Source organism: Stenotrophomonas sp. AB1(2024) (assembly GCF_037482345.1).
In the GTDB taxonomy this organism is placed as follows: Bacteria; Pseudomonadota; Gammaproteobacteria; order Xanthomonadales; family Xanthomonadaceae; genus Stenotrophomonas.
In genome coordinates this window covers 2,204,949-2,261,006 of sequence record NZ_JBBHKO020000001.1, presented here as the reverse complement: position 1 = coordinate 2,261,006, position 56,058 = coordinate 2,204,949, and the positions used below count along the sequence as shown (strand labels likewise).

The window sequence follows — 56,058 nt, the reverse complement described above, 5'->3', positions numbered from 1 at the left end:
GAACACGGCCGCATTGATGGCACCGGGCGAGTCCGGTGACGCGCGCAGCGGCTCGGCCGGGTGCGGATAGACGAGGTCGATGCCGAAGGTCGGCCAGCGCGGCAGCGCCGCGTCGAACAGATGGATGGGGAAGTTGCTGCTGATCCCCCCATCGGAGAACCAGCATACCCGGAACGCGGTGATCACCGGGCCGCAGCCGTGGCCGCCACTGGTGAGGCCTTCCATGCTGTCGGCCACGTTGCGGTTGTCGTGCGGGGGCGCGGCATCGGCCACCGGTTCGCAACGGCGTTCGCGCCGGGCCGGCTCGTGCAGTGGCACCGCACTGATCAGCAGCGGAAAACTCAGGCTCATCCGGGTGCCCACCAGCACCGGCAACTGATCGCCTTCGGGCAGGCGGTAATAGTCCACGCCGTCCACCTGGTGCGGCGCGCCTGCACGGGCCAGCAGCCACGCCATCACGCTGGCCGGGAACAGCTGCTCGAACTGGTCGCGCCGGAACCAGAACTGCGAAGCGCTGAACGGCAGCGTGCGCGGTTCGGTATGCGACACGCAGGTGGTGATCATCTGCAGGCTGATTGCATGCACGCCGGCGGGTTCACCGCTGTAACGCGGTGCGTTGTGCAGGTCGGCGAAGGTCAGCGGCTGGTCCAGCGGCTTGCCCGACAGCGCCTGCAGCTGGGTGTGCAGCCAGTCGGTCAGGGCGGGATTGCCAGCGTCGGTCTGCGTGGCCCCCGAGCATAGTCCCAGCAGGTTGCGCCGCGCCACGCGGGCCACGCGCAACGCAGACGCCAGCACCCCGGCCCCATACGCACACAGCAGCGAGGGCAGCAGCGTGGCCCACATGCCATCCACCCCCGCCGCAAGCCAGCCGATCCCCAGCAGCGCCGCCAGCGCGGCCAATAGTTCCAGCGGCGCAATGGCGAACACCGCCGCCAGCAGGCACAGGACCTTGCGCGGCAACCCGGCCTTGCCGGTCAGCATCACCAGCAGCCGGTAGGCGGTGCGGGCGCCGTAGGCGGGCTGGAACAGGCTGTAGATGAAGCCGCGCCGCGACAACTGGGTGGAGACATCGGCCAGCCCGGCAAACCCCGCCTGCGGTCCCAGTGGCTCGCCCGCCCGGCAACGCCGGTCGCCCAGCGCGGCCGCGGCAGCCACCGCTGCGGCAATCGCCCCGGCCGAGGTGCCGCCGATGTTCTTGAAACGGTACTCGCGGGCCAGCGACAGCACCGCATTGGGATACACGATGCCGCTGGTGATGCCGCCTTTCATGACCAGATCGCAGTACTTGTCCGCCACGTTGCCGTCCTCGGTCCCACGCCAGGGGCACAGTATCGCCCACGACCTTCTCAGGGCCTGAGAACCGCGCCGCAGTTGCCGTTTCGGGCGATGCGGATCCGAGATGCCGTTTGCTGACGGGGGCTCCAGAGAACGGCGAGCATCCGTCTGTTCGCTGGGTATTCGAACAGCCCAGCAACAGCCTCGATAGTACCGCTTTACGATAGTATCGTTGTGCGGTAGCATCGTTCTCCAAGGGTTGTTGAATGATCAGTACCGGATCTGCTTCACCTGGACAGCGCGCGGCCCTGCCGACGTTGAAATCTGCGATTACCACTGAGGACTGCCGCCATGCGTTCCATCCCCTACCCGCACCCTGGTGAGATCCTGCAGGAAGAATTCCTTACCCCGTTCGGTTTGACCCAATACCGGCTCGCCAAGTCCATCGACGTCAAGCAGACCCGTATCAGCGAGATCATCGCCGGACGTCGTGGCATCACGGCCGACACGGCACTGCGGCTCGCGCGTTTCTTCGGTACCAGTGAGGGGTTCTGGATGAACCTGCAGATGTCCCACGACGCGGCCAAGGCGCGCGACGAGCTGGCCGACGTACTGGCCCGCATCGAGCCTTACCAGCCCGCCGCCTGAGCGCTGATCGCGCTGCCGTCCTCTTGACCGCCGCCGCATCTCGGCCTACCTTGTGCTCGCCGAAGGCATCCATCTCTTCATGCAGATGAAGGGATGGGTTTAAACGGGAATCCGGTGACGGTGCCTTGCGCACCCATTCCGGAGCTGCCCCGCAGCGGTGAGTGGAAACGAAACCTGCCAACAGCACTGGGCCTGACCGCCTGGGAAGCGGCAGGAAGTAGGTGGGCGCATGCGCCCGTGTCCATCAGCCCGAATACCGGCCCCGGCCGGGGGACATGACCGTCCCCTGTTTGACCTGGAACGTCCGCGGGGAGGTTGCCGGGGCCTGCCGCCATGCGTTCTGCATGGCGCTGCCCCCGTGCGTCCGCTTCACGGCATCCGGTTCGCCCGCGGGGGCGAAGGTCGCTGGCGGGGCGGGCACGGCAGCAATGGCGTGGGTGCCGCGCAGTTCCTTCGTTCCTCAATGCCGCTACGCAATGAGGACACGTTCCATGACCACTGTTACCAACCTGGGTTTCCCCCGCATCGGCGCCAAGCGCGAGCTCAAGCGTGCGCTGGAAGCGTTCTGGTCCGGCCAGAGCAGCGCTGAATCGCTGCAGGACACTGCAGCCAGCCTGCGCGCCACGCACTGGCAGCTGCAGCGCGACGCCGGCGTGGATGTGCCGCCCAGCAACGACTTCAGCCTGTACGACCAGGTGCTGGACGCCGCCTTCCTGTTCGATGCCATTCCCGCCCGCTACCGCGCGCTGGCCGATGCCGATCCGTTGGCCGGCTACTTCGCGATGGCACGCGGGCTGCAGCGCGATGGGTTCGACCTGCACGCGCTGGAAATGACCAAATGGTTCGACACCAACTACCACTACCTGGTGCCCGAGCTGCAGGCCGGCCAGGGCTTCGCGCTGCGCGGCGACAAGCCGCTGGCCGAGTACCGCCAGGCCAAGGCGCTGGGGATTGAAACCCGCCCGGTGCTGATTGGCCCGGTGACCTTCCTGCTGCTGTCCAAGACCACCGACGGCAGCCCAGCGCTGGACCTGCTCGACGCCCTGCTGCCGGTGTACGTGCAGCTGCTGGGCCAACTGCATGCGGCCGGCGCGCAGTGGGTGCAGCTGGATGAGCCGGCATTGGTGCAGGACCTGGGCCCTGAAGCCCGCGCCGCCTTCACGCATGCGTATGCGGTGCTGGCAAAGGCTGCCCGCCCCAAGGTGCTGGTAGCCACCTACTTCGGCGCACTGGACGACAACCTGGCGCTGGCCGCTTCGCTGCCGGTCGACGGCCTGCACGTGGACCTCGTGCGCGCACCGGAGCAGCTCGATGCCGTGATCAAGGCCCTGCCCGCCGGACGCGTGCTCTCGGCCGGCCTGGTCAACGGCCGCAACATCTGGCGCACCCACCTGGACAACGCGCTGGTGCTGGCCCGCTATGCGCATGGCCAGCTGGGCAGCGACTGCCTGTGGCTGGCGCCGTCGTGTTCGCTGCTGCACAGCCCGGTGGACCTGGCGCATGAGAAGAAGCTGGACGACGAACTGCGTGGCTGGCTGGCGTTCTCCAAGCAGAAGCTGGAAGAGCTGCGCGTGCTGGCCGACGCGATCGATGCCCCGGCAAGCGCCGAAGCTGCGCTGGAACAGTCTCGCGAGCGCATCGCGTCACGCAAGCGCTCGCCGCGTGTGCACAACCCCGCCGTGGCCGCGCGCCTGGCCGCATTGACCCCGGCCGATGCACAGCGCCACAGCCGCTATCCGCAGCGCCATCCGGCCCAGGCGGCCGCGCTGAAGCTGCCGCGCTTCCCCACCACCACGATTGGGTCCTTCCCGCAGACGCTGGAGGTGCGCGAGGCCCGCGCGCGCAACAAGTCCGGCACCCTGCCCGACGCGGATTACGATGCGTTCCTGGCCAGCCAGACCGAGCACTGCGTGCGCATCCAGGAACAGATCGGGCTGGACGTGCTGGTGCACGGCGAGTTCGAGCGCAACGACATGGTGGAGTACTTCGGCGAGCAGCTGGAGGGGTTTGCCTTCACCAAGAACGGCTGGGTGCAGAGCTACGGCTCGCGCTGCGTGAAGCCGCCGGTGATCTTCGGCGATGTGAGCCGCCCGCAGCCGATGACGGTGCGCTGGTCGCAGTACGCGCAGTCGCTGACCGACCGGCCGATGAAGGGCATGCTGACCGGGCCGGTGACGGTGCTGCAGTGGTCGTTCGTGCGTGATGACCAGGCGCGCGCCGATACCTGCCGGCAGATTGCCCTTGCCCTGCGCGATGAGGTGCTGGACCTGGAAGCGGCCGGCATCGGCGTGATCCAGATCGACGAGCCGGCCATCCGCGAAGGCCTTCCGCTGCGTCGGGCGCAATGGCGCGAGTATCTGGACTGGGCGGTGGAAGCGTTCCGGATCAGCGCCAGCGGCGTGCGTGATGCCACCCAGATCCACACCCACATGTGCTATTCCGAGTTCAACGACATCATCCACTCGGTGGCGGCGATGGACGCGGATGTGATCTCGATCGAGACCTCACGCTCGCGCATGGAGTTGCTGGATGCCTTCGTGCGCTTCCAGTACCCCAACGAGATCGGGCCGGGCGTGTACGACATCCATTCGCCGCGCGTGCCGGACAAGGAGGAAATGTTGGCGCTGCTGCGCAAGGCGGCCGAAGTGCTCCGCCCGGAGCAGATCTGGGTGAACCCGGACTGTGGGCTCAAGACCCGTGGCTGGCCGGAGACCCGGGCCGCGCTGGAAGCGCTGGTGGCTGCCGCGCGCCAGTTGCGCGATGAGTCCGCCGACGCCAACGCCGCCTGACCTTTCCCCTGTTGCATGAAGACCCCGCTGCCGCCGTTGCCGGCAGCTGGGTCGATGGACTTTCGCATGACCGATTTCATCCGCCCCACCCTCGCCCTGCCCAGCGGCCACGACAAGCTGCTGCTGCACTCGTGCTGCGCGCCCTGCTCGGGCGAGGTGATGGAGGCCATTACCGCCTCAGGGATCGACTACACGATCTTCTTCTACAACCCCAACATCCACCCGGCGCGTGAGTACGAGCTGCGCAAGCAGGAGAACATCCGCTTCGCCGAACAGCACGGCGTGCCCTTCGTCGATGCCGACTACGACACCGACAACTGGTTCGCACGTGCGCGTGGCATGGAGAACGAACCCGAGCGCGGCATCCGCTGCACGATGTGCTTCGACATGCGCTTCGTGCGTACCGCGCTGTACGCGCATGAGCACGGCTTCCCGGTGATCAGTAGTTCGCTGGGGATATCGCGCTGGAAGGACATGAACCAGATCAACGACTGCGGCCATCGGGCGGCGGCCCACTACCCTGGCATCCAGTACTGGGATTACAACTGGCGCAAGGGCGGCGGCGCGGCGCGCATGGTGGAGATCAGCAAGCGCGAGCAGTTCTACCAGCAGGAGTACTGCGGCTGCGTGTACTCGCTGCGCGACGCCAACCGGCACCGCCGTGAGAACCAGCGTGAGCGGATCAAGATCGGGCTGTTGTATTACGGGCAGGACAATGAGGTGCCCAACGGCGATTGACGTGCGCGCGAGGGGCGGCCACGCTGGTCGCCCCTGCTCCGTTGCGTTGGAATGCCATGACCGCCCTGCCCGCCGATGTCGCCCTGCTCGTGATCGACCTGCAGCCGGACTTCATGCCGGGTGGCGCGCTGGCCTGTGAGGAGGGTGATGCGCTGGTGGAGCCGATTGCCGCGCTGCTGGCCGAGCGTCGGTACCGGACGGTGGTGGCTACCCAGGATTGGCACCCGGCCGACCACGCGTCGTTTGCAAGCCAGCATCCGGGGAAGCTGCCGTTCGAGACCATCCTGCTGCACGCGCAGCCGCAGACCCTGTGGCCGGACCACTGCGTGCAGGGCAGCGAAGGCGCCGTGCTGCACCCGGGCGTGGACTGGACCGTGGCCGACCTGATCCTGCGCAAGGGCACTCGCCGCGAAGTGGATTCCTATAGTGCATTCCGCGAGAACCATGGGCCTGACGGTGGCCGCCCTGCCACCGGGCTGGCCGGGTGGCTGCATGAGCGCGGGATCCGCGAGGTGCATGTGTGTGGGTTGGCGCGCGACTACTGCGTGCTGTGGAGCGCGCAGGATGCGGTGAAGGCCGGGTTCCGGGTAAAGTTCCTTTGGGAGCTGACGCGGCCGGTGACCGAAGCGAACGACTGCATGGTGCGCGATGCGCTGGCTAAGGCCAAGATTGCCGTGATCTGAGGGGAGGGTCGGCACGACGCTGACTGGGCAAGCCGCTAACCGGTGAGCCACGGCCGTTGGTCGTGCCTGCCGACATCGTTCTAGAACCGTTGCCACTCACGGTCGTTTCGCCAAACAGGGAAGGTCCGCTTTCGGCCAGAAGCAGAGGTTCAGTACCGGCACCATGCCGAGCCACACATTCAGGCACCCGTAAACGGAGTCTTCGACCAGATCGGGAAGTACTGCTCGCAATTCCAAGCTCTTGCGAACCAACAAGCTCGGACGGCCACGTAGGTTTCCGGCCTGGAACAAAGGCCACCCGCAGTACACTTGCCCGAAAGGACCACAGACCCGCCTGGGGCAAGCTTTGTGCTGTGGACCATCAGCACCATTCCTTCCGGCGACTCCGGGAACGGCTCCGGATCCGGCGAGCGAATGGTGTCGAAATTAAGATAGGGATTGAGATACAGGACCGGCCGTGCCGTCTCATTACGCAGCTCCAGGACGTAGTCCCCGGTAGCACGGTCGTAGGACCGAACCGAAAGGGAGACGCCCTCGGAGACCGGCGGCAACGTTGTACAGCCCGCCAGCAGACATACCGTTATCAAGGATAGATATCCTTTCATTGCACTCATCCGCCCACGGGGTGACCACTTTGAACGGCTCCCGGATGCCACAGATTCGCTGCGATCACGCATGCCTGACATCCCGACCGGTGACCGTTATGGGTCTGAAGCGGATGTTAGCACCGGCCAAAACGCACAGGCATCCCGGACGTCCGCTCGCGGCCAAAAGCGGACCATTGACCACCCAATCCGCTCAGATCCCGGCGAGCACGCTCGGATCACCCGTCCTCCAGACGTTGTCCACTATCACATGCTTGATCTCCCACTCCGCGTCACGGCGGGCCAACACAACGTCATAGCGGTTCTTCATCAGGTACTGGCGTGCGTCGTCGACGCTCGATACGTGCTGCGCTTCGACCAGCACATCCACCCGCGCCGTATCGCCGTCCACCACCACCCTCGGGTTGCTGAACGAGTGGGTGGTATCGAGCCCGCTGAGCGAAGTGGACAGCGCCTCGACGATGGTTTCCCGCCCCTGCAGCACCGGGTACTCGAAGCCCGCCTTTGCGCCGGCGGGGCGGAAATCGGAGATGGCGTCCTCTGTAAAGGCCGACGCGAGCAGCGCGCGGTCGCGCAGGTCGATGCCTGCAGCGAAGCGGTACAGCGTGTCGACTACGGCCAGTTTGTCGTGAAGGGTGTCGGGGGTGCTGAGGTGCAATGACATGGGGTGGATTCCTTAGCGAGTCGCGGGGGGGGCTGGGTCAATGAAGGTGATACGGGTGTCGGCGATGGTTTCAGCGAAGCCGCTGCCGAATACCCCTACAGGCGTCTGGAAGCCCGGGCGCGCCTCCCCTGCCAGCACACGGCGCGCAGCCACGATCGCGGCCAGGGGCGTGAAGCTGTAGCCGTTCACGGTGTCCAGCACTGCGCGGGTGATGGCGCCGTCCGCGCCGACCACCTCTACCGCTGCCTGGTACCGGTTGTCGGCACGCTCCTGCGCGGTGGGTCCATCCGGGAGTGCATCGATCCCGCCTTCGGGGAACGCGCTGCCGGAGACATGCACGTAGGTTTCGATATCGCCAACCCCGGTCTGCCTGGCGATGGTGATCAGATCAGGCAGCGTCACCGGGAAGCAACTCAACGGGCCCTTGCCGAAATCGAGGTCACGCAGCGCATCCGGCGCTCGCGGCGTGAGCACATCATCCTTTCGCATCAGGCACTGGGCTGTTACGTGCTGGCTGGCACTGAGCGCCGATCCGCGCGACATTGAACCCGCGACATGCAACGCGATACGAATGGCCACCGGTGACGGCACATGCGCAACGGCTCGCGCGGCTAGGCTGCCAAGCATCGCCACGCTGCCCCCGCTACCCGGCATCAGCATCACCCCTGCCTCGGTAGCGCCCAGGTCATGGCGCTCGGCCAGCTGGTAGCTGCCCAGCTCGGCGGCAATATCCAGGTAGTGGACGCCGCTACGCAGGCAAGCCTCCATCAGCGCTCCTGCGGTATGCGCGAACGGCCCAGCGCAGTTGAGCAGCACCGTGATGTCGTGCAACCCGTAGTCCACATCGCCCGCGGCATCCAGCGCGAACACGCGGTACTCCACGCCAAGGCGCGTGGCCAGCGCGTGCAGCGGAGCTTCGTCGCGCCCTGCCAGTACCAGCTTCAGGCCAGCTTCCTTTGCGTGCGCTGCAGCCATGCGACCGGTGTAGCCGGATGCACCGTAGATCATCAGTGTCTTCATGGTGACCTAGTCCCCTGTTGTGCGCGATGCAGCGACGTCATTCATGGCCGTGCTGCCAGCTCTTGTAAACGAACTCCAGGCTGTAGCCATCCGGATCGCGCACCTGCGCGGCGTAGTAGCGTGGGTCGTAGTGCAGCTGCGGGCCCGGCGGATGGATCTCGCTGGCGCCGGCGGCCATCGCGGCGGCATGGGCTGCATCGACCATCGCCCTGGAATCTGCCACGAAGCCAACATGAACCGCCTGCGCCGCCGCCACGCCCTGCCGCAGCCAGAAGAAGACCCGGCCGCCTGCGCCGAAGCCCTTCAGGTCCGGGTGGCCGGGTGGGCCCTGCCGGCCGTCGTAGTCGAGCCGGTTGACGATGCCCAGCGGGGCCAGCGCGGCCGTGTAGAACGCGACCGAACGGGTGGTGTCGGTGACAGTGAGGAAAATGTGGTCGAGCATGTCGTACTCCCGTTGCGAACTAGATGTTGTAGCCGCCTGCTACTTCAATGGTCTGCGCATTGACCCAGGCCTGCTCATCACCGAGCAGCCCGGCAATGACGCGGCCCACGTCGTCCGGCTCACCTACCCGGCCCAGTGCCGTCTGCGAGGCCAGCAGGGCTTCGAATTCATCATTGAGCCCGCCGCCCAGCTCGGTGCGGATCGCACCGGGCGCCACCGCGTTGACGCGGATGCGGCGCTCGCCGAACTCCTTGGCCATGTAGCGGGTGAGCACTTCCAGCCCACCCTTGAAGGCGGCGTAGGGCGCCACCCCGGCGGTGGCCACACGCGTGGTGGCACTGGTGACGTTGACGATGCTCGCGCCAGTACCCAGCAGCGGCAGCAGTGCCTGCGTGAGGAAGAACGGCCCCTTCAAATGCACGTTGAACAGACCGTCGAACTGTTCCTCGGTCACCGTCTCGATCGGATTGAACAGCCCGAACCCGGCGTTGTTCACCAGGCCATCCAGCGCGGAGGCGCTCCAAGTGCCCTGCAGGGTGTCCTTCAACGTCGCGGCAAACGCCGCAAAGCTTCCGGTGTTGCCCACATCCAGCTGCAAGGCCACTGCCGTGCCGCCTTCTGCCTGGATACGCTCCACTACCTGCTGGGCAGCATGGGGCTGGGCGTTGTAGGTGAGGATGACACCCATGCCGCGCCGCGCGCAGTGAAGGGCAGCACTGGCACCAATGCCACGGCTGCCGCCGGTGATCAGTACGTGTTTCATGCAGGTAGTCCTGTGCAGTGAGGGGAGATGCACAGGCTAGGGTCGCCGGCTGCGGGGCGCCGACCTGATCCTCGCCAATTCCTGCCTATTCCTGCTTTCCGCCTTGCCAGCCCCCTGCGGCGGGTGTCCAATGTGTACATGGACAACGCACTGGAAGAACTGCGCCGCTTGGCCGCTCATGCCGAGAATCGCCGTACCGATACGGGCATTCCCCGCGTTGCCATGGTGCAGGGCGAGATCCCGGAGCATGCCCTGGCGGCCGTATACGAGCCGATGATCAACCTGATCCTGCAGGGAAGTAAATCCATGACGGTGGGTGAGAAGACCCTCCACTACGACCCGGCCACCTACTTCATCATGTCCGTGGACCTGCCGGCGGTGGGTGCGGTGCACCCAGCCAGCACCGGCGAGCCGTACCTGGCGGTGAGCCTCACGCTGGACCTTGGCATCATCGCTGCGCTGTTGTGCGACACCACCGATGCTGCCACCGGGCGCGGCGAGCCCTCGACCCAGACCGAGGCCTTCAACGTCGCCGCCGTCACCCCCGAACTGATGGATGCGTGGGTACGCATGCTGCGCCTGATGGAACGCCCCAGCGAGATACCTGCGCTGGCCCCGGCCTACGAGCGCGAGATCCTGTACCGCGTGCTGCAGGGACCACACGGATGCATGCTGCGGCAGTTGGCCACGCCGGATTCGGCGCTGGCCCGTATCAGCAGCGCGATCCAGCGCATCCGCAGCGACTACGCCAAACCGCTGCGCATCGCCGCATTGGCCGAACAGGTGGCAATGAGCGAATCAGCGTTCCACCGTCACTTCAAATCCGCCACCGCACTGAGCCCGCTTCAGTACCAGAAGCAGCTTCGCCTGTTGCAGGCACGCCAGATTCTGGCGACGCGCGGAACAAGCGTTACCGCAGCCGCGCTCGATGTCGGCTATGAAAGCCCCACCCAGTTCACCCGCGAATACGCGCGTGCGTTCGGTCTGCCACCCTCGCAGGATGCGGCGCGCATGATGGCAAGCCGGCGTGGGTAAGCGACATGGGCTTGGAACGCGCTGGATGAAATGGACCACCGCCTTGGGCTGGCTCTTCGCCTTGCTCGCCTGCGCCCCCTGCCAGGCTGCTCGCACCGGTGCGGAGCCGCTGATCGACCCGCAGGATCGCCCCTGGCATCCCCAGGCACCCGCCATCGAGCAACCGCTGTGGCCGGATACCCTGGCTATCACGCCGCCCGCCACGACCGGTGCCGAACGCTTCGGTCGCAGCCCGGGGACCATTGCCGGCCAGCCGATCACCATGGTCCAACTGGTCTCCCGGCCCAGCATGACGATCTACAGGCCGTCCGTGGCCAATACCGGCGCGGCGGTCGTAGTCTTTCCTGGCGGTGGCTACCGCGTGCTGGCCATCGACCTGGAGGGTACCGAGGTCTGCGACTGGCTCGTCGGGCAGGGCATCACCTGCGTGCTGCTGAAGTATCGCGTTCCCGGCTCCGGCCCGTATTGGGCTGACGAATGCAATTGCCGACGCATCCCCGCGGTGCCAATGGCACTGCAGGATGCGCAGCGGGCCATCGCGTTGTTGCGGGCCCAGGCCCACGAACTGGGCGTAGATCCACATCGGGTGGGCGTAATCGGGTTCTCTGCCGGTGGACGCATGGTGGCGGACGTCAGCAATTCCCCGGCCCGGAGTTACGACGCCGTTGATGCGGCCGACCAGCAGGCCACGCGGCCGGACTTTGCCTTGGCGCTGTATCCGGGCCATCTGTGGGACAAGGGCAAGCCAGGCCTGGCGCTGGATGCGGGAGTGCGAATCGCGGCGGACTGTCCGCCGACCTTCATCCTGCAGGCAGGCGATGACCCCACCGATGACGTTCGTCACTCCATGACGTACTACCTGGCATTGCAGCAGGCCGGGATTCCCGCTGAGTTGCACCTCTACCCGCATGGCGGCCACGCCTTCGGCCTACGCGTGTCGAACACACCGCTGGCGAACTGGCCGTCGCTGGCGCGCACGTGGCTGGGCGCTATCGGCATACTGTCTGATGGCTCGAAAGTGCCAGCAGAGTGAGTACCCTTGGGTTCAGTCCTTCCAGAGATGGAACTGGAAGCGGGTTCTCTGCCGCAAGGGCCGCTGCCACGGTTGTTGCCATCAGAAGTAAAAGGCTGCGCATCCAACTCCCAGGGCTATTGCTGCCGCTGAAGGGAATCCGCACGCGCATTGTGACTTACAGCCGCACTTCGAAGCAGATCACGGCTTCAGCCGAGCTCGCTATAACGAGGCGGCCAGGCCAGGATCTGGATACCTGCCCCTATGGTTACTCCATGGGAGATAGACGCGCCAGCGCGCAGCCGTGTGACGCTTCATTGTTGCGATGGAGTAAACAACGAAGTTACCCGCAGCCCTCTACCGGGAGGGGGTGGCTGGGCATACCGTGGCACCGCGCTGCAACTCCTCGGCGCCCCTCCACAGGATCCAGGATCATGACCCAACGTCTCGACTACCAGCAGCAGTCCCCCGAGCTGACCAAGAAGCTCATGGAACTCAGTATGGCTGAAGCAAAGAGCTCCATCGAAGCGTCCATCCGCCATCTCGTGCACATCCGCGCCTCGCAGCTCAACGGCTGCGCGTTCTGCGTGGACATGCACGTCAAGCAGGCCACCATCCACGGTGAAAGCGCACTGCGGCTTCACCACGTTGCGATCTGGCGTGAATCCAACCTGTTCTCGCCCCGCGAACGTGCGAGCCTGGCCTGGACCGAGGCGCTGACGTGCATTCCGAAGGAGGGCGTGTCGACCGAACTGTACGAGCGCGTTCGCGGTGAACTCTCTGAGAACGAGATCTCCGATCTCGCCTTCGTGATCGCGGGCATCAACGCTTGGAACCGCATCAACGTGGCCTTCCTCGCTGTCCCCGGCTCCTTCGACAAGACATGGGGATTGGACAAGGCTGGCCTGTCCTTCGCCCCGGCGGTGGCACGATGAACGGGCGCGCGATGTGGGCGGCTCTCACTCTCTCCGTCGGCCTCTGCCTGCTGTCCGGCGCCGCCATCGCGCACGGGGGCACGCATGCAACCGACGCGCCGCACGCGGTGGTCGCCGAGGTGACATCGCAGGCGCTGCAGGACTACCCGGGCAAAGAGATCACGCTCATCACCGTCGACTACCCGCCCGGTGCGGTTGACCCCGTGCATCGCCATGATGCGCATGCCATCGTGTACGTGCTCGATGGCACCATCATCATGGGTGTGAGGGGAAAGCCTGAGCAGACCGTCAAGGCAGGCGAGACGTTCTATGAAGGCCCGAACGATGTCCACACCGTGGGCCGCAATGCCAGCCAGAGCAAGCCCGCCAGGTTCGTGGTCTTCCTCCTGAAAGACAAAGAGAAGCCGCTGCTCATTCCGGCGGAGTAATACCACGCGCGTACCGCAGGAACCCCGGACCTAAGGTACGCAGCGTGAGCGGCCGCCAGTTGCGGTGATCTGATCGGTACCCTGTACGGTAGCGCCGGCCGTTGGCCGGCCCTCATGAACCCATCAGGATCGCCTCGGCCGGCCAACGGCCGGCGCTACCACAATTTTCTGCCGCGCGGTCCACGCCATTGGCGACACTACGTTCGATCGTCGTGGATCTCTGACGATCGATTCTCGCGCGGCCGCGTGCCTTGGATTGTGGGACTTCGATCCCAGTAGGCATCGCTTGGTGAGCAGTATTCGGCTCACTTGCGTCAAACCATACGCTCCATCAATTGAGAGCGTCGGTATGCTGGGCAAGCATCAACTTCTCTTCCTTTGAGTAGCTGTGCATCGTCTGGATTCGGGGTTTGATATCCCCTCGTTCGACCAATCAAAGTTTGAAGCTCTGCGTCGGGAGGGTGGCGAATACAACACCCCCTGGGGAATAAGTCACACCGTTGGTCGAACGGATATCAACCTCCCGACTCCTTCCTCGCCGACGAGGGAGTACTTCCGATGGAGTAGACGCATGCGCAGTTCAAAGATGGATTCATGCAACGATCCCGGCCAGCAGGTTGGCATCGGCTGGTATCAGCCCAAGAGCTTACGCATTTCCGCCCTGCGGCACCCTGCCGGCAACATCCTGCCGCCGGGCCTGGCCATTCCCCAGTTGTCGCTTTGCGGGGTGTGGTTGGAGCGGTCGGGGTTCAAGACGGGGCATCGGGTGTTTGTAGAAGTAACGCCCGGGCGTGTCACGCTGACGCTTGATGAGGCGCCTGTGCCGTTGCCTTATCGCTATCTCAAACACGAGCCGAAAAAGAAGCGCTCTCGCAAGGCGGATCAGGAACGATAGAGCCAGACCCTGCTCGGCTGGCCCCATGTAGCGCCGGGCTCTGCCCGGCCGCTTTCAGCCCCAAAGAACAAACCCCCTTGCGGGGGTTTCGCGGATGCCCTTAGGGATAGCTCCCGTCAAACGGCCAAGCCTGTAACCAGTGGCGGCATCTGAACACTTCCAGGCTTTGCCCGAAGCTCCGTACATATCCAGACGCGGCAATCGTAGCCCGAGCCACGGTAGCGCCCGGCTCTGCTTGACCGCCTCTAGGCGCTGAACACCAGCCGGAGCGCAAACCCGATCAACAGCACGCCCATCACCCGTTCGAACCAGTGACTGGCTCGCATGAAGCGCTGGCGTACAGCTGCTGCGGAGAGGGCTACACTGACCAGGACGAACCATGCAGCGTTGACCAGGCACATCCACAGGCCGTAGAGCATCTGCACGGGGAGCGGTGTTCTGGCGCTGACCAGTGTTGTGAACACGGCCAGGAAGAACAGGGTCGCCTTGGGGTTGGTGGCGTTGGTCATGAAACCGATGACGAAGGCTTGCCTGGGGGTTTGCTGCACGGTGTCGCTCGGTGCATCGGGGGTCGCCTCGCCGCCTGCGCTTGGCTTGCTGCGGAGGAACTTGATGCCGAGGTAGAAGATGTAGGCCGCGCCCAGCCATTTGGCTGCGGTCATCAGCCAGGGGGTTGTGTGCAGGAGTGCGCCTACGCCGATCAGGGTGTAGAGGACATGGACCGAGATGCCTGCGCCTATTCCCAGCGAGGTGTAGATTCCTGCCTTTCGGCCGAAGCGTATGCTTTGGCGAACGGCTACGGCGAAGTCTGGGCCTGGGGCTATTACTGCTAACAGGTGGACTATGGCCAGGCTGAGGAATTCTGCCCAGTAGGGTGCTAGCACTGGTTACTCCGGTGTGGTGCGGTGGTGCTCTATTTTCACTGAGGAGCCGGCCAGAGGCCGGCTCTACCGCACGGTTTTCTGCCGACATCGTGAAGGCCGGCCAACGTTATGCCCGCCGTCCTGGCGGGCACCCTTCGGGCCGTCGCTCCGCAACGTTGAGAACGGCTCCTGCCGTTCTCTTCGGCGCTACCGGTTCGCTTGCGACTATAGGGGTCGCTATCGGAAGACTACGGTGCGGTGGCCGTTGAGGATGATGCGGTGTTCTACGTGCCTGCGTACAGCACGCGCCAGTACCTGCGATTCGGTGTCGCTGCCAAGGCGGACCAGATCACGCGGGGTCATGGCGTGGTCTACCCGCGCTACGTCCTGTTCGATGATAGGGCCTTCGTCAAGGTCGGAGGTGACGTAGTGGGCCGTTGCGCCGATGATCTTTACCCCGCGTGCGTGGGCCTGGTGGTACGGCTGTGCGCCCTTGAAGCTGGGCAGGAAGCTGTGGTGGATGTTGATCGCGCGCCCGGCCAAGGCTTCGCACAGGCGCGGTGACAGTATCTGCATGTAGCGCGCCAGCACCACCAGGTCGATCTGTTCGCGTTCGACCAGATCGATGATCTGCTGTTCCTGCACGGCGCGGTTGTCGGCGTTCACCGGCAGATGATGGAACGGGATGCCGTAGGAGCCCGCCAGCGGGCCGAAGTCTTCATGGTTGGAGGCTACCGCCGCGATGTCGACCTGCAACTGCCGGCTGTGCGCGCGGAACAACAGGTCGTTGAGGCAATGCCCCTGCTTGCTCACCAGCACCAGCAGGCGCGCGCGTCGCCGGGCGTCATGCAGCTGCCAGTCCATCTTGAAGTCGGCTGCCAACCCGACCATTCGGGTCTGGATGGTCTCGATGGGCTGGCGCGGGTCGCGGTCGAAGTGCACGCGCAGGAAGAACCGACCGATCTCGTCGTCACCGAACTGCTGCGCATCGAGGATGTTGCAGCCCTGCTCGAACAGCAGGCCGGAGACACGGTAGACGATCCCGGTACGGTCCGGGCATGACAGGGTGAGGATGGAATCAGGGCGCATGTCCCGAGTGTAGAGGACCGGCGCGGCGCCCTGTAGGGATGCTGTCAGCTGAAACTTTGGGTGCGCGCTGCGTTTCGTTCAGCGCGCCGGATGCACCGTCAATGCGACCAGTCGCACCACCAGCGGGCGCACCAGCAGCACGCAGCAGAACGCGGTGGGCATGGCCAGCTGGTAGGCGCTGAGTACCCGCACCGGGAAGTCGGCGTTGACGCCGGCATTGGCGGCGGTGATCACCAGGCACATCAGCATGGCCATGATCGAGGCCATGAAGAAGGCGAAGACGTACGGGGTGGCGCGGGCACCCAGCTTCCAGCGAGCGGTAGCCAGGGTTTGCGGGCGTTGCGACATGCGGGGTGGTCCAGTTCAACGGCAACCGGCGGTTGCGGGACCGGCACGATAGTCAGCGCCTTCCGGCGAGGGTAGACCGCGCCGCATTGGCTCTTTATAAAGTAATTCTTTGCAATGACCGGTCAGGATTGGCGCCATCATGAACATTCTGCAGTCAATCCGCAGCTTCATCCGCACCGCCGATGCCGGCAGCCTGGCGGCGGCGGCGCGCACGCTGGGGATCAGTCCGGCGGCGGTGGGGCAGAACATCGCACGGCTGGAAACGCATCTGGGCGTGCGCCTGTTCAACCGCACCACGCGCACGCTGGCGCTGACCGAGCGCGGCGCGCTGTACCTGGCCGAGGTGCGCCATATCGAGCGCGATCTGCAACGTGCGCAGGCGGCGGTCACCGACCCGGCGGCGACACCGCACGGTCGCCTGCGCATCGCCAGCACCTCGGCGTTCGGGCGGCATGTGCTGGCGCCGATGCTGCCGGCGCTGCAGGCGCGCTATCCACAGCTGTCGATTGAGCTGCTGCTGGCCGACCGCAGCGTGGACCATGCGCATGAAGACGTGGACGTGAGCATCCGGATCGAACCACAGCTGGTGGAGGGACTGGTGGCGCGTGCCATTGCGCAGGTGCCGTTCCAGGTCTGCGCTGCGCCGTCGTACCTGGCGCAGGCCGGGGTGCCGGCAACGCCGGAGAACCTGCGCGATCATCGCTGCCTGGTGTTCCGCTACCCGGTGGATGGGCGGCTGCTGCCGTGGGGGTTCGTGCGCGAGGGGATGCGCTTCGAGGCGGAGATGCGCCCTGCCCTGGTCTCCGATGACATCGATGCGTTGGCGGCGATGGCCGCAGCCGGGGGTGGGATCGCGCGGTTGGCGGCGTTCGTGGCGGCGCCATGGTTGGCGCGGGGGGAGTTGCAGGTGCTGTTCGCGTCGGGCGATGGGGCGCGTACGTCGCCGGAGCCGATGCGGCTGTTCCTGTGCGTGAGTGACCGGCGCGATCTGACGCCCAAGGTCCGGGCGTTGATGCAGCATGTCGTTGACGGGTTACCTGCCGCTTGGCGGGTGGATGTTGCGTGAGATCAGGCAACGCCCGACAAACGGTCGAGCGCTACCGATTTCCCCGGCGATGCCCGTTTCAGGCGATGCCGGTTCGGCCAACGGCGGCGTTATGCCGTGGGCGCGGTGAACACGCCGCGTGCTTCGCGCGGTTCGCAGCGCAGGTACTGCGGTGCGGGGGTGATCGAATCGCCCAGGGCGGCAGCGGCATGCCACGGCCAGCGCGGGTCGTAAAGGATGCCGCGCGCCAGCGCGACCGCATCGGCATGGCCGTGGCGCAGGATCGATTCGGCCTGCGAAGGATCGGTGATCAGGCCCACGGCGATGACCGGCATGCGCACCTTGGCCTTGATGGCCGCAGCGAAGTGCACCTGGTAGCCCGGCTCCAGCGGGATCTGCTGGCGGGCGTCGAGCCCGCCGCTGGAGACGTGCAGGAACTGGCAGCCACGCATGTCCAGGATCTGCGCAAGCGTGCTGCTCTGTTCGATGTCCCAACCCCCGGCCACCCAATCGCTGGCCGAAATACGCACGCCGACGCTGATGCGGTCGGACACCGCTTCGCGCACCGCATCGAACACGCGCACCAGCAGGCGCATGCGGTTTTCCAGCGAACCGCCGTACTGGTCCTGGCGCTGGTTGCTCAGCGGCGACAGGAACTGGTGCAGCAGGTAGCCGTGGGCGGCGTGCAGTTCGATCAGGTCCAGCCCGGCGCGCTCGGCGCGGCGCGCGGCGACGGCGAATGCTTCGACCACGGCGTCGATGCCGGCTTCGTCCAGCGCGTCAGGCGTGGGGCCATTGGCCGCGAACGGCAGTGCGGAGGGGGCTACGGCAGTCCAGCCGTTGGGGTCGGTGGGTGGAAGCTGGCCGCCGCCTTCCCAGGGGCGCGACGAGGAGGCTTTGCGGCCAGCGTGGGCCAACTGCACGCCCAGTGGCATCGGTGACCATTGCTTGACCGAGGCGATGACCGAGGTGAGCGCCGCTTCGGTGGCGTCGTCCCACAGGCCCAGGTCGGCCCAGCTGATGCGGCCTTCAGGCAGTACGGCGGTGGCTTCCAGGATCAGCAGGCCGGCGCCGGATTGGGCCAGCTGGCCCAGGTGCTGGCGGTGCCAGTCGTTGGCCTGACCGTTGGTGGAGGAGTACTGGCACATCGGGGCGATGACGATGCGGTTGGACAGCGTCAGCGGTCCGAACGAAACGGGGGAGAAAAGCTGGCTCACGGGCGGGCGACTCGGGGAGGAAGAATGAAACCGGGGCGTTATTGCACTCCGATGTGGGGCTGCAGGCAACCTTGTATTTGGAACGGTGAGGCCAGCGCGGCAGGGCCACGCTCTACCGGAGCAGGTTGCGGGCGATTCGTTGGGTGGAACGGTGAGGCTAGCGAGGCATAGCCTCGCTCTACCAGGGGCGCATACAGGTGATTCGTTGGTGGAACGGTGAGGCCAGCGAGGCATGGCCTCGCTCTACCAGAGAAGCGTACAGGCAGTTTGCGCGTGCGGGTTTCGTTCGCGGGTCAGGCCGATGCGGTGGCTGGTAGGAGGAATGACAGGGCGTCTGCGCAGGACTGCTCTACCTTGAGGGTGAGGAGGTCATCTGCTCGGGTGCGGCCGATGTTCAGGGCGGCTACCGGTAGGCCCGCCTTGGCGGCGGCCTGGACGAAGCGGAAGCCGGAATAGACCATCAGCGAGGAGCCGACCACTAGGACGGCGTCTGCCTGTTGCAGGTGGGCGTGTACGGCATCGACGCGCTCGCGCGGTACGTTTTCGCCGAAGAACACCACGTCTGGCTTGAGGATTCCGCCGCAGGTGGGGCACGCGGGTACGTTGAAGGTGCTGAAGTCCACGCCGTCGAGATCGGCATCGCCATCGGGGGCCTGGGCGGCGTCGAGGCGGTCCCAGCCGGGGTTGGCGGCCAGCAGCGCCTGCTGGAAAGCTTCGCGGCCGCTGCGGGTTTCGCAGCCCATGCAGCGCACCTGGTCGAGGCGGCCGTGCAGATCTATCACTGCGGCGCTGCCGGCCCGCTGGTGCAGGCAGTCCACGTTCTGGGTGAGCAGCACTTCCACCTGGCCACGGGCTTCCAGTGCGGCCAGGGCGGCGTGGGTGGCGTTCGGCCGGGCCTGCCCGAAGCGCGGCCAGCCGAGCAGGCTGCGCGCCCAGTAGCGTTGGCGGGTGGCCGCTTCACCCATGAAATCCTGGTAGTTCACCGGTGGGGTGCGCTTCCACTGGCCGTCGGCATCGCGGTAATCGGGAATGCCCGAGTCGGTGCTGCAGCCGGCGCCGGTAAGGACGAACAGGCGGCGGGCGCGGTCGATGAAGTCAGCCAGTTGGGTAGACATGCCAGCTAGATGGGGGCGATTGCGGGCTTCGCAATCGTCCCTGCCCGTTCTAGGGGCCGGCGATATCGGCCGGCAGCGCGGGCACGGCGGTGGGCTTGTGGTTCTCGTCCAGGGCGATCATGACGAAGTGACCCCGGGTGCACAGCTTGCGCTCGCCGGTGTGCAGGTCTTCGGCGATCAGCTCCACTTCCACCTTCATCGAGCTGCGCCCCACTTCAACGATGCGGCCCACGGTTTCCACCATCTGGCCGATGCTGATCGGCAGCTTGAAATCGACCTGGTCCGAACGGGCGGTGACCACGGTGCGGCGCGAGTAGCGCGCGGCGGCCAGGAACGCGGCCTTGTCCATCCACGCCAGCGCCTGGCCACCGAACAGGGTGCCCATGTGGTTGGTGTGGTTGGGGAAGACGATTTCGGCCATGCGCACTTCGGTGGGCGGGACGACGTCGGGGGTGGCGGTCATGGGGGCGGCCGTGAAAGGGGGTCGGGCGGATGATACGGCAGCGGGGGTGAGGCCGTGGAGCAGCCACGCAGGGCGTGGCTCTACGGACATGAAAAACCCCGGCGGCGCCGGGGTTTGTCGGGATACGATCTGACCGGGATCAGAACGACATGTCGAAGGAGACTTCGCCCTTCACGCCGACCTGGTAGGCCGAGGAACGACGTTCGAAGAAGTTGGTCAGCTCCTGCACGTCCTGCAGTTCCATGAAGCTCAGCGGGTTGCGCACGTTGTACTTCTTTTCCATGCCCAGGCGGTGGAAATGGTTGTCGGCGCAATGCTGCAGGTACTGGCGCATGTCGCGGGTGGAAATGCCGGCCACGCCGCCGGAGAGCACGTCTTCGGCGAACTGCACTTCGCATTCGATCGCTTCGGCGAGCATGTCATAGACCTGCTGCTTCATCGCGTCGTCGAACAGGTCCGGTTCTTCCTCGCGGATCACGTCCACGCATTCGAAAGCGAACTCCATGTGCGCGCTTTCGTCGCGGAACACCCAGTTGGTGCCCGAGGCCAGGCCGTTGAGCAGGCCGCGCGAACGGAAGTAGTACACGTAGGCGAAGGCGGCGAAGAAGAACAGGCCTTCGATGCACGCGGCGAAGCAGATCTGGTTGAGCAGGAACTGGCGGCGCTCGTCACGGGTTTCGATGCGCTTGAGGCCCTGGATCGAGTCGATCCACTTGAAGCAGAAGTCGGCCTTCTTCTTGATCGAGTCGATGTTCTCCACCGCGTCGAACGCCTTGGCGCGCTCTTCCGGGTCCGGCAGGTAGTTGTCGAGCAGGGTCAAGTAGAACTGCACGTGCAGCGCTTCTTCGTACAACTGGCGCGACAGGTACATGCGCGCTTCGGGCGCGTTCAAGTGCTGGTACAGGTTCAGCACCAGGTTGTTGGACACGATCGAATCGCCGGTGGCGAAGAACGCAACCAGGCGGTGGATCAGGTGGCGTTCGCCCGGCGACATCTTGCCGTGCAGGTCGCTGATGTCGATCTGGAAGTTGATTTCTTCCACGGTCCAGGTGTTCTTGATCGCGTTGCGATACATGTCGTAGAACTGCGGGTAGCGCATGGGGCGCAGGGTCAGTTCAAAACCGGGATCGAGCAGCATTTGGCTGGGCTTGTCGGCCATGGGTGTTTCGTCCTTCAAAAGCATGCACCGATCAACGATGGGTACACGCCGTGTGTTTGGGGTCGCCAGGGTTGGCGGAGGGCCGGCCAACGGCCGGCGCTACCGAGCTTCTGTTCCGACGTTGTGCCGGTGGAGCAGCCGGGCAGAGCCCGGCTCTACTGCGTGGGGTGCCGGCGGGCCGGCACGCCTCTTATTGGCACGCCTCGCAGGCTTCCGGGTTTTCCAGCGAGCAGGCCACGGCTTCCACCGGGGTGTAGCTGCTGACGGTGGTCTTGGCGATCTTGGTGGCCGGACGCGAACGCAGGTAGTAGGTGGTCTTGATGCCCTGCTTCCAGGCGTACATGTACATGGAGGACATCGCGCCGATGTTCGGGCTTTCCATGAACAGGTTGAGCGAGGCGGACTGGTCGATGAACGCGCCGCGTTCGGCGGCCATGTCGATCAGCGAACGCATCGGCAGCTCCCACGCAGTGCGGTACACGTGGCGCAGCGTTTCCGGAATCTGGGTGATGCCCTGGATGGAGCCTTCGGCCAGTTTGATGGCGTCGCGCATTTCCGGGGTCCAGTGGCCCAGCTTCTTCAGCTCATTCACCAGGTAACGGTTGACCTGCAGGAAGTCGCCCGAAAGCGTTTCGCGCTTGAACAGGTTGGACACCTGCGGTTCGACGCACTCGTAGCAGCCGGCAATGGAGGCGATGGTCGCGGTCGGGGCGATGGCGATCATCAGCGAGTTGCGCAGGCCGTGTTCCTTGATGCGCTCACGCAGGGCATCCCAGCGCGCGCTGTCTTCGGGCACCACGTTCCAGGCGTCGAACTGCAGCTCGCCGCTGGCCGCACGGGTGTCGGCAAACGACGGGTGCTTGCCGCGTTCCTGGGCCAGTTCCACCGAGGTTTCCAGCGCGTGGAAGTAGATGGTCTCGGCGATCTTCCTGGACAGCGCGCGGGCTTCGGCACTGTCGAAGGCCAGGCGCTTGCGGAAGAACACGTCCTGCAGGCCCATGCAACCCAGGCCCACCGGGCGCCAGCGCAGGTTGCCGCGGCGCGCCGATTCGATCGGGTAGAAGTTCAGGTCGATCACGCGGTCGAGCTGGCGCACGGCCAGGCGCACGGTGTCGGCCAGCTTGTCGTAGTCGAACTCGCCGTGGGCATCGAAATGGTTGCCCAGGTTGATCGAGCCCAGGTTGCATACCGCGGTTTCTTCGGCCGAGGTGATTTCCAGGATTTCGGTGCACAGGTTGGACAGGTGGATCACGTTGCCGGCGCGCAGGGTCTGGTTGCTGGCGCGGTTGCACTTGTCCTTGAAGGTCATCCAGCCGTTGCCGGTTTCGGCAAGGGTACGCATCATGCGCGAGTACAGCTTGCGCGCGGAGATGGTGCGGTTGGCCTTGCCCTGTGCTTCGGCCTGCAGGTACGCCTGCTCGAAGGCTTCACCGAACAGGTCGGTGAACTCGGGCACCACGCGCGGATCGAACAGCGACCATTCCTGGTCGGCTTCGACGCGCTTCATGAACAGGTCCGGGATCCAGTTGGCCAGGTTCAGGTTGTGCGCACGGCGCGATTCGTCGCCGGTGTTGTCGCGCAGTTCGAGGAAATCCTCGATGTCGGCGTGCCAGGTTTCCAGGTACACGCAGGCCGCGCCCTTGCGCTTGCCGCCCTGGTTCACCGCGGCCACGGACGAATCCATGGTCTTGAGCCACGGCACGATGCCGTTGGAATGGCCGTTGGTGGATTTGATCAGCGAGCCGCGCGAACGCACGCGGGTGTAGCTGACGCCGATGCCGCCACTGAACTTGGAGAGCTGGGCGATATCGCCGTACTTGGAATAGATCGATTCCAGCGAATCCTGCGGCGAGTCGAGCAGGAAGCACGAGGACAGCTGTTCATGGGTGGTGCCGGAATTGAACAGCGTCGGCGAGGACGGCAGGTAATCCAGGCTGCCCATGCGCTTGTACAGCGCCAGGGTTTCGGGCACGTCTTCGCTCAGCGCGCTGGCGATGCGCAGGAAGAACTGCTGCGGGGTCTCGATCACCTTGCGGGTGTGCGGATGACGCAGCAGGTAGCGGTCGTACAGGGTACGCAGGCCGAAGTAATCGAAGTTCAGGTCCAGCGAGATCTCGATGGCGTCGTTGAGCTTGCGCGCGTTGGTCTGCACGAAGTTCAGCAGGCGGTCGTTGATCAGGCCCACTTCGTGGCCACGGCCGACCGACTGCGAGAAGGCGTGGATTTCCTGACCCGACACTTCCTTGGCGATGTAGTTGGCCAGCAGGCGCGCGGCCAGGCGACCGTACTCGGGCTCTTCGCCGATCAGCAGGGCGGCGGTGCGGATGGACAGTTCGTCCAGTTCCTGGGTGGTGGCGCCGTTGTACAGGCCGGAAATGGTGCGGGTGGCCACGCGCATCGGATCGACCGAATGCAGGCCTTCGGCCGAACGCTGCACCGCGCGCACGATCTTGTTCAGATCCACCAGCTCGGTCGTGCCGTTGCGCTTGGTGACGCTCATGGCCGTCGCGGTCGGCGGCGAGGTCAACAGGAATTCACTTTCCTGGTCGGTGGCTGCGCTGGTTTCGGTGCTCACGGCGTTTTCCTCTTGGCGTGATTTGAAGTGGTGCGGGGCCGCCTGCTCGGTAGGCGTGGGACCGGTGCGCTCAGCGCTCAGGGTGGACTGTCGGTGTCGCATGGGACGCGACCGGCGCAACGGCGCTGCGGACGCTTCCCTGCTTCACCGGTCATCTCCCCCCGGAGACTGGCGCTACCAGCGCCGCACCCTGCACGGCATGCGGTTGTCGGCGGGCATTGGGGCCCGTTGGACCCTTCGACTTGTGGTCGAAGAGACCGACAGCCACAAGATAGTGGGGGTATATGGGTCCGTCAACGCCAAATGTAGTGAATCAGGGCAATCCCTTGCGGCGCAAGGATTCGGTGTTGGGGGCGTCCGACGAACGGTCGCGACCTGTCGAAAGCGAGTGCGCAGTCAAGGGTTCAGAGCGACTTTTGATGCGATTCAAGGGTTCGAAAAACGGAACGATCGGGCGTCACGCGGGCGTAACAATCATGCGCGGATCGGGCACCGCGCAGCCACGCAGGGCGTGGCTCTACACCCGTGTTCCAGCCAGTGCCCAGCCAGTGTCCAGCCCGTGTCCCGATCACGCCCGGTGGGGCGTGCCCAGGTATTCGGCGCTCTGCATTTCTATCAGCCGCGAGGCGGTGCGCTCGAAGGCGCCCTGCAGGCGGGTGCCGGTGTACAGCGCCACGGGGGCGTCGGTGGCGGTGCAGACCAGGTTGACGTGGCGGTCGTACAACTCGTCGATCAGGTTGACGAAGCGGCGCGCGGCGTCTTCGTTCATGCGGTCGAAGTGCGGGATGTCGCCCAGCAACACCGTGTTGAACTCGCGGGCGATCTCGATGTAGTCCGACGGGCCGCGCGGGCCTTCGCACAGGGCCTTGAAGTCGAACCAGACAATGCTCTTGCCGCGTGCGCGCACCGGAATCTTGCGCGCTTCGATCTCGATGTTGCCCGGCTTGGGCGGCTGGCCGCCGCTCAGCGCGGCCCAGCGGCTGGCCAGCCAGGCGTCGCTGTGCTCGTCGCGCGGGGCCTGGTACACCGGCGAATGGGTCAACGCGCGCATCCGGTAGTCTTCGGTGCCCTCGGCGTACAGCTCCACGCAGTAGGTCTGCAGCAGGCTGATCGCGGGCAGGAAGCTGTCGCGCTGCAGGCCGTTCAGGTACAGGTTCTCCACCGCCGTGTTGGAGGTGGTGACCAGGGTGACCCCTTCGGCGAACAGGCGTTCGAGCAGGCGCGCCAGCAGCATGGCATCGCCGATGTCGGTGACGAAGAATTCGTCCAGCACCAGCACCCGCAGCTTGCTGCGCCATTCCTGGGCGATCCGGGCCAGCGGGTCGCTCTGCCCCTGGTGCTCGCGCAGGCGCTCGTGGATGCCACGCATGAAGCGGTGGAAGTGGGTGCGGTACTTCTGCTCGATCGGCAGCCCGTCATAGAACAGGTCCACCAGGAAGGTCTTGCCGCGCCCCACCCCACCCCAGAAGTACAGGCCCTTGACCGGGTCGGGCTTCTTCCAGAACGCCGACAGGCGGTCCAGCCAGCCGTCCTGGGCGCTGTCGACCAGCGCCAGGTGGATGCGGTCCAGTTCGGCCAGGGCGGCGTGCTGGGCCGGGTCGTTCTGCCATTCGCCCCGGGCCACGCCTTCGGCGTAACGCTGCGACGGGGTCATTGCGGTGTCGCTCATGCGGTGGCGCTGTCCGTGTTGGGCAGCCAATGCTTGAGGCCGTGGAGCAGCGCCCCGCGCAGGTCGATCAGCTTGCGGTGGAAGAAGTGGCTGGTTTCAGGCATCCGCACCAGCTCATGCGGCGCGTCCAGGCTGTCCAGCCAGTTGTAGACCGCCTGCGGGTCGACGATTTCGTCTTCTTCGCCCTGGATGACCAGCCAGTGGGCCGGCGGCTGCACGCCATCGAAGTCCCAGCGCCCCGCCGGCGGCGCAATCGAGACCAGCACTTCCGGCTGCAGGTCGGCGGCCGCACGCAGCGAGACGAAGGCGCCGAAGCTGAAGCCGGCCAGCCACAGGGTGGCGTCGGGGCGCTGTTCGCGCACCCAGGCCACCACGGCCTTGAGGTCATCCTGCTCGCCCACGCCGTGGTCGAACTCGCCGGCCGAGGTGCCGACGCTGCGGAAGTTGAAGCGCACGGTGGACACGCCCAGCTCGCGCAGGCTGGTGCCGACCATGGTCACCACCTTGTTGTGCAGGCTGCCGCCCTCGGTGGACAGCGGGTGGCAGATCACGGCCACGACCGGCTGCACCGGTACGTCCGCCTTGGGCAGGTCGACCGCCACGTCCAGCGCGCCGACCGGGCCGGCCAGCTGCAGGGTGGCGTTTTGGGTGGGGAAAGGGGGATTGTGCATGGCGTCATAATACCGCTCCCCCGCGGGCTTCACCGCCGCGCCTGCCTGGAACCCCATGTTCTATCTGCTTTTCAGCGTGGTCTGCAGCGTGTTGGTGTCGGTGCTGCTGAAGCTGGCCGCGCGCCGCCAGCTGGATGTCGCCCAGATGGTGACCTGGAATTACCTGGTGGCCGCCGCGCTCACCGCCGTGGTGCTGCGCCCGCCGCTGGACGCGCTGCAGGCCGCGCACGCGCCGTGGCCGTCGCTGCTGGTGCTGGCGGTGGTGCTGCCCGCCTTGTTCCTGGTGCTGGGCCGCACGGTGGCGGTGGCCGGGATCGTGCGCACCGATGTGGCGCAGCGGCTGTCGCTGCTGCTGTCGCTGTTGGCCGCGTTCCTGTTCTTCGGGCAGACCGCGACCGCGCTCAAGCTGCTCGGGCTGGGGCTGGGGCTGGTGGCGATGCTGGGCATCAGCCTGCGACCGCGCGGGCCGGCCGTGGCCGGTGACGCCGGCAGCTGGCGCTGGCTGCTGGCGGTGTGGGTGGGCTTTGCGCTGGTGGATGTGCTGCTCAAGCAGGTGGCGCTGTCAGGTACGCCGTCGATGGCGGCGCTGCTGGCCTGTTTCAGCATCGCCTTCGTGCTGATGCTGGCGCTGCAGCTGTGGCGGCACGTGCGCGGACGCAGCCGGTTGCGCGCGCGCAACGTGAGCGCCGGCGCGCTGCTGGGCCTGCTCAATGGCGGCAACATCCTGTTTTACGTGCACGCCCACCAGGCGATGCCGGACAGCCCGGCCACGGTGTTTGCCGGGATGAACATCGGCGTGGTGGTGCTGGGCGCGCTGGTGGGGGTGTTTGCGTTTGGCGAGCCAACCACGCGGTGGAACCGCGCGGGGTTGGTGTTGGCGGTGGTGGCGATCGGATTTATTGCGTGGGGGTAGGTGCGCGCCAGGAGCAGCCGGGCAGAGCCCGGCGCTACGAGCGGACCACACCATGGCGGTAGAGCCGGGCTCTGCCCGGCTGATCGTTACCGGTCGAAACCCAGAATCAACGGGTCATGGTCGGAACTGCGCCACGGGCCGGCTTCGTTGCGGTCGCGGTATCCCACGTCGTCGGCTTCGTCGGCATTGATATGCCATTCGGCCGCGCCGCGCAGGCGCTTGGCCATGCCCGGGCTGAGCAGTGCGTGGTCGAGGCGGCCGGTCATGCCGCTGTACACGTAGCTGTAGGGGCGTTCGACCTTGGCCACGGCGAAGGCGTCGCGCCAGCCGGCGTCGTGCAGGGTGCGGATCGGCGCTTCCATCGCATAGGCGTTGAAGTCGCCCAGCAGGATCGCGTCGGTGGTGCCGGCGCCGGTCGGGTCGGTGCCCAGCCATTGGTTGAGCAGGCGTGCCGATTCAACCCGGGTGGCGTTCCAGCAGGCCTGGCCGTCGTTCTGGTCGGCATCGGCACCGGCGGCGTCCGAGCAGCCCTTGGACTTGAAGTGGTTGGCCACCACCACGAACGGCGCGCCCTTGCCGGCACGGAATGCCTGCGCCAGCGGCACGCGGCTGTGCGGGCCGAACGGGCCGGTTTCCAGCACAGCGGGGGCACCCACCGGGGTCACCCGCGAGTTGCGGTAGATGATGCCGACCCGGATCGGGTTCTCGCCGGGGCCCTTGCCAGCGTCGATGAAGCGCCAGTCGCCCTGCCCGCCCTGCGCGGCATTGAGCGCGCGGACGAATTCGGCGACCGCCGACTGCGGGCCGTAGCCGTCGTTTTCCAGTTCCATCAGCGCAGCCACGTCCGCGCCGAGTGCGTTCACCGTGGCCACCAGCTTGGCGGTCTGCGCCTGGTGTTCGGCCAGGGTGCGGGCGCCGCGCAGGGTCGGGTAACCGCCGCCCTGGCCGTCGCCGTTGAAGAAGTTTTCCAGGTTGAAGGCAGCCACCTTGAGCGCACCGGGCACTACCGGGGCGGCCGGGCGGTCGAGCGCCGGCAGCTTCAGCGGCGTGGTCACCTGCAGGCGCGGAGTGCCCTTGGCATCCACGCGCACGATGCCTTCCACGTTGCGCAGGACGGTGCCGGTGCGCAGGTCGGCGCCGGCCGGCAGGTAGGCGACGGGGCCGGGATCGCGCGCGTCGCTGCCGTCATCGAGCAGCAGGCGGCGGCGCTGGTTGTCGGCGACCACCCTGGTGTGCGCGTCGGTGCCCGGGGCGGCCACTTCACTGGGCTGCCAGAGGCGGCCGTCGAAGGCCACGGTGAGTTCGCCGAAGCGGGCCAGGCCGTCGGTGCCGGCCAGGGTCAGCGGGGCGGCGATGCGCACGTGCTGGCCGTCCAGCGCGCGCCAGTCGGCGGGGGCGGCGGTGAGGGTGACGGGAGCGGAGGTCGCCGGGGTCGATGCGGTCGGGTGCGGCTGTGGCTGGGCCTGGGCGAACGCGGTGGCGGGCAGCAGCAGCGACAGGGCAAGAGCGAGGGAGCGACGGCGCATCGACGGCAATTCCGGAAACGGGTGCACAGGGTAATGCGGAATTGTGGCGATGGCGTGGTGCGCGGGTGGTTGGCCTGAGCGGGCAAAATCGCGCGGTCCCTGATCCGTAGTGCCACGCCCTGCGTGGCAAGCGCCGGGCGTAGCGTGAGCCCCCGCAGCCACGCAGGGCGTGGCTCTACGATGTCGAGGTATCGGTAGAGCCACGCCCTGCGTGGCTGCCCGCGGATTATTTCAGGTTCGCCAGCATCCAATCCACGGTGGCGTGGATCTGCTCTTCGCTCAGGCCGGGGTTGCCGCCCTTGGGCGGCATGATCCCGCCGTCCGGGCCGGTGTAGCCCTCGATGGCGTGCTTGTAGAGCGTGTCCTTGCCCTGGACGAGGCGCTCGTTCCAATGGGCGTGGTCCAGGGTCGGTGCCTGGCCGACGCCGGTGGTGTGGCAGGCGGTGCACAGGTTGTCGAAGATCACCTTGCCGTCGGTGGTGCCACCGTAGGCGACCTGTGATGCCGCCTTGGCCAGTGCCGCCGCCTTGGCCGCAGCCTGGTCGGCCGCACCGGTGGCGCCGGCATAAACGGCACCGGCCGGGGCAATGCGCAGTTCGGTGCGCTTGGCCGCCTGGGGCGAGACTTCAGGGGGAATGCGGGTGTGCAGGTACGCGGCGAACAGGATCAATCCGAGCGTTACGGCCATCAAAAGGGCAATGACCATGGAAAAGCGTTTCAGGAACTCGAGGTCGTAATTCCGCACTCTCTGATACCCCTGGCTGGTAGTCGTTGGACCACGGCTTGTCGGCCGAGTATGACCAGCGTCGGCGGCGCTCTGCAAGCCGACCATCCAGGTCAGGCGCAGCCGCTGACTGCCGCAATGCAACATCTGCGGCGTTCAGGCGCCCGCCGCGCGCAGGCAGAAAACGCAGATCGATTCGACCAGTGCGGTCTGATCGCCGTGCGCATCGCGGCTGGGCGCGGTGGGCCCAACGAGCGCTTCGGTGAACGCACCGACGATGCAGGCGGCGGCCACGTCGGTGTCCTGCGCGGGAAAACTGCCTGCTTCGATGCCATCGGCGACGATGCGGCGGAACACGTCACCGAACAGACGACGGCAGCGGATGCGCTCGGCTTCCACCTCCGGGTCGACCGGTTCGGCGATGAAGGCATAGGCCAGCCCGGGGCCGGCCAGTGCGCGGCGCACGAACGCGGTGATCGCCCGGCGCAGGCGCTCGGGCGCGGGCACCGGTTCGGCCGCAATGGCCTCGAAGATGCGCAGTTCGTGTTCGACCGCGTCGGTCAGGACCTCCACGAACAGCTCGGCCTTGGACGGGAAGTGCCGGTAGATCAGGCCGGTGGACACCCCCGCCTCGGCCGCCACGGCGGTCACCGGGGCGTTGCGGTAGCCGCCGGCCGCCACCAGGCGCCGGGTGGCCAGCAGGATCCGTTCCCGGGCTCCGGCCAGGCGTTCTTCCATCAATGCTGAGCGTTTGTAGGCCATTTGTTGATTCTATGTTCAATTTTTGAATTTGTGTTCACTTTTACCTCCTGGAGGACTAGGCTGGGAGCATTCGACCCCTTCCAGCCGTTGCGGAGCCGCCTCATGCACGTCCCCACCATGAACTTCGACCTCGGCGAAGAGATCGACATGCTCCGCCAGAGCGTGGCCCATTTTGCCTCGGCCGAGATCGCGCCGCTGGCGGCCAGGGCCGACGAGGAGAATCTGTTCCCGCACCCGCTGTGGCGCAAGCTCGGCGAGCAGGGCCTGCTCGGCCTGACCGTGGAAGAAGAATACGGCGGCAGCGGCATGGGCTACCTGGCCCACGTGGTGGCGATGGAGGAAATCTCGCGCGCCTCCGGCGGCATCGGCCTGTCCTACGGCGCGCATTCGAACCTGTGCGTGAACCAGCTGCGCAAGAACGGCACCGGGGAGCAGAAGCAACGCTTCCTGCCCGGCCTGTGCAGCGGCGAAAAAGTCGGCGCGCTGGCGATGAGCGAACCGGGCGCCGGTTCGGACGTGGTGTCGATGAAGCTGCGCGCGGACAAGCGCGGCGACCACTACGTGCTCAACGGCAACAAGATGTGGATCACCAACGGCCCCGATGCCGACGTGCTGGTGGTGTATGCCAAGACCGACCCGAATGCCGGCGCCAAGGGCATCACCGCCTTCCTGGTCGAAAAGGGCATGAAGGGCTTCTCCACCGCGCAGAAGCTGGACAAGCTGGGCATGCGCGGCTCCAACACCTGCGAGCTGGTGTTCGAGGACTGCGAAGTGCCCGAAGCGAACGTACTCGGCGTGGTCGGCGGCGGCGTGAACGTGCTGATGTCCGGCCTGGACTACGAGCGCGTGGTGCTCTCCGGCGGCCCGCTCGGGCTGATGGCGGCCGCGCTGGATGTGGTGATGCCCTACGTGCATGAGCGCAAGCAGTTCGGCGAGGCGATCGGCACGTTCCAGCTGATCCAGGCCAAGCTGGCCGACATGTACGTGGGCCTCAATGCCTGCCGCGCCTATGTGTATGCGGTGGCGCGCGCCTGCGACCAGGGCCGCACCACCCGCCAGGACGCAGCCGGTGCGATCCTGTACTCGGCCGAGAAGGCCACCTGGCTGACCGGGCAGGCGATCCAGATCCTGGGCGGCAACGGCTATATCAACGAATACCCGACCGGGCGTTTGTGGCGTGATGCCAAGCTGTATGAGATCGGTGCGGGCACCTCGGAAATCCGCCGCATGCTGATCGGCCGCGAACTGTTCCAGCGCACCAAGTAAGGGCCCTGCCATGACTGTACTGAGCACCCAGCTGCAACCGGGCAGCGAGACCTTCGAAGCCAACCGCGCCGCATTGCAGGCGGTGGTGGACGACCTGCGCGCCACCCTGGCGCAGACCGCGCTGGGCGGCACCGAAGCTGCGCGACAGAAACACACCGCGCGCGGCAAGCTGCTGGTGCGCGACCGCATTGACGCACTGCTCGACCCGGGCAGCGCGTTCCTGGAGATCGCCCCACTGGCCGCGCACGGCATGTATGGCGACAGCATCGCCAGTGCCGGCGTGGTGGCCGGCATCGGCCGCGTGTCCGGGGTGGAATGCGTGATCGTTGCCAACGATGCCACGGTCAAGGGCGGCACCTATTACCCGATGACGGTGAAGAAGCACCTGCGCGCGCAGGAAGTGGCCGAACAGAACCGCCTGCCGTGCATCTACCTGGTGGATTCGGGTGGCGCGTTCCTGCCGCTGCAGGACGAGGTGTTCCCCGACCGCGACCATTTCGGCCGGATCTTCTACAACCAGGCCAACCTGTCGGCGCAGGGCATTCCGCAGATCGCCTGCGTGATGGGGTCGTGCACCGCCGGCGGTGCATACGTGCCGGCGATGAGCGATGAAACGGTGATCGTGCGCGAACAAGGCACCATCTTCCTGGGCGGCCCGCCGCTGGTGAAGGCCGCTACCGGTGAAGTGGTCACCGCCGAGGAACTGGGCGGTGCCGACGTGCACACGCGCATTTCCGGCGTGGCCGACCACATGGCCGACAACGACCTGCAGGCACTGGCCCGCGTGCGTGCGATCATCGCCCAGCTCAACTGGCGCAAGCCCGAGCCAGCGCTGGCGGTGCAGGCACCGGTCGAGCCGCATTACCCGGCGCAGGAGCTGTACGGAGTGATCCCGGCCGATACCCGCAAGCCCTACGACGTACGCGAAGTGATCATGCGCGTGGTGGACGATTCGCGCTTCGATGAGTTCAAGCCGCGCTATGGCAATACGCTGGTGACCGGCTTCGCGCACCTGCACGGCTACCCGGTGGGGATCATCGCCAACAACGGCATCCTGTTCTCCGAGTCGGCGCTCAAGGGCGCGCACTTCATCGAACTGTGCACCCAGCGCGGTATTCCGCTGGTGTTCCTGCAGAACATCACCGGCTTCATGGTCGGCCGCAAGTACGAACACGGCGGCATCGCCAAGGACGGGGCCAAGCTGGTGATGGCGGTGGCGTGCGCGAAGGTGCCCAAGTTCACCGTGGTGATTGGCGGTTCATTTGGTGCCGGCAACTACGGCATGTGCGGCCGCGCCTATTCGCCCAACTTCCTGTGGATGTGGCCGAACGCGCGCATCGGCGTGATGGGCGGCGAGCAGGCCGCCAGCGTGCTGGCCACGGTCAAGCGCGATGGCATTGAAGCCAAGGGCGGGCAGTGGTCGGCGCAGGACGAAGACACGTTCAAGACGCCCATCCGCGACCAGTTCGAGCAGCAGGGCCATCCCTACTACGCCAGCGCGCGGCTGTGGGACGACGGCGTGATCGATCCGGCCGATACCCGCCGGGTGCTGGGCCTGGCGCTGTCGGCCAGCCTCAACGCCCCGGCCCGCAAGACCGACTTCGGCGTGTTCCGGATGTGATCCGGCCCATTGGCATGCGCAACGAGACTTCCATGTTCACCAAGATCCTGATCGCCAACCGTGGCGAAATCGCCTGCCGTGTCATCGCTACCTGCCAGCGCCTGGGCATTGCCACGGTGGCGGTATATTCCGACGCCGACCGCAACGCGCGGCATGTGCGACTGGCCGATGAAGCCGTGGCCATCGGCCCGGCCCCGGCGCGCGAAAGCTACCTGCGTGCTGACGCCATTCTCGACGCGGCGCGCCGCACCGGTGCGCAGGCGATCCATCCCGGCTACGGCTTCCTCTCCGAAAATGCGGACTTCGCCCAGGCCTGCGCCGAGGCCGGCATCGTGTTCATCGGCCCGTCTGCTGCGGCAATCCGCGCGATGGGCGACAAGAGCGCGGCCAAGGCGCTGATGCAGCAGGCCGGCGTGCCGCTCACCCCCGGTTATCACGGCGATGTGCAGGATCCTGCGTTCCTGCGCGGGCAGGCCGATGCCATCGGCTACCCGGTGCTGATCAAGGCCAGCGCCGGTGGCGGTGGCAAGGGCATGCGCAAGGTGGAGGACAACGCCGCCTTCGTCGAGGCGCTGGCCAGCTGCCAGCGCGAGGCGCAGTCTGCGTTCGGCAACGCGCACGTGCTGGTGGAAAAGTACGTGGAGCGCCCGCGCCACATCGAGATCCAGGTGTTCGGCGACAGCCACGGCAACGTGGTGTACCTGTTCGAGCGCGACTGCTCGGTGCAGCGCCGCCACCAGAAAGTGCTGGAAGAAGCGCCGGCACCGGGGATGACCGCCGAACGCCGCGCCGCGATGGGCAAGGCGGCGGTGGATGCCGCGCGCGCGGTGAACTACGTGGGCGCCGGCACGGTGGAGTTCATCGCCGGCCCCGATGGCGATTTCTATTTCATGGAAATGAACACCCGCCTGCAGGTGGAACACCCGGTCACCGAGTGCATCACCGGCACCGACCTGGTGGAATGGCAGCTGCGCGTGGCCAGCGGTGCGCCGCTGCCGCTGCAGCAGGAACAGCTGCGGATCAACGGCCATGCGCTGGAAGCACGGCTGTACGCCGAAGATGCTGACAAGGGCTTCCTGCCCTCCACCGGCACCCTGCGCCACCTGCGGCTGCCTTCCGGCAGCGCGCACGTGCGCGTGGATGCCGGTGTGGAACAGGGCGATGCGATCACTCCGTTCTACGACCCGATGATTGCCAAGCTGATCGTCTGGGACGTGGACCGCGATGCCGCACTGCGCCGCATGCAGCAGGCATTGGCCGAGTGCGAAGTGGTGGGCGTGACCACCAATGCCGCGTTCCTGCGCCGGCTGGTGATGACCGATTCGTTCGCCAACGCGAAACTGGATACGGCGTTGATCGAGCGCGAGCAGGCTGCGCTGGCACCGCATCAAGGCGAAACCGATGCTGCCCTGTGGGCGGTGGCTGCCGTGGCTGCCGTGGCGACGGATGCAGCGGCCCCGGTGGATGCGCGCGACCCGCACTCCCCGTGGCAGGCCCGCGATGGCTGGCGGCTGGGCCAGCGCGCGGCGCGCCGGCTGACGCTGGAGCATCGCGGCGACCAGCAGGTCGTGGCGGTTGAGGGGCACGGCGAGGTGTGGTCGATCGAGGTGGACGGCACCGCGGTATCGGCGCAGGGCCGGATGACCGGCGAACAGCTGGCGTTGCAGGTAGGAGAGAACCTGCACCGCGCCCGCGTGGTGCGCGACGGCAGCGAGCTGTATCTGTTCGGCAGCAACGGCGTGCAGCGCTTCACCCTGCATGACCCGGTCAGCGAGGCTGATCAGGGCGTGGCCGACGCCGGCAGCCTGGTCGCGCCGATGCCGGGCCGGATCGTGGCGACCCTGCTGGCGCCGGGCACCCGGGTCGTGCGCGGCACGCCGTTGCTGGTGCTGGAGGCAATGAAGATGGAGCACACGCTGCAGGCGCCGGCCGATGGCACGGTGCAGGGGTATCGGGTCAAGGCCGGCGACCAGGTGGGCGACGGCGCAGTGCTGGTGGACTTCGAGGTCGCGTGACACATCGGCCGGCGTGGCCGCTGGTCACGCCGGCCAGATCACCTGGTTTGGATCGAACTCGGTGGTGGTCAACGTTTCGCTGCGCCAGCCGACCCCGACCACCGCCACCGGCCCCTGGGTGATGCTGTCCAGCCCGAAGACCTGCTCGGTGTCCACGTCGTTGATGGCCGCAGTAACGAACGCGGCCAATCCCTGCTCGGTCGCCGCCATGTAGAGCGCCTGGGAAATGTGGCCGACATCGAGCAGCAGCGCACGGTAGGCCTTGGCATGATTGCGGTACTTCCAGTAGGTACGCGCGTAGCGCGGTACCAGCACCAGATGGGCAGCCGCGTTGGCGAACCAATCCTGGCCGGACAGCATGGCCTCGGCCACGTCCTGCAGCGGACGGTCGCACTGGCGGGGCAGTGCCACCAGTGCATGCTCCACGGGGTGGTAGTGGTACAGACCCGGCGCCAATCCGTCCACGCGCTGCACCAGCAGATACGTCTCGGTGGGATGCAGCCCACCGCCGGACGGCACGTTCTTCTTGAGAAACGCGGTATCGGCTTCCACCTGCACCACCGCCTGGGCCTTCACCGTGCGCTGCAGGAGCTGCGCCAGCTGCCCGTAACCGATGCTGCGTGCTGCATCGAAGTTGCGGCAGGTCGTGCGGCGTTCCAGCAACCGGTCGTAGTCGGTGGCGTCCACGGCGGGGAGCGGTTGATACGTTCCGGGGTGCACCTGCACAGCGGGCGGCGGCGCGCCGAGCTGCCGGCGCAGATCCCTGGCGGTGACCATGTTGCTGTCGCGCATCTGCGCGGCGCTGTTCACGCCGCTCCAGCGGGCATGGCGATGGGCCAGCGCTGCCAACGGCCACCAGTGGCCGTCGCGCATTCCCTCGTCGCTGTGGCGATGCGCGGCGTACGCGTCGTCATCCGATATCAGCAGTCCGGCCTCCAGCAAGGGCCGCCAGTCACGCGGGTGGCTGCCGAGGTCGCTGGCGTCGGTCCATTGACGGGAGCTTAGGGAACCCAATAATTCCCGCTGTTCGGCACTCACCGGCACGGCCTGCTCCAGGTGCGCGGCCAGGGCGAACCACGTGGTGGCCGTGGAAAGCTCCGTACGCCCGGCGAGCATGGCGTTGAAGTCGATGCTGACATCTTCCCGCGGCTCGAACATGATAGTTGTGCAACGACGCAGTTTCATTCGGGGCCGGCCGTGGAAGGACCTGGACATTCTAGCCGGGGCACGGAATGCGTCGTCATGTGTGGCCGGTCAACGGCGTAATCTGCGTGCTGCTTCGCACCGCGCGTTGGCCTGCCATGCGGGACGCTACATTCCCGCCCGGTCCGGCCGATAACCCTCACTTCACCCACTGGATAGACCGCAATGAGCAACGACAAACCGGAAACGAACAAGATTTCCCCTGAAGTCGCAGCGCGGCTGGTAGGCAGGCTGATTGACGACCCGGCCTTCCGTGAGCTGTTCCAGAAGGATGCACGCCAGGCGCTGACCGAGCTGGGGTTGAGCACGGACGTCCAGCCACTGTGCTGCGATATCCAGCAGCTGGCCAGCGTGGAAGAACTGCGCGCAGTACAGGCCCAGTTGGAGAAGTACCTGAGCACATCCCACCAGTCGATGCAGGTACCCCACTGCTTCGAGGCGGGCAAGGCCGCAGACTCGCTCGAATAACGACGCCGCCAGCCTGCGCCCAACCTAGTTGGAACGCAGGCTGGCGTCAGCCAGCATGTCGTGGACGTTCAGCGCCTGCATCAGCTGCATCGGAGCGACTTCGCCAATCGCGCGCCCTCGATGGGCATACAGCCATTCGTTCTGCGCATGGAACGTCTCGGCATTGCCCAGCCTGCGCTGCACCTCCCGCAGCACCACCCGGGCCTGCACCGGTTCGGTACCGTCCAGGATCGGCCGCAGCAGTGCCTCGGCCTGCACCGGTTGGTTACGACCCAGCTGCTGCATGGCCAGCACAATCGCGTACCACTTGCCTATCACCGGGCTCTTCTGCGCGGCTATCAGGGCTGCATGGTTGCGCAGCAGCGCATCGGCGCGCGCAGTGTCGCCCTGGCGCTGAGCGAGATACGCAAGCGACAGCATGCGCAGCAGCCGCTCTGACAAGTTCGGGTTGGCACGGTCCTTCAGCAGCGGAAGCAGCTGTTCGGACGCGGCATCCAGCGCAGCCTGGCTCCGCCGCTCGCAGGCGGTGTCCACCACCGCGCGCATCAGCAGCACATGCGTGCGGTAATCGACCGATTCGTTCGGCGCGTCTTCGCTGGCCAGCGCATCGGTCATGCCGATGCAGTCGTCCTGGTCGGCCGCAAGCAGCACGCGGGCGCGCTGATACATGATGGTCTGCAGTTCATCGCTGCCCTTGGGAAGCTGCGCGAGCAACGCCTGAGCGTCCTTGTAGCGGCGTTGGGCGATCAGCACGTCCGCGCGCATATCGCTGACGTTGCGACCGGTGAGCTGTTCGGACAACTGGAAGCTGCGCAACGCCTCGTCGTAGCGGTTGGTCGCCAGTTGGATCCGGCCTGTATACCCGATGGGATAGGCACGCAGCGCCGCCTTCGGAACCGAAGCAGCGCGTGCGTAGCGCTCCGCTTCTTCATAGCGGTTGTCCAGCAACAGGTGCCAGGCGGTATTGGCCTGCCCCGCAAACGAGTCCGGATAGACTTCGGCTAACACGCGCCAGTCCTCCAGCGGCCAGGCACCCGGGCGCAGCTCGCTGCTCCAGGCCTTGAGGTACAGGCGCTCGCGGTGCGGCAGCCGGTCATTGAGAGCCAGCGCACGTTGCAGATGCGGCAGGGCTTCGGCGCCCCGTTCCAGCCGCACCAAGAGCCTGGTCAGGCCCATGTGGGCCATCGCGAAGTCCGGGTCGGCATCCAGCGCCGCCTCGTAGAGCTTGGCGGCCTCGGTGTACCGGCCCCGGCCCATCGCACTTTCGGCCAATGCGAACGACTTCAAGGCCTGCAGGTTGTCGGTGGTGGCCTGCGGCAACGGCACCGACTGCTGCACCGAGGCCACGGTTTCGCCGAGGCCAGCGCGCAGGCGACCCACCACATCGTCTACGGCGGCCACCACATCCCCGGGGGACGGTGCGTCGGCGTGGTAGGTGCGCACCACCGCGCGGGTAACCGGATCCATCAGGTCCACGGCCACTACATAGTGGCCCCTGGAGCGACGTATGCTGGGGGCCAGCACCATCCGTGCGCCCTCACGCGACGCCACGTCGCCCGCCAGCTCCCGATCCAACGCATGCTCTGCCGGCACCCGCAGCAGTTCGCGCGATTCCATCACCTTGCTGGCGGACAGCACGTTGACGTAACGCGACTGCTCCAGGCCCAGCAGCAGGGCACGCTGCAGGCCGTCGTCGAACAAGGGCTCGCCACTGGCATTGTCGACGTCGGCCAACACTACCCAGTCACGCTCGGCGAAGGCAATGGCCGGTTCGGGACGCAGCAGCATCCAGCCGCCGATGGCGAGCACCGCCAGCAGGCTCAGCTCGGCCACCAGAGCGGCCGGCCGGCGCCAGATCGGCAGCTTGCGCTGCGCCTTGAGATGGGCCTTGGGCATGCGCAGCGGCGCGAAGCCCGGTTCGCCGACCTCGAACACCTCCTGCGCGGTGGGAATACCTTTGAACAACCACTGGCCGTGCGCGCGCCACTGCAACTGCGCGGCACGCTCGCCCAGTTCGCTGCTGGCACGTCGGGTCAGCGATTCGGCCACGGCGGAGAGCAGGATCTGGCCGGGGCGCGCCAGCCCCATCAGGCGGGCAGCCATCGGCTTGGCCAGACCTTCCACTTCCACCGGCTTGGCGCCGGCCTGGATCGCCTCCGGGCTGTTGTCCCAGATCAGGACCTCGCCCACGTGCAGGCCGGCCCGGGCGCGCAACGGAATGTTGCGGCGCTTGCCCAGCAGGTGCAGTTCGCGCTGGTAGTCGAGGGCGAAGCCAAGCCCATCGATGGTCCGGTCGAACAGCAGGAACAGGCCGTCGGAGCGGTCGATCTGCTGTCCGTTCCATAGCTGCTGAAGGGCGAGCACCAGCCGGTCGTGCTGCTGGAACAGGTCGGCGGCGGCGGCATCGCCGATGCGCTCGACCAGCACCAGCGAGTCGCACAGATCGGTGAACAGCAGGGCCCGCAACAGCGGGAGCTGGGTCGACGTTCCGTTGTCGCCGTTCATTCGGATACTCCGTCAGGTCGCGGCGGTTGCCGAACGCGACCAATGTAGTCGATTGCCGCCCAGCCGCTTGGCCTGGTACAGCGCGTTGTCGGCGCGTGCGTACCAGTCGCTCCAGTCGCCGACCGGGTCGATCAGGCAGACCCCGATGCTGACCGGGCAGACGTGCGGCTGCAGGTTGGCGCGGCCCATCAGGCCCTGCACCGCACCGAGGATGAATTCGGCGGCGTGCTGCAGGCTCTCGACGTCGGCGGCCCGCAGCAGCAGGCAGAATTCATCGCCGCCCAGCCGACAGGCGCGGTCCTGTTCATTTGCCACCGAACGCAGGATGTTGGCCACGCTCTGCAGGACGCGGTCACCGGCCTGGTGGCCGTGTTCGTCATTGACCTGCTTGAAGTGATCGCAATCGATCAGCAGCAGGCCCTGCGGCGCGCCGTTGTCGTGGCTGCGGCATTCCTGCAGGTACAGCGCCAGGCCGCGGCGGTTGTGCAGGCCGGTCAACTCGTCGGTACGCACCAGCTCGCGCGTGTGGGTGAGCTGGTGGGTGGTGACGTAGAGGTTGTCCAGCGCGGTTTCGAGGTCGTGGTTGCGTCGGCGCAGCTGGCGGATCAGCACCTGTTCGTTGCTCACCACGCGCATGATCGTGCGGCGCAGGAAGTACGCCACCAGGCCGGGGTCGCGGTCGACCAGGCGCTGGAAATCGGTGTGGTCCAGCTCCAGCACCAGCGAATCGGTGGTGGCGCGGGCATCGGCGCTGCGTGGGTGGTCGCCGATGAGCAGGCCCAGTTCGCCGAAGAATTCATGCTGGCCCAGGGTCTTGACCACCAGGTCTTCGCCGAAATCCAGCTCGATGGCGCCGGTGACGATGACGTACATGGTGCTGCCGGCCTGGTTGCGCAGGAACAGGTTCTCGCCTGCGCGCAGCGGGCGGTGCTGGCCGAATTCGGCGAACAGGGCGAATTCGCCGGCACTCAGGACCGCGTGCACGATCTCAGCCATCGCGGTCTGCGCGATGTCTGACACTCGTTCACACATATTCGTCGCAAGCTTGCCGGTCATTCCCGTACACCCGCTTCCCAGCGTTCCCCGGTGAGCGGATGAAGATAGCACTCCTTAAAAGTGTGCGCTTCATCCCATTTTCCATGCCCCGGTGCCCGGAATTCTCCGGCGCTCCGGCCCAGTCCTTCCCAACGCGGCAACCGGCTTGAACCGGCCATCCTCTACCGCACGGCGCCATTTGCGGACCGTAGCACTTGGCAGTGGCATATAAAAGAAGGGCCGCCCCTACAGGGGCGGTCTGGTTCGGTGGGTTCACGGGGCGCCGGCCAACGGCCGGCGCTACCCCGGGTGGTGGCGCCACCCGGCGGCGGCGGTTGCAGCCGGTTCCGGGCGGCTATGCGGCCCGGAATTGCTCTTCTTCGGTGGAGCCGGTCAGGGCGGTGGTCGAGGACTGGCCCTGCTGGATGGCCTGGGTGACCGCGTCGAAGTAGCCGGTGCCCACCTCGCGCTGGTGCTTGACCGCGGTGAAGCCCCGGTCGGCGGCAGCAAATTCGGCCTCCTGCAGTTCAACGAAGGCGCTCATCTGGCGGCGGGCGTAGCCGTGGGCCAGGTTGAACATGGAGTAGTTCAGGGCGTGGAAGCCGGCCAGGGTGATGAACTGGAACCTGTAACCGTAGCTGGCGATTTCCTTCTGGAACCTGGCGATGGTGGCGTCGTCCAGGTTCTTCTTCCAGTTGAAGCTGGGCGAGCAGTTGTAGGCCAGCAGCTTGCCGGGGTACTTGGCGTGGATGGCTTCGGCGAACTGGCGGGCGAACGCCAGGTCCGGCTTGCCGGTCTCGCACCAGACCAGGTCGGCATAGGGGGCGTAGGCCAGGCCGCGGCTGATCGCCTGGTCCAAACCATTCCGGGTGCGGTAGAAGCCTTCCGGGGTGCGCTCGCCGCTGGCGAAGGGCTGGTCGTTGGGGTCGATGTCGCTGGTCAGCAGGTCAGCGGCTTCGGCGTCGGTACGCGCCACCAGCAGGGTCGGTACGCCCAGCACGTCGGCGGCCAGGCGCGCGGCGTTCAACTTTTCGATGGCCTCGCGGGTCGGTACCAGCACCTTGCCGCCCATGTGCCCGCACTTCTTCGCCGAGGCCAGCTGGTCTTCAAAGTGGACCCCGGCCGCGCCGGCTTCGATCATCGCCTTCATCAGCTCGAAGGCGTTGAGCACGCCGCCGAAGCCGGCTTCGGCGTCGGCCACGATGGGCTGCAGGAAGTCGATCTCGTCCTTGCCTTCGGCGTGGTGCAGCTGGTCGGCGCGCAGCAGGGTGTTGTTGATGCGCTTGACCACCGCCGGCACCGAGTCGGCCGGATACAGCGACTGGTCGGGGTACATCTGGCCGGCCAGGTTGGCGTCGGCCGCAACCTGCCAGCCGGACAGGTAGATGGCGTTGAGGCCGGCCTTGACCTGCTGCATAGCCTGGTTGCCGGTCAGCGCGCCGAGCGCGTTGACGAAGTCCTTTTCATGCAGGTATTTCCACAGCTTCTCCGCGCCCAGCCGGGCCAGCGAATGCTCTACGTGCACGGTGCCGCGCAGGCGCACCACGTCGGCGGCGCTGTAGTTGCGCTGGATCCCGGCCCAGCGCGGGTCGGTGTCCCATTCGTGCTGGATCTGTTCGGCGGTCGGCAGGTGGCTCATGTCGTTTCTCCAGGGTCGGTGGGGCAGAGCAGCGGGGCAGAGCCCCGCTCTACGGCGGTGGTGGACGTTCGGAGGTAGAGCCGGGCTCTGCCCGGCTGCTGGGGTCAGGCCAGGCGGTCGTAGGCCGGCAAGGTCAGAAAGTCTGTCAATTCTTCGCGACGGCTCAGCTCACCCAGCAACGCAATGGCCTCCTCGATCCGCACCCCACCCGGCAGCGCGGTACGGTCGCCCAACCGCGCCGGCAGCGCGGCCAGGGTGGCGTCGAGCAGGGCCAGGTCGATGGCGGTGCCGTCGTCCAGGTGTTGGTCGGGCACGTGCAGCCACTGCCACAGCTGGCTGCGGCTGATCTCGGCAGTGGCCGCGTCTTCCATCAGGTGATGGATCGGCACGCAGCCGTTGCCGTCCAGCCAGGCGGCCAGGTAGCGCACGCACACTTCCGCGTTGCCCTCGAAGCCGGCGCGGGTAATGGTCCCGGTGGGCGCGGCGATCAGCTCATCGCGGCCCACCCGCACATCGCGGCGCAGCACCGCGTGCTGGTTCGGGCCGGGCATGTGCGCGTCGAAGATCGCCTGCGCCACCGGAATCAACGCCGGGTGCGCCACCCAGGTGCCGTCGTGGCCGGCGGTGACTTCGCGCAGCTTGTCGGCACGCACCCGCGCCATGGCCTGTTCGTTGGCGGCGGCGTCGTGGTTGATCGGGATCTGCGCGGCCATGCCGCCCATCGCATGCGCGCCACGACGGTGGCAGGTCTGGATCAACAGTTCCGAATAGGCCTTCAGGAACGGCTGGGTCATGGTCACCTGGCCGCGCTCGGGCAGCACCTTGTCGGCGCGCGCGCGGAAGGTCTTGATGTAGGAAAAGATGTAATCCCAGCGGCCGCAGTTCAGGCCGACGATGCGGTCGCGCAGCACGTGCAGGATCTCGTCCATCTCGAACACCGCCGGCAGCGTTTCGATCAGCACGGTGACCTTGATCTGGCCATGCGGCAGGCCGAGCATGCCTTCGATGTGCGACAGCGCGGTTTCCCACAGCGCGGCCTCTTCCATCGACTGCAGCTTGGGCAGGTAGAAGTACGGGCCGCGCTGGCGGCACATCAGGGTGCGCGCGTTGTGGAAGGCGAACACCGCTGCGTCGAACAGGCCACCGGCCAGCGGCTGGCCATCGATGCGCACGTGCTTCTCATCCAGGTGCCAGCCGCGCGGGCGCACGATCAGCACGGCCTGTTCGTCCAGCGGGCGCAGCGCGTAGTGCTTGCCGGGCTTGCCGTCCACGCCGGGCGCGGTATGGGTCAGGTCGCCGCGCACGGCGCCGATCAGCGCCTGCTGGCCGGCCAGCAGGTTGCGCCAGGCCGGGGCGGTGGAATCCTCGAAATCGGCCATGAACACCTTGGCGCCGGAGTTCAGCGCATTGATGACCATCTTCGGGTCGGTCGGGCCGGTGATCTCGACGCGGCGGTCCTGCAGGGCATCCGGGATCGGCGCGACGCGCCAGTCCTCGCTGCGGATGCCCGCGGTGTCGGTACGGAAGTCCGGCAGGCCGCCGCCGTCGAAGAAGACCTGGCGTTCGCGGCGGGCCTGCAGGCGGCGCTGGCGTTCGGGCTCCACCGCGCGGTGCAGCGACACCAGCAGCGCCAGTACCCCGGCCGGCAGCAGGGCCGACTGGCCGGCGAGCTGGGTGGTCAGGGCAATCCCCGGGGTGGCCGGAGCATCGGCCGGGGTGGGCTGGGCGGTGGCGAAGGCGGCGACAGCGGACATGTCCAACTCCTGCGTTGCGGGTGATGCCACCGTGCGCCGGAGTGTGGTATTTGACAAAACAGTTATTGCAATGCTTTACATAAGACGTACTTATATTCGTTACGCCATGCCCACGCCCCGACCGCCAAGTCCACGTTTTTCCTACAAGTCTGACCGGCTCAAGCCGCTGCGGGCGTTCTGCCAGACGGTGCGATTAGGCTCAGTCTCACGGGCAGCTGAGGCGCTGTTTGTCAGCCAGCCGGCGATCAGCCAGCAGTTGCAGGCACTGGAACGCGAGCTGGGGGTGGGCCTGTTCGAGCGCAGTGGACGGCGGCTGGTGCCCAGCCGCGAGGGCCAGCTGCTGTTTGAAATGGCCCAGCCGCTGGTGGAAAGCCTGGACGGGCTGGAGGCCAGCTTCCGCGACAAGGTCAAAGGGCTGGATGCGGGCGAGCTCAACATCGCCGCCAACAGCTCCACCATCCTGTACCTGCTGCCGCGCATCGTGGAGCGTTTCCGCCAGCGCCACCCGGACGTACGCCTGACCCTGCACAACGCGATCAGCGCCGACGGTACCGACCTGCTGCGCAGCGATGCGGCCGACCTGGCGGTGGGCTCGATGACCGACGTGCCGTCCGACCTCAGCTATGCGCCGGCCTACCGTTTCGAGCAGGTGCTGATCGCCCCGCCCGACCACCCGCTGGCCACCGCGCCGGAGTTGACCCTGCAGGCGATCTCGGCCTACCCGCTGGTGCTGCCGCCCAAGCGCCAGATCACCTACCGGCTGGTGGACCAGGTATTCCAGCGCCAGCGCGTGCCGTACACGGTGGCGCTGGAGGTGGGCGGCTGGGAAGTGATCAAGCAGTACGTGGCGATGGGCATGGGCATTTCCATCGTGCCGGCGCTGTGCCTCAACGATGCCGACCGCGGCCGGCTGGTGACGCGTTCGATGAGCGCCTGGTTCCCCGAGCGCAGCTACGGGGTGATCGTGCGCCGTGGCCGCTTCCTGTCGCCGCAGGCACGCGCCTTCATCGAGCTGATCCAGCCGGACCTGTTCAGTCCGCGCAGCTATGATGAAAGCGGTCATTCCGAACGCTGATGCGCTGCCATGTCGATTGAACTGCGCCACCTGCGGTACTTCCTGGCGGTGGCCGATACCCTGCACTTCGGCCGCGCCGCCGAGCGGCTGGGCATGTCGCAGCCACCGCTCAGCCAGCAGATCCGCCAGCTGGAAACGCTGTTGGGCGCGCGCCTGTTCCTGCGCAGCAACCGCCGCGTGGAACTCACCGAAGCCGGACGTGTGCTGCAGGCGCAGGCCACCGAGGCACTGGCGCGGGTGGACCAGGCGATCGAGCTGACCCAGCGCGCGCAGCGCGGCGAAACCGGCGAACTGCGCATTGGGTTGACCCGCGCCACGCCGCTGTCCACGCAGATTCCGCGCGCGATCTTCGCTTACCGCCAGCAATTCCCGCAGGTGCAGTTGAAGCTGCGCGAAATGAACACGCTGCAGCAGATCGATGCGCTGGTGGCCAACGAGCTGGATGTGGGGCTGATCCGCAAGCGCGCGTTGCCCACGCCGCTGATGTCACGCAAGCTGTTCAGCGATCCGCTGGCGCTGGTGGTGCACGACCAGCATCCGTTGATCCGCGACCTGCCGGCCGGCGCGCCGGTGGCGCTGCGCCAGTTCGCGCATGAGCCGTTCGTGGGGTTCCTGCGCGAGGTGGGCGCCGGCATCCACGATCATTTCATCGCGCTGTGCCGCAGCGCCGGCTTCACCCCGCGCATCATCCAGGAGGCCGGCGAAGCGTCCACGCTGATCAGCCTGGCCGCGTCCGGGCTCGGCGTCACGGTGTTGCCCGCCTCGTGCAGCCACATCCACGTGGAAGGCGCGCGCTTCGTGCCGCTGAGCGATCGCGCGGCGAGTTCGGAAGTGCATGTGGCCTACCGGCGTGGGGGCCCCTCGCCGCTGATCACCCACTTCACCCGGCTGCTGCAGGGCGGGTTCAGCGGCTGAGCGCGAGCGCTGCCGGCACTGGTTGCGCGCGGCGGCCCAGCCGCCAGGCGATGGTGCCGCCGATCGCAGTCAGCACCGCCGTGAACGCACACACGCCCCACCAGTCCCAGCGGGTGTAGAACACGCCGCCGGCGGCACCGGCCAGACTGGATCCCAGGTAGTAGGCGAACAGGTACAGCGCCGAGGCTTCGGCGCGCATTACCCCGGCGCGGCTGCCAACCCAGCTGCTGGCCACCGAATGGCCGCCGAAGAAGCCGAACGTCACCAGCGCGATGCCCACCGCCATGCAGCCCAGCCACGGCAGCGCCAGCAATACGATGCCGAGCGCGATCAGGCCGTAGCAGATGCCCAGCACGCGGCCGCGGCCATGCCGGTTGGCCTGCTGGCCCATCCACGCCGAGCTGAAGGTACCGACCAGGTACACGCTGAAGATCAGGCCGACCACGGTCTGGCTGAGCCGATAGGGCGGTGCCAGCAGGTGGTAGCCCAGGTAGTTGTAGAGGGTGACGAACACGCCCATCAGCACGAATGCGGTGGCAAACAGCGACGGCAGGCCGGGATCGGCGAACAGCTGGCGCCAGCGCGTGGGCAGCTCGCGCAGGCCGCCGCGGCGGCTCTGGAAATGGCGCGACGCGGGCAGCTGCATCCACAGCAGCGCGGTGCTGATGACGGCGATCAGCGAGACCGCGCCGATGCCCCAGCGCCAGCCCCAGTGGTCGGCGACGATGCCGGCGATCAGGCGCCCGCTCATGCCGCCGACCGCATTGCCGCCGATGTACAGGCCCATCGCCAGGCCGAGCGCGCGGCTGTCCATTTCTTCGACCAGGTAGGTCATCGCCACCGCCGGCACGCCGCTGAGCGCGATGCCCAGCAGGGTGCGCAGGACCAGCAGCGTGGTCCAGTCGTCGACCATGGCGCTGGCGGCGGAGAGCACGGTGGAGGCCAGCAGGGCCGTGATCATCACGCCACGGCGGCCGACCCGGTCGGAGATCAGCCCGGCCACCAGCATCGATACGGCCAGCAGGCCGGTGCTGAGCGACAGGGCCAGCGCACTGTTGGCGGCGGACACGCCGAAGTGGCGGCTGAACTCGGGCAGCAAGGGCTGCACGGTGTAGAGCAGGCCGAAGGTGGAGAAACCGGCCAGGAACAGCGCCACCGCCGTACGCCGGAAGGCGGGCGTGCCCTGCTCGATGTGCTGCGAGGGGGCGGGCGGGTGGTCGGTGGAACTGCGCTCGGGCAGCGCTGCGGTGTCGCCGTTCATTGCGTCTGGGCCCGTGGGGTGGGCCGGTGCGTAAGGGTCAGCGCTCAGGATAGGCAGCGGGTACAGGTCGATCCATAACCTGACGGGTCTGGATTGAGACGTTTTACGTATCGATCAAGGTTTGCGAGGGCCGGCCAACGGCCGGCGCTACCGATCGATATCGCGGTTTCGCAATGATGGGCCGGTGCCCCCCGGTAGCGCCGGCCGTTGGCCGGCCCTCCGTGATCTCAGAGCGCCTGCCAGGTGAAGCCTTCGCCACGGCGGTAATAGACGCGCGCTGCCTTGCCGTACAGGGCGCTGGCTTCCACCAGGCCGAAGTAGCGTCCATCGGCGCTGTTGCCGCGATGATCGCCCAGCATCAGCACCTTGCCGACCGGCACGGTCAGCCCGGTGATGTCCGGGCCGCCGCCCTGGTCCAGGTCGAGCCGGGCCAGGGCGCGCCCGAAGTCTTCCACGTCATCGGTACCCACCTGCCCGAGCGGGTGGCCGTTGATGCTGAGGTGGCCTTCATGCAGGTCCACCCGGTCGCCGCCCACTGCGGCGATGCGCTTGATCAGGCGGGTGCCGTCCTGCGGTGAATCGAACACCGCCACTTCGCCCCGCTGCGGCACGCCGGTGTGCAGCAGCTCCACCGAGGTGAACGGCAGGCGCAGGCCATAGGCGCGCATGTCCACCACCACCCGATCACCAGGCATCAGGGTGTGCTGCATGGAGCCGCTGGGCACCTGGTAGTGGTTGGCCAGGCTGTCGCGCGCGGCGGCGAGCAGGCCGAGCATGACCAGCAGCGGCAGGGCTTCTTTCTTCAACCAGTGAAGCAGGCCTTTGGATTGGGGTTGGGCGGCGGCAGCGGTCATGGGGCGGTCCTTGCGGGCGTGAGTCTTTTCTGACCCGTGGGGCGGGAGTGAGTTCCCGCAAAAGCTACACCTTGTTTACGCGCCCCGGGCATGCGGGTCATCGCCACTTTATGGCCCTCACGCGCATCGTGTCGACACCGCGCCCCTGGGCGCTTTGTCGAGGTGTTCCATGACCATCCTGTTGCTCCGGCAGCCGTCGCCGGACCCGCTGCCGGTGCCAGCCCTGCTGGCCGGCCACGCCGTGCACTGCCAGGACTGCGCCACGCTGCCGGCACTGCTGCAGTGCCTGCGGCAGGCCCGGGAAAGCCACCCGGCGTGGGTGTTGATCGAGACCGCCGCTGCCGAACCGGCGCAGTGGGCCGCGCATGGCCGCGATCTGTGCGCGGCGCTGGAGGCGCTGCCGGCACCGTACATCGAGATGGCCGCCAATGATGACGATGGCCTGGACGCGCACCTGCACCCGCTGCACGCGCCGGTGGCGCGGGTGGTATGCAGCAGTGGGCGCGAGGATGCCTGCCGGCTGTCGCTGGCAATTGCCGCGCGCCGGCTGCAGACCGTTGTGGGGAACGCCTGAGCCATGTCGATCTTCATCATTCGCGGTCCGGAAGCGAGTGGGCAGTTGATCCGCACCGCGCAGCCGTTGCCGGCACCGGTGCTCAAGGCGCTGGTGCATCGTGCAATCGATGCGGGCACCACGGTGGCGATCCGTGCATGCGGTTCGGAACAGGAACTGCTGGATGCGCTGCGCGTGGCCGACCACAGCCGGGGCGAAGTGACGTTGCTGGACCCGGGTGCGTGCGTGGGCAGTACGCGGTTGCAGCGGTTGTTGCCGCATCTGCACAACGTGTACGTGGAGGTGCATGACGATGATGCGGGCGCGCCGGAGGCGTGCCTGCCGGCCGATGTTGGCCAGCGCATCGGCGTGGCGCACGGGTATTGCGCGCAGAGTTACATGCATGCGTTGGAGATCGCGCTGGATCACCTGGGATGCAGCGAGGTGGGATGCCGCGTGGGGACGTAACCGGCCTCCAGACGCGCGAACGGCGGGGTTTCCCCCGCCGTTCGCGTTCAACTCGATCATGTACCAACCAACGGTTGGTACCTACCGTGATCCCTGCGGGATCACTTCAGACCGCGGTTGACCAGCAGCGGCTCGACCGACGGGTCCTTGCCGCGGAAGTTGCGGTACAGGTCGGCCAGCTCCACGCTGTTGCCGCGCGAGAGGATCTTGTCGCGGAATACCTGGCCATTCTCAGCGGTCAGGCCACCGTGCTCCTTGAACCACTCGAACGCGTCATGGTCCAGCACTTCGGCCCAGAAGTAGGCGTAGTAACCGGCCGAGTAGCCGCCACCCCAGATGTGGTCGAAGTAGGTGGTGCGGTAACGCGGCGGAACCTGCGCCAGGTCGACCTTGAACTTCTTCAGCGCGGCCGCTTCAAACGGGGCCACGTCCTGCAGCTTGGCGTCGGCCGGCTGGGTGTGCCAGGCCAGGTCGAGCAGTGCGGCCGACAGGTACTCGGTGGTCGCGTAGCCCTGGTTGAAGGTACGTGCCTTGAGGATCTTGTCGACCAGCGCCTGCGGCATCGGCTCGCCGGTCTTGTAGTTCTTGGCGTAGTTGGCGAACACCTTCGGGTCCAGCGCCCAGTGCTCATTGAACTGCGAGGGGAACTCGACGAAGTCGCGCGAGGTGCTGGTGCCGGCGATCGACGGGTACTTCACGTTCGAGAACATGCCGTGCAGCGCATGGCCGAACTCATGGAACATGGTGGTGACGTCGTCGAAACTCAGCAGCGCCGGCTGGCCGGCGGCGGGCTTGGTGAAGTTGCAGACGTTGTAGACCACCGGCTTGGCGCCGGTCAGGCCGTTCTGCTCGACGAACACGTCCATCCAGGCGCCGCCGGACTTGCTGTCGCGCTTGAAGTAGTCGGTGTAGAACAGCGCCAGCGAGGTGCCGTCCTTGTCGAACACTTCATACACCTTCATGTCCGGGTGGTAGGTCGGAATGTCGGTGCGCGGCTTGAAGGTGATGCCATACAGCTGCGTGGCGGCGTAGAAGACGCCATTCTGCAGCACATTGTCCATTTCGAAGTACGGCTTGATCTGCGATTCGTCCAGGTCGTACTGCGCCTTGCGTACCTGTTCGGCGTAGAAGTCCCAATCCGACGCGGCAAGCTTGAAACCACCATTCTGCGCGTCGATCACCTTCTGCATCTCGACGATCTCGCCGCGCGCCTTGTTGGTGGCGGCCGGCACGGTATCGGTGAGCAGCTTGAGCGCGGCGGCCGGGGCCTTGGCCATCTGGTCGGCCAGGCTGTAGGCGGCGTAGTTCTCAAAGCCCAGCAGCTTGGCCTTCTGCGCACGCAGCTGGGCCAGGCGCTGCACGGTCTGCCGGGTGTCGTTGGCATCGCCGCGCTCGGCGCGGGTTTCCGAGGCCTTGAGCACGGCGGCGCGCTGGTCGCGGTTGCTCAGCGAAGCAAGCACCGGCTGCTGGGTGGTGTTCTGCAGCGGCAGCAGGAACTTGCCTTCCAGGTTGCGCGCCTTGGCATCTGCGGCGGCGGTGTTGATCTCGTCTTCGCTCAGGCCGGCCAACATGGCCTTGTCGTCCACCACCACGGCGGCGGCAGCGGTGGCGGCAACCAGGCGGGTGTGGAACTGGGTGGCCAGCGTGGTTTCTTCCACGTTGAGCTTGCGCAGGCTGGCCTTGTCGGCGTCATTGAGCTGCGCACCGGCGCGCACGAATTCCTGGTAATCGCGTTCGACCAGGCGCGTCTGCACCGGGTCCAGGCCCAGCGAGGCGCGCTGGTCGTAAATGGTCTTGATGCGCGCGAACAGCTTCGGGTCCAGGCTGATTTCATCCTGGTGTTCGGCCAGCTTCGGGGCGACTTCTTCCTGGATCTTCTGGCGCGCTTCGTTGGTGTCGGCCTGGACCAGGCCGAAGAACACGCGCGATACGCGGTCCAGCGTTTCGCCGCTGCGCTCAAGCGCTTCGATGGTGTTGTCGAAGGTGGCCGGTTCGGCGTTGTCGGCGATCCTGCGCACTTCGGCCAGGTGCTGCTTCATGCCTTCGTTGAAGGCCGGCAGGTAGTCACTGTCCTTGATCCGGTCAAACGGCGGGGCCTGGAACGGCAGGGTGCTGGCGCTCAACAAGGGGTTGGTGGAGGCGTCGGCCGGCTGCTGCGCGGCGGGGGTCTGGGCGTCGGACACGGGGGTGGACTCCTTGCCGGAACAGGCCGCCAGCGCCAGGCTGATGGCGGCGGCCAAGATAACGGTACGCGACATGGAACGGGCTCCTGGAATGAGGTGAAGCGGCACACAACCGCAGCCGATCACCCTACTCCCATTGCCCGCGCCCGGCATGTGCCGGACGTGGCGCCTGGCCTTGCCTCAGGCGGTGCCGCGGTTCTTGCCCTGCCAGGGGCGGTAGTACTCGCGGATGGCAGCCATGTCGGCCACGTCGTCGCCGGTGGAGTAGAACAGCGGGCCAATGCCGATGGTCTTTTCCGGGTAGTGGAAGTAGCAGGCCAGCACCGGCACGTCGGCCATGCGGGCGATCTTCAGGAACCCGGCCTTCCAGTGGGTCACCGCCTTGCGGGTGCCTTCGGGGGTGATGGCGTACCACAGGCGTTCGGAGTTGCGCAGCAGGCTGACCGCCTGCTCCACCGTGCCCTGCGGCGAGCTGCGGTCCAGCGGGATCACCCCCAGGGCGCGCAGCAGCGGCGACAGCGGCCACCAGAACAGCGAGGCCTTGCCCAGCACCTTCACCTGCATGCCCAGCGCGATCTTGGCCGCCATGCCCCAGAAGCCGTCCCAGTTGGACGAGTGCGGGGCGACGATGAAGACCAGCTTGGGCACGTCCGGGAAGGTACCGGTGACTTTCCAGCCGCCCAGGCGCAGTGTGCAGCGTGCCAGCCAGCGCAGGAAACGGTTCGGTTTGACCTGCGGCATGTTGGGCGGCACGGCCGGCAGCAGCGGACTTCGGTTGTTCAAGCAATCACTCCCAATTGCGTGTGGTGCGGCCGCGCTTGATCTGCGCGCGGCCCTTCTTTTCATCCAGCCGGCGCAGCTTGGAGCCGTACGAGGGCTTGGTGGCCACGCGCGGCTTGGGCACGCTGAGGCTGGCCTGGATGAAGGCGGCCAGGCGCTCGCGCGCGTCTTCGCGGTTGCGGTCCTGGGTGCGGAAACGCTGGGCGTCGATGACCAGCACGCCCTCGCCGGTCATGCGCCGGTCGCGCCGGGCCAGCAGACGGGTGCGCAGCGGTTCGGGCAACGATGGCGAACCGGCCACGTCGAACCGCAGTTCGACGGCGCTGGATACCTTGTTCACGTTCTGCCCGCCGGCCCCGCTGGCGCGCACAAACCGTTCGACGATCTCCGTGTCCGGAATCGCCAGGTGCGCGTTGATGGTGACAGGCCCATTTCCCATGGGCGGCATTGTAAAGGCAGGACTGCCGCCTGAGGTGACCGCAATGTTCACCAATGGCGTCGATAAGGCGCATAAAAGCCGGGTACGGGCCGGAACCGTCGGCACGGGGAACCCCATCACCGGTATGCTCGGCATTCCATGCAACGCAGGATGCACCTACATGATCTCGACCCGTTCGCCGGCCCAAAGCGGCCTGACCCGCCTGGCCCTGGCCCTGGCCCTCGCACTGGGCCTGGCCGCCATTGTCCCGGCCCTGGCTGCGCCACCGTCGGACGCGGACATCAACCGCCTGCTGTCCGCCTCGCGCGCGCAGAGCATGCTCGACACCATGCTGCCGCAGATGGAGGCGATGCAGCGCCAGCAGTTCCAGCAGGTGGCCGAGCAGCGCCAGCTCGATGACGCCGGCAAGGCGCAGCTGCAGCGCATCGAACAGCGCAGCAACGAGACCATCCGCAAGGCATTGTCCTGGCAGCAGCTGCGGCCGATGTACGTGGAACTCTACAAGAAGACCTTCAGCAAGGAAGACGTGCTGGCCATGGCCGAATTCTACGAGAGCCCGGCCGGGCAGAGCCTGCTGGACAAGACCCCGGCGCTGATGCAGGACGTGATGGTGGCCATCCAGGCCAAGCTCCAGCCGCTGTTCGTGGACCTGCAGAAGGACTTGAATGCGATCGTGAACGAAGAAACCGCGCCGGCGGCAGCACCGGCCCCAGCAAAGAAGTAGGCGCTACCAGCCGAACAGATTCATCGCCTTGCGGAACTCCCCATCCACCGGCGCGCTGACGTCCATCAGCGTGCCATCGGGATGCGGGAAGCGCAGCCGTTCGGCGTGCAGCAACATGCGGTGGATGCCCTGCATGCGGAAGCTGCGGTTGTGCCGGCCATCGCCGTGGCTGGTGTCGCCGATCAGGTGATGCGACAGGTGCTTGAGGTGCCGGCGGATCTGGCGGAAGCGCCCGGTCTGCGGTTGGCAGCGCAGCAGCGCGTAGCGCGAGGTAGCGAACTCGCCCACCGGCACGCTGATTTCGCCCACGGCCACGCGCTGGAAATGGGTGATGGCCTGCTTCTTCACTGGCTTGCCCGGGCCGCCGTCCAGGTCGTGGTCGACCGTGAACGCTGCTTCGGCCGGCCAGCCACGGCAGATCGCCAGGTAGTCCTTGATCACCTCGCCGCCCATCAGCGATTTGCCCAGCACGCTGGCGCTCTCGCGGTCGAAAGCCAGCAGCAGGCAACCGCTGGTGGCGCGGTCCAGCCGATGGACCAGGAAGATCGGCTTGCCCAGCTGCTCGCGCAGGCGGTCGGCGAGGAAATCGTCTTCGCCACGGGCCAGCTTGCTGTCGTGGACCATCAGCCCGGCAGGCTTGTTCACCACCGCCAGGCGCTCGTCCACGTGCAGCAGCTGCAGCAGCGGCAGCGCCACCGGCGCTTCGGCCAGCGTCTCGATATCGGTCACCGCCGCCACCACGCGCTGGCCAGCGAGAACAACCCCGCTGCCCCGCTTACCCAGCTCCACACCGGCGCATCGCCGAAGTACCAGCCGCCCGGCTGCATGCCGTACAGCACGGCGGCGACGATCAGCAGGCCGACGCCGGCGATGGCGGCCACGGCGCGTTTCTGCAGCTTCTGCAGGTTGGTGTTGAGCGCCACCAGGTCCTGCGAACGCATCGACAGCTCATGCCCGCCTTCCACCTGCTGGCGCAGCCAGGCGTGCACCAGGCGCGGCATGTCCGGGGTGTGGGTCATGATTTCCGGCAGGCGCTTGCGCAGTTCCTTGAACACCCGGCGCGGGCTGTAGCGCTCGCGCAGGATGCGTTCCAGCACCGGCCGCGCCACCGCCCAGATGTCCAGCCCAGGATCGAGCTGGCGGCCCACGCCTTCGATGTTGAGCAGGGTCTTCTGCAGCAGGATCAGCTGCGGCTGCAGCGTGAGTTCGTAACGCTGGGCCACCCGGAACAGCTTGATCAGCACTTCGGCCAGCGAGATCTGCGACAGCGGACGGGTGAAGTAGGGTTCGCACACCGAACGCGCGGCCGCTTCGAGTTCATCGATGCGCACGTTGTTGGGCATCCAGCCGGCTTCGACATGGAGCTCGGCCATGCGCCGGTAGTCCTTGTTGAAGATGGCCATGAAGTTCTCGGCCAGGTAATACTGATCTTCTTCGGACAGCTGGCCCATGATGCCGAAATCCAGCGCGATGAAGCGCGGGTTGTCGCGGCGCGCCGGATCGACGTCGACCCAGATGTTGCCGGCGTGCGCATCGGCGTGGAAGAAGTTGTCGCGGAACACCTGCGTGTAGAACACGCGCACGCCCTTGGCAGCCAGCGCCTTGCGGTCGATGCCGGCCTTGTCCAGTGCGGCGATGTCGTCCGACGGAATGCCCCACACCCGCTCCAGGGTGAGCGCGCGTTCGGCGGTATGGCTCCAGACCACCTCGGGCACGTACAGGTCGTCCGAATCGACCCAGTTGCGGCGCAGGACGCTGGCATTGGCGCCTTCGCGCTGCAGGTCCAGCTCGGCGGCCAGGGTGTTTTCGACTTCGGCCACCACTTCGCGTGGGCGGATCTTGTCGGCGCGCGGATGGGCACGCTCGACCAGTGCCGCGGCCGATTTCAACAACGCGATGTCGGCGTCGATCTGCTTTTCGATACCCGGGCGCAGCACCTTGACCACCACCTGGCGGCCGTCGGCCAGCGTGGCCGCGTGGACCTGCGCGATCGAGGCCGAGGCCAGCGGCTGCAGATCGAAGCTGGCGAACGCATCGGCGACCGTGCGGCCCAGCGCCTGTTCCACGATGCGCTGGGCGGTGGCGCCATCGAAGGGCTTGACCCGGTCCTGCAGCAGGGTGAGTTCGTTGGCGATGTCGGCCGGGATCAGGTCGCGGCGGGTGGACAGGATCTGCCCGAACTTGACGAAAATCGGGCCAAGGTCCTGCAGCGCCAGGCGCAACCGCGCGCCACGGGACTGGGCGGCAATATCGGCCGATGCGCGCGGCACGAACGGCTTGGCCAGGCGCAGCCAGCCTTCCAGCGGCGTGCCTTCAAGCAGGTCGTCCAGGCGGTAGCGCAGGATCACCCGACCGATGCGGCTGGCGCGGAACACCGCCTTCATGCGCGCACCTGGGCAAGGCGCTGCACGCGGGCGGCGATGCGTTCGACGTCGTCGCGCATCACGTCCACATCGTCATGGAAGGCATCCAGTTCGGCTCGGGCTACCACGTCGCGCGACTCCTCGGTGACAAAATCGGCGGCGCTGTGCGCCAGGTCGGATGCACCACGGCGCGCATGCTGCAGGGCTGAACGCAGGGCATTGGCGACCTGCACGCCGAGCACCTCGCCGAACACCCGCACGAACGGCAGCTGCCAATCCGGATCGAAGCGGCTGGCCAGCTGCTGCAGGCGGCGCGCCAGCTCTGCATCGCCGGACACCTTGACCCGCCCCGCCGGAGCATCGCCGCCACGGCGCGCGTTGGCCAGGAACGGCAACTGCGCCAGCACCCCGCCGAGCGTGCTGCGCACGGCCAGGTCCGGCTCCTGCTGCGGGTCTACCGGGCCCACCGTCAGCCGCTCGCCGTCGACGCCGATGCGCATCGCCAACGCGGGCGATTCCAGGGTCAGGGCGATGTGGCGGCCATCCAGCGCGACCAGCGCGCGGCGGGTATCGGGGTCCAGCGCCAGGGTGCGGTTGAGCGCGAGCTGCAGCGCATTGCCGGCCAGGGGCTTGAGGGAAGAGAGCAGGGAGCGGGGCATGGCGTCATTCTACCGCGCCCCCTTTTACGACGGGCGCCTGCAGGCCTGGCGCGTCGCCACGCGCCAGGAGCCCACCGCACCGACACCGAAGACGCCTTTTTGCCGAACACCACGCAGCCACGCAGGGCGTGGCTCTACAATCCTCACAGGCATGGCAGGAGTGGCAGCAGGCATGGGCAAGATCCGGGTAGGCATCATTTTCGGTGG

52 protein-coding genes and 1 riboswitch (2 of these 53 running past the window's edge) are annotated in these 56,058 nt (G+C 66.8%); of the genes, 21 read left to right on the top strand and 31 right to left on the bottom strand.

Going from position 1 to position 56,058, the window contains the following annotated elements:
* Positions 1-1,296, bottom strand: the 5' portion of a protein-coding gene (locus WIX41_RS10335) for a hypothetical protein (protein WP_339447249.1). It extends 588 nt beyond the left edge of the window; the window shows 1,296 of its 1,884 coding nt (coding positions 1-1,296); its start codon is at positions 1,294-1,296; its stop codon lies beyond the left edge, outside the window.
* A 315-nt stretch (positions 1,297-1,611) separates the two neighbouring features.
* On the opposite strand from WIX41_RS10335, the gene WIX41_RS10330 reads away from it, so the two are divergent.
* The 4 genes from WIX41_RS10330 (at position 1,612) to pncA (ending at position 6,133) form a co-directional block, all read left to right on the top strand.
* Entirely contained in the window at positions 1,612-1,923 is a 312-nt protein-coding gene (locus WIX41_RS10330) for a HigA family addiction module antitoxin (RefSeq protein WP_339449462.1), read from the top strand.
* A gap of 45 nt (positions 1,924-1,968) precedes the next feature.
* A riboswitch (cobalamin riboswitch) is annotated at positions 1,969-2,202 on the top strand.
* 212 nt (positions 2,203-2,414) lie between these two features.
* Entirely contained in the window at positions 2,415-4,712 is a 2,298-nt protein-coding gene (gene metE, locus WIX41_RS10325) for a 5-methyltetrahydropteroyltriglutamate--homocysteine S-methyltransferase (protein WP_339447247.1), read from the top strand.
* A 66-nt stretch (positions 4,713-4,778) separates the two neighbouring features.
* The gene (locus tag WIX41_RS10320) at positions 4,779-5,450 is read left to right on the top strand and encodes an epoxyqueuosine reductase QueH (RefSeq protein WP_339447245.1); all 672 of its coding nucleotides are present in this window, start codon (positions 4,779-4,781) and stop codon (positions 5,448-5,450) included.
* Positions 5,451-5,506: 56 nt separating this feature from the next.
* Positions 5,507-6,133, top strand: a complete 627-nt coding sequence (pncA, locus tag WIX41_RS10315; RefSeq protein ID WP_339447243.1) for a bifunctional nicotinamidase/pyrazinamidase — start codon at positions 5,507-5,509, stop codon at positions 6,131-6,133.
* A 798-nt stretch (positions 6,134-6,931) separates the two neighbouring features.
* Here the strand turns inward: pncA and WIX41_RS10310 are convergent.
* From WIX41_RS10310 to WIX41_RS10295, 4 genes are read right to left on the bottom strand one after another with little or no spacing between them, the layout of a single operon-like run.
* Positions 6,932-7,402, bottom strand: a complete 471-nt coding sequence (locus tag WIX41_RS10310; RefSeq protein WP_339447241.1) for a nuclear transport factor 2 family protein — start codon at positions 7,400-7,402, stop codon at positions 6,932-6,934.
* A gap of 12 nt (positions 7,403-7,414) precedes the next feature.
* Positions 7,415-8,422 (bottom strand): saccharopine dehydrogenase NADP-binding domain-containing protein, encoded by a 1,008-nt coding sequence (locus WIX41_RS10305; protein WP_339447239.1) that lies wholly within the window; start codon positions 8,420-8,422, stop codon positions 7,415-7,417.
* Between the two features lie 37 nt (positions 8,423-8,459).
* Positions 8,460-8,864: a VOC family protein gene (locus tag WIX41_RS10300; RefSeq protein WP_339447237.1), complete on the bottom strand. Its 405-nt coding sequence runs from the start codon at positions 8,862-8,864 to the stop codon at positions 8,460-8,462.
* Positions 8,865-8,883: 19 nt separating this feature from the next.
* On the bottom strand, positions 8,884-9,627 hold the full coding sequence (locus tag WIX41_RS10295) for an SDR family NAD(P)-dependent oxidoreductase (RefSeq protein WP_339447235.1): 744 nt from the start codon (positions 9,625-9,627) through the stop codon (positions 8,884-8,886).
* A gap of 222 nt (positions 9,628-9,849) precedes the next feature.
* On the opposite strand from WIX41_RS10295, the gene WIX41_RS10290 reads away from it, so the two are divergent.
* The 5 genes from WIX41_RS10290 to WIX41_RS10270 all read left to right on the top strand — a co-directional run bounded on the left by WIX41_RS10290 (position 9,850) and on the right by WIX41_RS10270 (position 13,932).
* Entirely contained in the window at positions 9,850-10,662 is an 813-nt protein-coding gene (locus tag WIX41_RS10290; RefSeq protein WP_409187488.1) for an AraC family transcriptional regulator, read from the top strand.
* Positions 10,663-10,687: 25 nt separating this feature from the next.
* On the top strand, positions 10,688-11,695 hold the full coding sequence (locus tag WIX41_RS10285; protein ID WP_339447231.1) for an alpha/beta hydrolase: 1,008 nt from the start codon (positions 10,688-10,690) through the stop codon (positions 11,693-11,695).
* Between the two features lie 413 nt (positions 11,696-12,108).
* Positions 12,109-12,609 (top strand): carboxymuconolactone decarboxylase family protein, encoded by a 501-nt coding sequence (locus WIX41_RS10280; protein WP_339447229.1) that lies wholly within the window; start codon positions 12,109-12,111, stop codon positions 12,607-12,609.
* Positions 12,606-13,037 carry a cupin domain-containing protein gene (locus WIX41_RS10275; protein WP_339447227.1) on the top strand — a complete coding sequence of 144 codons (432 nt, stop codon included), beginning with the start codon at positions 12,606-12,608 and terminating at the stop codon, positions 13,035-13,037. The genes WIX41_RS10280 and WIX41_RS10275 overlap by 4 nt, the downstream gene beginning before the upstream one ends.
* 571 nt (positions 13,038-13,608) lie before the next feature.
* Complete coding sequence (locus WIX41_RS10270) at positions 13,609-13,932, top strand: SymE family type I addiction module toxin (protein ID WP_339447225.1); 324 nt, start codon at positions 13,609-13,611, stop codon at positions 13,930-13,932.
* A gap of 245 nt (positions 13,933-14,177) precedes the next feature.
* Here the strand turns inward: WIX41_RS10270 and WIX41_RS10265 are convergent, their stop codons facing one another.
* From WIX41_RS10265 to WIX41_RS10255, 3 genes are all read right to left on the bottom strand, one after another.
* A complete protein-coding gene (locus tag WIX41_RS10265) occupies positions 14,178-14,816 on the bottom strand; it encodes a LysE family translocator (protein WP_339447223.1) in 639 nt (212 codons plus the stop codon).
* Positions 14,817-15,032: 216 nt separating this feature from the next.
* Complete coding sequence (gene purU / locus WIX41_RS10260) at positions 15,033-15,884, bottom strand: formyltetrahydrofolate deformylase (RefSeq protein WP_339447221.1); 852 nt, start codon at positions 15,882-15,884, stop codon at positions 15,033-15,035.
* A 78-nt stretch (positions 15,885-15,962) separates the two neighbouring features.
* Positions 15,963-16,232 carry a DUF2798 domain-containing protein gene (locus WIX41_RS10255; RefSeq protein ID WP_339447219.1) on the bottom strand — a complete coding sequence of 90 codons (270 nt, stop codon included), beginning with the start codon at positions 16,230-16,232 and terminating at the stop codon, positions 15,963-15,965.
* Between the two features lie 139 nt (positions 16,233-16,371).
* On the opposite strand from WIX41_RS10255, the gene WIX41_RS10250 reads away from it, so the two are divergent.
* Positions 16,372-17,298: a LysR family transcriptional regulator gene (locus WIX41_RS10250; RefSeq protein WP_339447218.1), complete on the top strand. Its 927-nt coding sequence runs from the start codon at positions 16,372-16,374 to the stop codon at positions 17,296-17,298.
* A gap of 89 nt (positions 17,299-17,387) precedes the next feature.
* On the opposite strand, the gene WIX41_RS10245 is transcribed toward WIX41_RS10250, so the two are convergent.
* The 7 genes from WIX41_RS10245 to WIX41_RS10215 all read right to left on the bottom strand — a co-directional run bounded on the left by WIX41_RS10245 (position 17,388) and on the right by WIX41_RS10215 (position 26,146).
* Complete coding sequence (locus tag WIX41_RS10245; RefSeq protein WP_339447216.1) at positions 17,388-18,494, bottom strand: NADH:flavin oxidoreductase/NADH oxidase; 1,107 nt, start codon at positions 18,492-18,494, stop codon at positions 17,388-17,390.
* Positions 18,495-18,787: 293 nt separating this feature from the next.
* Positions 18,788-19,609 (bottom strand): NAD-dependent protein deacetylase, encoded by an 822-nt coding sequence (locus WIX41_RS10240; RefSeq protein ID WP_339447214.1) that lies wholly within the window; start codon positions 19,607-19,609, stop codon positions 18,788-18,790.
* A gap of 49 nt (positions 19,610-19,658) precedes the next feature.
* Positions 19,659-20,072 carry an acyl-CoA thioesterase gene (locus tag WIX41_RS10235; protein WP_068848408.1) on the bottom strand — a complete coding sequence of 138 codons (414 nt, stop codon included), beginning with the start codon at positions 20,070-20,072 and terminating at the stop codon, positions 19,659-19,661.
* Positions 20,073-20,211: 139 nt separating this feature from the next.
* Complete coding sequence (locus WIX41_RS10230; RefSeq protein WP_339447210.1) at positions 20,212-21,231, bottom strand: ribonucleotide-diphosphate reductase subunit beta; 1,020 nt, start codon at positions 21,229-21,231, stop codon at positions 20,212-20,214.
* A gap of 190 nt (positions 21,232-21,421) precedes the next feature.
* Complete coding sequence (locus WIX41_RS10225; RefSeq protein WP_339447208.1) at positions 21,422-23,806, bottom strand: ribonucleoside-diphosphate reductase subunit alpha; 2,385 nt, start codon at positions 23,804-23,806, stop codon at positions 21,422-21,424.
* A gap of 568 nt (positions 23,807-24,374) precedes the next feature.
* Positions 24,375-25,475 carry a cell division protein ZapE gene (zapE, locus tag WIX41_RS10220; protein ID WP_339447206.1) on the bottom strand — a complete coding sequence of 367 codons (1,101 nt, stop codon included), beginning with the start codon at positions 25,473-25,475 and terminating at the stop codon, positions 24,375-24,377.
* Positions 25,472-26,146 (bottom strand): alpha/beta hydrolase, encoded by a 675-nt coding sequence (locus WIX41_RS10215; protein WP_339447204.1) that lies wholly within the window; start codon positions 26,144-26,146, stop codon positions 25,472-25,474. The genes zapE and WIX41_RS10215 overlap by 4 nt, the downstream gene beginning before the upstream one ends.
* A gap of 55 nt (positions 26,147-26,201) precedes the next feature.
* Between WIX41_RS10215 and WIX41_RS10210 the strand changes: the two genes are divergently transcribed.
* Positions 26,202-27,059, top strand: a complete 858-nt coding sequence (locus WIX41_RS10210; protein WP_339447202.1) for an EamA/RhaT family transporter — start codon at positions 26,202-26,204, stop codon at positions 27,057-27,059.
* Positions 27,060-27,145: 86 nt separating this feature from the next.
* Here the strand turns inward: WIX41_RS10210 and WIX41_RS10205 are convergent, their stop codons facing one another.
* The 3 genes from WIX41_RS10205 to WIX41_RS10195 all read right to left on the bottom strand — a co-directional run bounded on the left by WIX41_RS10205 (position 27,146) and on the right by WIX41_RS10195 (position 30,071).
* Positions 27,146-28,585, bottom strand: a complete 1,440-nt coding sequence (locus WIX41_RS10205) for an ExeM/NucH family extracellular endonuclease (protein WP_339447201.1) — start codon at positions 28,583-28,585, stop codon at positions 27,146-27,148.
* Positions 28,586-28,811: 226 nt separating this feature from the next.
* On the bottom strand, positions 28,812-29,330 hold the full coding sequence (locus WIX41_RS10200; RefSeq protein WP_409187361.1) for a c-type cytochrome: 519 nt from the start codon (positions 29,328-29,330) through the stop codon (positions 28,812-28,814).
* 135 nt (positions 29,331-29,465) lie between these two features.
* On the bottom strand, positions 29,466-30,071 hold the full coding sequence (locus WIX41_RS10195) for a TetR/AcrR family transcriptional regulator (protein ID WP_214903950.1): 606 nt from the start codon (positions 30,069-30,071) through the stop codon (positions 29,466-29,468).
* 102 nt (positions 30,072-30,173) lie between these two features.
* Here WIX41_RS10195 and WIX41_RS10190 point away from each other — a divergent pair, with 102 nt between their 5' ends.
* From WIX41_RS10190 to WIX41_RS10180, 3 genes are read left to right on the top strand one after another with little or no spacing between them, the layout of a single operon-like run.
* The gene (locus tag WIX41_RS10190; RefSeq protein WP_339447195.1) at positions 30,174-31,337 is read left to right on the top strand and encodes an isovaleryl-CoA dehydrogenase; all 1,164 of its coding nucleotides are present in this window, start codon (positions 30,174-30,176) and stop codon (positions 31,335-31,337) included.
* 10 nt (positions 31,338-31,347) lie between these two features.
* A complete protein-coding gene (locus tag WIX41_RS10185) occupies positions 31,348-32,958 on the top strand; it encodes a carboxyl transferase domain-containing protein (protein ID WP_339447193.1) in 1,611 nt (536 codons plus the stop codon).
* A gap of 32 nt (positions 32,959-32,990) precedes the next feature.
* Positions 32,991-34,973: an acetyl/propionyl/methylcrotonyl-CoA carboxylase subunit alpha gene (locus WIX41_RS10180; protein ID WP_339447191.1), complete on the top strand. Its 1,983-nt coding sequence runs from the start codon at positions 32,991-32,993 to the stop codon at positions 34,971-34,973.
* A gap of 24 nt (positions 34,974-34,997) precedes the next feature.
* On the opposite strand, the gene WIX41_RS10175 is transcribed toward WIX41_RS10180, so the two are convergent.
* On the bottom strand, positions 34,998-36,158 hold the full coding sequence (locus WIX41_RS10175) for a putative peptide maturation dehydrogenase (RefSeq protein WP_339447189.1): 1,161 nt from the start codon (positions 36,156-36,158) through the stop codon (positions 34,998-35,000).
* A 183-nt stretch (positions 36,159-36,341) separates the two neighbouring features.
* Here WIX41_RS10175 and WIX41_RS10170 point away from each other — a divergent pair, with 183 nt between their 5' ends.
* Positions 36,342-36,644 carry an NHLP-related RiPP peptide gene (locus WIX41_RS10170; protein ID WP_339447187.1) on the top strand — a complete coding sequence of 101 codons (303 nt, stop codon included), beginning with the start codon at positions 36,342-36,344 and terminating at the stop codon, positions 36,642-36,644.
* Between the two features lie 24 nt (positions 36,645-36,668).
* On the opposite strand, the gene WIX41_RS10165 is transcribed toward WIX41_RS10170, so the two are convergent.
* The 4 genes from WIX41_RS10165 to aceB form a co-directional block, all read right to left on the bottom strand.
* Positions 36,669-39,149, bottom strand: coding sequence for a putative peptide modification system cyclase (locus WIX41_RS10165; RefSeq protein WP_339447185.1), 2,481 nt, complete (start codon positions 39,147-39,149; stop codon positions 36,669-36,671).
* Between the two features lie 12 nt (positions 39,150-39,161).
* Positions 39,162-40,205, bottom strand: a complete 1,044-nt coding sequence (locus tag WIX41_RS10160; protein WP_409187360.1) for a GGDEF domain-containing protein — start codon at positions 40,203-40,205, stop codon at positions 39,162-39,164.
* Positions 40,206-40,539: 334 nt separating this feature from the next.
* On the bottom strand, positions 40,540-41,823 hold the full coding sequence (aceA, locus tag WIX41_RS10155) for an isocitrate lyase (protein WP_339447181.1): 1,284 nt from the start codon (positions 41,821-41,823) through the stop codon (positions 40,540-40,542).
* Between the two features lie 104 nt (positions 41,824-41,927).
* Positions 41,928-43,577, bottom strand: coding sequence for a malate synthase A (aceB, locus tag WIX41_RS10150; RefSeq protein WP_339447179.1), 1,650 nt, complete (start codon positions 43,575-43,577; stop codon positions 41,928-41,930).
* 106 nt (positions 43,578-43,683) lie between these two features.
* On the opposite strand from aceB, the gene WIX41_RS10145 reads away from it, so the two are divergent.
* Positions 43,684-44,652, top strand: a complete 969-nt coding sequence (locus WIX41_RS10145; protein WP_339447177.1) for a LysR family transcriptional regulator — start codon at positions 43,684-43,686, stop codon at positions 44,650-44,652.
* Positions 44,653-44,661: 9 nt separating this feature from the next.
* Complete coding sequence (locus WIX41_RS10140; RefSeq protein ID WP_282246596.1) at positions 44,662-45,567, top strand: LysR substrate-binding domain-containing protein; 906 nt, start codon at positions 44,662-44,664, stop codon at positions 45,565-45,567.
* On the opposite strand, the gene WIX41_RS10135 is transcribed toward WIX41_RS10140, so the two are convergent.
* Positions 45,557-46,828, bottom strand: a complete 1,272-nt coding sequence (locus tag WIX41_RS10135; RefSeq protein WP_339447174.1) for an MFS transporter — start codon at positions 46,826-46,828, stop codon at positions 45,557-45,559. The two genes, WIX41_RS10140 and WIX41_RS10135, sit on opposite strands and share 11 nt — an antisense overlap.
* A 227-nt stretch (positions 46,829-47,055) precedes the next feature.
* Positions 47,056-47,682, bottom strand: a complete 627-nt coding sequence (lepB, locus tag WIX41_RS10130; RefSeq protein WP_339447172.1) for a signal peptidase I — start codon at positions 47,680-47,682, stop codon at positions 47,056-47,058.
* A gap of 169 nt (positions 47,683-47,851) precedes the next feature.
* On the opposite strand from lepB, the gene WIX41_RS10125 reads away from it, so the two are divergent.
* The gene (locus WIX41_RS10125) at positions 47,852-48,256 is read left to right on the top strand and encodes a hypothetical protein (RefSeq protein ID WP_339447171.1); all 405 of its coding nucleotides are present in this window, start codon (positions 47,852-47,854) and stop codon (positions 48,254-48,256) included.
* A gap of 3 nt (positions 48,257-48,259) precedes the next feature.
* Entirely contained in the window at positions 48,260-48,703 is a 444-nt protein-coding gene (locus tag WIX41_RS10120; RefSeq protein WP_339447170.1) for a hypothetical protein, read from the top strand.
* A gap of 101 nt (positions 48,704-48,804) precedes the next feature.
* Here the strand turns inward: WIX41_RS10120 and dcp are convergent, their stop codons facing one another.
* The 3 genes from dcp to arfB form a co-directional block, all read right to left on the bottom strand.
* Positions 48,805-50,961, bottom strand: coding sequence for a peptidyl-dipeptidase Dcp (gene dcp / locus WIX41_RS10115; RefSeq protein WP_339447168.1), 2,157 nt, complete (start codon positions 50,959-50,961; stop codon positions 48,805-48,807).
* 105 nt (positions 50,962-51,066) lie between these two features.
* Entirely contained in the window at positions 51,067-51,627 is a 561-nt protein-coding gene (locus WIX41_RS10110) for a lysophospholipid acyltransferase family protein (RefSeq protein WP_409187487.1), read from the bottom strand.
* A 46-nt stretch (positions 51,628-51,673) separates the two neighbouring features.
* A complete protein-coding gene (gene arfB, locus WIX41_RS10105; protein ID WP_339447164.1) occupies positions 51,674-52,105 on the bottom strand; it encodes an alternative ribosome rescue aminoacyl-tRNA hydrolase ArfB in 432 nt (143 codons plus the stop codon).
* Positions 52,106-52,265: 160 nt separating this feature from the next.
* Here arfB and WIX41_RS10100 point away from each other — a divergent pair, with 160 nt between their 5' ends.
* A complete protein-coding gene (locus WIX41_RS10100) occupies positions 52,266-52,829 on the top strand; it encodes a DUF2059 domain-containing protein (protein ID WP_339447162.1) in 564 nt (187 codons plus the stop codon).
* A 3-nt stretch (positions 52,830-52,832) separates the two neighbouring features.
* On the opposite strand, the gene WIX41_RS10095 is transcribed toward WIX41_RS10100, so the two are convergent.
* Genes WIX41_RS10095 through WIX41_RS10085 form a run of 3 tightly spaced genes read right to left on the bottom strand, consistent with a single transcriptional unit; the run spans position 52,833 to position 55,851 of the window.
* Positions 52,833-53,549: a pseudouridine synthase gene (locus WIX41_RS10095; RefSeq protein WP_409187486.1), complete on the bottom strand. Its 717-nt coding sequence runs from the start codon at positions 53,547-53,549 to the stop codon at positions 52,833-52,835.
* A 5-nt stretch (positions 53,550-53,554) separates the two neighbouring features.
* On the bottom strand, positions 53,555-55,213 hold the full coding sequence (gene ubiB / locus WIX41_RS10090) for a ubiquinone biosynthesis regulatory protein kinase UbiB (protein WP_339447158.1): 1,659 nt from the start codon (positions 55,211-55,213) through the stop codon (positions 53,555-53,557).
* A complete protein-coding gene (locus WIX41_RS10085; protein ID WP_339447156.1) occupies positions 55,210-55,851 on the bottom strand; it encodes a ubiquinone biosynthesis accessory factor UbiJ in 642 nt (213 codons plus the stop codon). Before WIX41_RS10085 ends, ubiB begins: the two co-directional genes overlap by 4 nt.
* A 172-nt stretch (positions 55,852-56,023) precedes the next feature.
* Between WIX41_RS10085 and ddlA the strand changes: the two genes are divergently transcribed.
* On the top strand, positions 56,024-56,058 hold the start of the coding sequence (ddlA, locus tag WIX41_RS10080; RefSeq protein ID WP_339447154.1) for a D-alanine--D-alanine ligase. It continues 1,069 nt past the right edge of the window; only the first 35 of its 1,104 coding nucleotides appear in the window; it begins with the start codon at positions 56,024-56,026; its stop codon lies off the right edge, out of view.

Bases quoted from the DNA above. Each gene is read 5' to 3' on its own strand.
- metE (WP_339447247.1), top strand. From the start codon at position 2,415: ATGACCACTGTTACCAACCTGGGTTTCCCCCGCATCGGCGCCAAGCGC.
- WIX41_RS10320 (WP_339447245.1), top strand. From the start codon at position 4,779: ATGACCGATTTCATCCGCCCCACCCTCGCCCTGCCCAGCGGCCACGAC.
- pncA (WP_339447243.1), top strand. From the start codon at position 5,507: ATGACCGCCCTGCCCGCCGATGTCGCCCTGCTCGTGATCGACCTGCAG.
- WIX41_RS10310 (WP_339447241.1), bottom strand. From the start codon at position 7,402: ATGTCATTGCACCTCAGCACCCCCGACACCCTTCACGACAAACTGGCC.
- WIX41_RS10305 (WP_339447239.1), bottom strand. From the start codon at position 8,422: ATGAAGACACTGATGATCTACGGTGCATCCGGCTACACCGGTCGCATG.
- WIX41_RS10300 (WP_339447237.1), bottom strand. From the start codon at position 8,864: ATGCTCGACCACATTTTCCTCACTGTCACCGACACCACCCGTTCGGTC.
- WIX41_RS10295 (WP_339447235.1), bottom strand. From the start codon at position 9,627: ATGAAACACGTACTGATCACCGGCGGCAGCCGTGGCATTGGTGCCAGT.
- WIX41_RS10290 (WP_409187488.1), top strand. From the start codon at position 9,850: ATGGTGCAGGGCGAGATCCCGGAGCATGCCCTGGCGGCCGTATACGAG.
- WIX41_RS10285 (WP_339447231.1), top strand. From the start codon at position 10,688: ATGAAATGGACCACCGCCTTGGGCTGGCTCTTCGCCTTGCTCGCCTGC.
- WIX41_RS10280 (WP_339447229.1), top strand. From the start codon at position 12,109: ATGACCCAACGTCTCGACTACCAGCAGCAGTCCCCCGAGCTGACCAAG.
- WIX41_RS10275 (WP_339447227.1), top strand. From the start codon at position 12,606: ATGAACGGGCGCGCGATGTGGGCGGCTCTCACTCTCTCCGTCGGCCTC.
- WIX41_RS10270 (WP_339447225.1), top strand. From the start codon at position 13,609: ATGCGCAGTTCAAAGATGGATTCATGCAACGATCCCGGCCAGCAGGTT.
- purU (WP_339447221.1), bottom strand. From the start codon at position 15,884: ATGCGCCCTGATTCCATCCTCACCCTGTCATGCCCGGACCGTACCGGG.
- WIX41_RS10255 (WP_339447219.1), bottom strand. From the start codon at position 16,232: ATGTCGCAACGCCCGCAAACCCTGGCTACCGCTCGCTGGAAGCTGGGT.
- WIX41_RS10250 (WP_339447218.1), top strand. From the start codon at position 16,372: ATGAACATTCTGCAGTCAATCCGCAGCTTCATCCGCACCGCCGATGCC.
- WIX41_RS10240 (WP_339447214.1), bottom strand. From the start codon at position 19,609: ATGTCTACCCAACTGGCTGACTTCATCGACCGCGCCCGCCGCCTGTTC.
- WIX41_RS10235 (WP_068848408.1), bottom strand. From the start codon at position 20,072: ATGACCGCCACCCCCGACGTCGTCCCGCCCACCGAAGTGCGCATGGCC.
- WIX41_RS10230 (WP_339447210.1), bottom strand. From the start codon at position 21,231: ATGGCCGACAAGCCCAGCCAAATGCTGCTCGATCCCGGTTTTGAACTG.
- zapE (WP_339447206.1), bottom strand. From the start codon at position 25,475: ATGAGCGACACCGCAATGACCCCGTCGCAGCGTTACGCCGAAGGCGTG.
- WIX41_RS10215 (WP_339447204.1), bottom strand. From the start codon at position 26,146: ATGCACAATCCCCCTTTCCCCACCCAAAACGCCACCCTGCAGCTGGCC.
- WIX41_RS10210 (WP_339447202.1), top strand. From the start codon at position 26,202: ATGTTCTATCTGCTTTTCAGCGTGGTCTGCAGCGTGTTGGTGTCGGTG.
- WIX41_RS10205 (WP_339447201.1), bottom strand. From the start codon at position 28,585: ATGCGCCGTCGCTCCCTCGCTCTTGCCCTGTCGCTGCTGCTGCCCGCC.
- WIX41_RS10195 (WP_214903950.1), bottom strand. From the start codon at position 30,071: ATGGCCTACAAACGCTCAGCATTGATGGAAGAACGCCTGGCCGGAGCC.
- WIX41_RS10190 (WP_339447195.1), top strand. From the start codon at position 30,174: ATGCACGTCCCCACCATGAACTTCGACCTCGGCGAAGAGATCGACATG.
- WIX41_RS10185 (WP_339447193.1), top strand. From the start codon at position 31,348: ATGACTGTACTGAGCACCCAGCTGCAACCGGGCAGCGAGACCTTCGAA.
- WIX41_RS10180 (WP_339447191.1), top strand. From the start codon at position 32,991: ATGTTCACCAAGATCCTGATCGCCAACCGTGGCGAAATCGCCTGCCGT.
- WIX41_RS10175 (WP_339447189.1), bottom strand. From the start codon at position 36,158: ATGAAACTGCGTCGTTGCACAACTATCATGTTCGAGCCGCGGGAAGAT.
- WIX41_RS10170 (WP_339447187.1), top strand. From the start codon at position 36,342: ATGAGCAACGACAAACCGGAAACGAACAAGATTTCCCCTGAAGTCGCA.
- WIX41_RS10165 (WP_339447185.1), bottom strand. From the start codon at position 39,149: ATGAACGGCGACAACGGAACGTCGACCCAGCTCCCGCTGTTGCGGGCC.
- WIX41_RS10160 (WP_409187360.1), bottom strand. From the start codon at position 40,205: ATGACCGGCAAGCTTGCGACGAATATGTGTGAACGAGTGTCAGACATC.
- aceA (WP_339447181.1), bottom strand. From the start codon at position 41,823: ATGAGCCACCTGCCGACCGCCGAACAGATCCAGCACGAATGGGACACC.
- aceB (WP_339447179.1), bottom strand. From the start codon at position 43,577: ATGTCCGCTGTCGCCGCCTTCGCCACCGCCCAGCCCACCCCGGCCGAT.
- WIX41_RS10145 (WP_339447177.1), top strand. From the start codon at position 43,684: ATGCCCACGCCCCGACCGCCAAGTCCACGTTTTTCCTACAAGTCTGAC.
- WIX41_RS10140 (WP_282246596.1), top strand. From the start codon at position 44,662: ATGTCGATTGAACTGCGCCACCTGCGGTACTTCCTGGCGGTGGCCGAT.
- WIX41_RS10135 (WP_339447174.1), bottom strand. From the start codon at position 46,828: ATGAACGGCGACACCGCAGCGCTGCCCGAGCGCAGTTCCACCGACCAC.
- lepB (WP_339447172.1), bottom strand. From the start codon at position 47,682: ATGACCGCTGCCGCCGCCCAACCCCAATCCAAAGGCCTGCTTCACTGG.
- WIX41_RS10125 (WP_339447171.1), top strand. From the start codon at position 47,852: ATGACCATCCTGTTGCTCCGGCAGCCGTCGCCGGACCCGCTGCCGGTG.
- WIX41_RS10120 (WP_339447170.1), top strand. From the start codon at position 48,260: ATGTCGATCTTCATCATTCGCGGTCCGGAAGCGAGTGGGCAGTTGATC.
- dcp (WP_339447168.1), bottom strand. From the start codon at position 50,961: ATGTCGCGTACCGTTATCTTGGCCGCCGCCATCAGCCTGGCGCTGGCG.
- WIX41_RS10110 (WP_409187487.1), bottom strand. From the start codon at position 51,627: ATGCCGCAGGTCAAACCGAACCGTTTCCTGCGCTGGCTGGCACGCTGC.
- arfB (WP_339447164.1), bottom strand. From the start codon at position 52,105: ATGGGAAATGGGCCTGTCACCATCAACGCGCACCTGGCGATTCCGGAC.
- WIX41_RS10100 (WP_339447162.1), top strand. From the start codon at position 52,266: ATGATCTCGACCCGTTCGCCGGCCCAAAGCGGCCTGACCCGCCTGGCC.
- ubiB (WP_339447158.1), bottom strand. From the start codon at position 55,213: ATGAAGGCGGTGTTCCGCGCCAGCCGCATCGGTCGGGTGATCCTGCGC.
- WIX41_RS10085 (WP_339447156.1), bottom strand. From the start codon at position 55,851: ATGCCCCGCTCCCTGCTCTCTTCCCTCAAGCCCCTGGCCGGCAATGCG.